46 protein-coding genes and 4 pseudogenes (1 of these 50 running past the window's edge) are annotated in these 57,671 nt (G+C 61.3%); 11 read left to right on the top strand and 39 right to left on the bottom strand.

Translation table 11 applies throughout. The features are described from left to right. Positions 1-287, bottom strand: the 5' end (the start) of a protein-coding gene (locus MRBLMC3_RS20245) for a phenylacetate--CoA ligase family protein (protein WP_363756085.1). Its footprint begins 1,090 nt before the window's first position; the window shows 287 of its 1,377 coding nt (coding positions 1-287); its start codon is at positions 285-287; its stop codon lies beyond the left edge, outside the window. Positions 288-867: 580 nt separating this feature from the next. Between MRBLMC3_RS20245 and MRBLMC3_RS20240 the strand changes: the two genes are divergently transcribed. Continuing rightward, the gene (locus tag MRBLMC3_RS20240; RefSeq protein ID WP_363737789.1) at positions 868-1,119 is read left to right on the top strand and encodes a hypothetical protein; all 252 of its coding nucleotides are present in this window, start codon (positions 868-870) and stop codon (positions 1,117-1,119) included. Beyond that, on the top strand, positions 1,116-1,559 hold the full coding sequence (trxC, locus tag MRBLMC3_RS20235) for a thioredoxin TrxC (RefSeq protein WP_363756081.1): 444 nt from the start codon (positions 1,116-1,118) through the stop codon (positions 1,557-1,559). The genes MRBLMC3_RS20240 and trxC overlap by 4 nt, the downstream gene beginning before the upstream one ends. An 8-nt stretch (positions 1,560-1,567) precedes the next feature. On the opposite strand, the gene cydX is transcribed toward trxC, so the two are convergent. From cydX to MRBLMC3_RS20200, 7 genes and pseudogenes are all read right to left on the bottom strand, one after another. Beyond that, positions 1,568-1,669, bottom strand: a complete 102-nt coding sequence (cydX, locus tag MRBLMC3_RS20230) for a cytochrome bd-I oxidase subunit CydX (protein WP_363831814.1) — start codon at positions 1,667-1,669, stop codon at positions 1,568-1,570. 10 nt (positions 1,670-1,679) lie between these two features. Then, positions 1,680-2,409 (bottom strand): annotated as a pseudogene (locus MRBLMC3_RS20225) (IS3 family transposase); the annotation flags it as partial. Between the two features lie 439 nt (positions 2,410-2,848). Beyond that, a complete protein-coding gene (locus tag MRBLMC3_RS20220) occupies positions 2,849-4,618 on the bottom strand; it encodes a flavin-containing monooxygenase (RefSeq protein WP_363831812.1) in 1,770 nt (589 codons plus the stop codon). A 181-nt stretch (positions 4,619-4,799) separates the two neighbouring features. Continuing rightward, positions 4,800-5,735 (bottom strand): VOC family protein, encoded by a 936-nt coding sequence (locus tag MRBLMC3_RS20215; protein ID WP_363831809.1) that lies wholly within the window; start codon positions 5,733-5,735, stop codon positions 4,800-4,802. Positions 5,736-5,748: 13 nt separating this feature from the next. Further along, positions 5,749-6,798: a Rieske 2Fe-2S domain-containing protein gene (locus MRBLMC3_RS20210; protein WP_363831806.1), complete on the bottom strand. Its 1,050-nt coding sequence runs from the start codon at positions 6,796-6,798 to the stop codon at positions 5,749-5,751. A 100-nt stretch (positions 6,799-6,898) separates the two neighbouring features. Continuing rightward, on the bottom strand, positions 6,899-8,101 hold the full coding sequence (locus tag MRBLMC3_RS20205; protein WP_363737776.1) for a cytochrome P450: 1,203 nt from the start codon (positions 8,099-8,101) through the stop codon (positions 6,899-6,901). 39 nt (positions 8,102-8,140) lie between these two features. Then, on the bottom strand, positions 8,141-9,865 hold the full coding sequence (locus tag MRBLMC3_RS20200; protein ID WP_363831803.1) for an N-acyl-D-amino-acid deacylase family protein: 1,725 nt from the start codon (positions 9,863-9,865) through the stop codon (positions 8,141-8,143). Positions 9,866-10,123: 258 nt separating this feature from the next. Here MRBLMC3_RS20200 and MRBLMC3_RS20195 point away from each other — a divergent pair, with 258 nt between their 5' ends. Next, positions 10,124-11,305, top strand: a complete 1,182-nt coding sequence (locus tag MRBLMC3_RS20195) for an acyl-CoA dehydrogenase family protein (protein WP_363831801.1) — start codon at positions 10,124-10,126, stop codon at positions 11,303-11,305. 173 nt (positions 11,306-11,478) lie between these two features. On the opposite strand, the gene MRBLMC3_RS20190 is transcribed toward MRBLMC3_RS20195, so the two are convergent. From MRBLMC3_RS20190 to sbnA, 11 genes are all read right to left on the bottom strand, one after another. Then, the gene (locus MRBLMC3_RS20190; protein ID WP_363831798.1) at positions 11,479-11,874 is read right to left on the bottom strand and encodes a phytanoyl-CoA dioxygenase family protein; all 396 of its coding nucleotides are present in this window, start codon (positions 11,872-11,874) and stop codon (positions 11,479-11,481) included. Further along, a complete protein-coding gene (locus MRBLMC3_RS20185; protein ID WP_363831795.1) occupies positions 11,871-12,425 on the bottom strand; it encodes an acyl-homoserine-lactone synthase in 555 nt (184 codons plus the stop codon). Before MRBLMC3_RS20185 ends, MRBLMC3_RS20190 begins: the two co-directional genes overlap by 4 nt. 67 nt (positions 12,426-12,492) lie before the next feature. Continuing rightward, complete coding sequence (locus tag MRBLMC3_RS20180; RefSeq protein ID WP_363831793.1) at positions 12,493-13,287, bottom strand: helix-turn-helix transcriptional regulator; 795 nt, start codon at positions 13,285-13,287, stop codon at positions 12,493-12,495. Between the two features lie 224 nt (positions 13,288-13,511). Beyond that, a complete protein-coding gene (locus tag MRBLMC3_RS20175; protein ID WP_363831790.1) occupies positions 13,512-14,444 on the bottom strand; it encodes a 3-methyl-2-oxobutanoate hydroxymethyltransferase in 933 nt (310 codons plus the stop codon). 55 nt (positions 14,445-14,499) lie between these two features. Next, positions 14,500-15,684: an MFS transporter gene (locus MRBLMC3_RS20170; protein WP_363831787.1), complete on the bottom strand. Its 1,185-nt coding sequence runs from the start codon at positions 15,682-15,684 to the stop codon at positions 14,500-14,502. Next, positions 15,681-17,480, bottom strand: a complete 1,800-nt coding sequence (locus tag MRBLMC3_RS20165; RefSeq protein ID WP_363831784.1) for an IucA/IucC family protein — start codon at positions 17,478-17,480, stop codon at positions 15,681-15,683. The genes MRBLMC3_RS20170 and MRBLMC3_RS20165 overlap by 4 nt, the downstream gene beginning before the upstream one ends. Before the next feature lie 38 nt (positions 17,481-17,518). Next, a complete protein-coding gene (locus MRBLMC3_RS20160; RefSeq protein ID WP_363831781.1) occupies positions 17,519-19,681 on the bottom strand; it encodes a TonB-dependent receptor in 2,163 nt (720 codons plus the stop codon). Positions 19,682-19,755: 74 nt separating this feature from the next. Further along, positions 19,756-20,994: a type III PLP-dependent enzyme gene (locus MRBLMC3_RS20155; RefSeq protein WP_363831778.1), complete on the bottom strand. Its 1,239-nt coding sequence runs from the start codon at positions 20,992-20,994 to the stop codon at positions 19,756-19,758. Then, positions 20,991-22,682, bottom strand: a complete 1,692-nt coding sequence (locus MRBLMC3_RS20150) for an IucA/IucC family protein (RefSeq protein WP_363831775.1) — start codon at positions 22,680-22,682, stop codon at positions 20,991-20,993. The genes MRBLMC3_RS20155 and MRBLMC3_RS20150 overlap by 4 nt, the downstream gene beginning before the upstream one ends. A gap of 53 nt (positions 22,683-22,735) precedes the next feature. After that, positions 22,736-23,746, bottom strand: coding sequence for a 2,3-diaminopropionate biosynthesis protein SbnB (gene sbnB / locus MRBLMC3_RS20145; protein WP_363831772.1), 1,011 nt, complete (start codon positions 23,744-23,746; stop codon positions 22,736-22,738). Then, positions 23,743-24,822, bottom strand: a complete 1,080-nt coding sequence (gene sbnA, locus MRBLMC3_RS20140) for a 2,3-diaminopropionate biosynthesis protein SbnA (RefSeq protein ID WP_363831769.1) — start codon at positions 24,820-24,822, stop codon at positions 23,743-23,745. The genes sbnB and sbnA overlap by 4 nt, the downstream gene beginning before the upstream one ends. Positions 24,823-25,028: 206 nt before the next feature. On the opposite strand from sbnA, the gene MRBLMC3_RS20135 reads away from it, so the two are divergent. Then, positions 25,029-26,234, top strand: coding sequence for an ATP-grasp domain-containing protein (locus MRBLMC3_RS20135; protein WP_363831766.1), 1,206 nt, complete (start codon positions 25,029-25,031; stop codon positions 26,232-26,234). Between the two features lie 448 nt (positions 26,235-26,682). On the opposite strand, the pseudogene MRBLMC3_RS20130 reads toward MRBLMC3_RS20135, so the two are convergent. The 5 genes and pseudogenes from MRBLMC3_RS20130 to MRBLMC3_RS20110 all read right to left on the bottom strand — a co-directional run. Continuing rightward, positions 26,683-26,808, bottom strand: a pseudogene (locus tag MRBLMC3_RS20130) (conjugal transfer protein TrbC); the annotation flags it as partial. Positions 26,809-26,863: 55 nt separating this feature from the next. Beyond that, positions 26,864-27,049, bottom strand: a pseudogene (locus MRBLMC3_RS20125) (HipA N-terminal domain-containing protein); the annotation flags it as partial. After that, a complete protein-coding gene (locus MRBLMC3_RS20120) occupies positions 27,049-27,300 on the bottom strand; it encodes a helix-turn-helix domain-containing protein (protein ID WP_363737475.1) in 252 nt (83 codons plus the stop codon). The pseudogene MRBLMC3_RS20125 and the gene MRBLMC3_RS20120, both read right to left, overlap by 1 nt. 285 nt (positions 27,301-27,585) lie before the next feature. Then, positions 27,586-28,254 carry a class I SAM-dependent methyltransferase gene (locus tag MRBLMC3_RS20115; protein ID WP_363831763.1) on the bottom strand — a complete coding sequence of 223 codons (669 nt, stop codon included), beginning with the start codon at positions 28,252-28,254 and terminating at the stop codon, positions 27,586-27,588. 213 nt (positions 28,255-28,467) lie between these two features. Further along, positions 28,468-29,217: an SDR family oxidoreductase gene (locus MRBLMC3_RS20110; protein ID WP_363831760.1), complete on the bottom strand. Its 750-nt coding sequence runs from the start codon at positions 29,215-29,217 to the stop codon at positions 28,468-28,470. A gap of 93 nt (positions 29,218-29,310) precedes the next feature. Here MRBLMC3_RS20110 and MRBLMC3_RS20105 point away from each other — a divergent pair, with 93 nt between their 5' ends. Beyond that, positions 29,311-30,210, top strand: coding sequence for an AraC family transcriptional regulator (locus MRBLMC3_RS20105; protein ID WP_363831757.1), 900 nt, complete (start codon positions 29,311-29,313; stop codon positions 30,208-30,210). 351 nt (positions 30,211-30,561) lie between these two features. On the opposite strand, the gene MRBLMC3_RS20100 is transcribed toward MRBLMC3_RS20105, so the two are convergent. The 5 genes and pseudogenes from MRBLMC3_RS20100 to MRBLMC3_RS20080 all read right to left on the bottom strand — a co-directional run bounded on the left by MRBLMC3_RS20100 (position 30,562) and on the right by MRBLMC3_RS20080 (position 40,772). Continuing rightward, a complete protein-coding gene (locus tag MRBLMC3_RS20100; protein WP_363831754.1) occupies positions 30,562-36,294 on the bottom strand; it encodes a hypothetical protein in 5,733 nt (1,910 codons plus the stop codon). A gap of 435 nt (positions 36,295-36,729) precedes the next feature. Further along, positions 36,730-38,026 (bottom strand): annotated as a pseudogene (locus MRBLMC3_RS20095) (tyrosine-type recombinase/integrase). Between the two features lie 416 nt (positions 38,027-38,442). Next, a complete protein-coding gene (locus tag MRBLMC3_RS20090) occupies positions 38,443-39,381 on the bottom strand; it encodes a nucleotidyl transferase AbiEii/AbiGii toxin family protein (RefSeq protein WP_363831751.1) in 939 nt (312 codons plus the stop codon). An 11-nt stretch (positions 39,382-39,392) separates the two neighbouring features. After that, the gene (locus MRBLMC3_RS20085; RefSeq protein ID WP_363831749.1) at positions 39,393-39,971 is read right to left on the bottom strand and encodes a hypothetical protein; all 579 of its coding nucleotides are present in this window, start codon (positions 39,969-39,971) and stop codon (positions 39,393-39,395) included. A gap of 348 nt (positions 39,972-40,319) precedes the next feature. Further along, positions 40,320-40,772 carry a PA2169 family four-helix-bundle protein gene (locus tag MRBLMC3_RS20080; protein ID WP_363737704.1) on the bottom strand — a complete coding sequence of 151 codons (453 nt, stop codon included), beginning with the start codon at positions 40,770-40,772 and terminating at the stop codon, positions 40,320-40,322. A gap of 106 nt (positions 40,773-40,878) precedes the next feature. On the opposite strand from MRBLMC3_RS20080, the gene MRBLMC3_RS20075 reads away from it, so the two are divergent. From MRBLMC3_RS20075 to MRBLMC3_RS20065, 3 genes are all read left to right on the top strand, one after another. Beyond that, positions 40,879-42,594, top strand: coding sequence for an FAD/NAD(P)-binding protein (locus tag MRBLMC3_RS20075; RefSeq protein ID WP_363831746.1), 1,716 nt, complete (start codon positions 40,879-40,881; stop codon positions 42,592-42,594). A 204-nt stretch (positions 42,595-42,798) separates the two neighbouring features. Next, complete coding sequence (locus MRBLMC3_RS20070; RefSeq protein WP_363831743.1) at positions 42,799-44,886, top strand: catalase; 2,088 nt, start codon at positions 42,799-42,801, stop codon at positions 44,884-44,886. Continuing rightward, entirely contained in the window at positions 44,883-45,344 is a 462-nt protein-coding gene (locus MRBLMC3_RS20065; protein WP_363831740.1) for a hypothetical protein, read from the top strand. The genes MRBLMC3_RS20070 and MRBLMC3_RS20065 overlap by 4 nt, the downstream gene beginning before the upstream one ends. A gap of 20 nt (positions 45,345-45,364) precedes the next feature. On the opposite strand, the gene MRBLMC3_RS20060 is transcribed toward MRBLMC3_RS20065, so the two are convergent. The 3 genes from MRBLMC3_RS20060 to MRBLMC3_RS20050 are packed head-to-tail and all read right to left on the bottom strand — an operon-like array spanning position 45,365 to position 49,135. Next, complete coding sequence (locus MRBLMC3_RS20060) at positions 45,365-47,383, bottom strand: M3 family metallopeptidase (protein ID WP_363831738.1); 2,019 nt, start codon at positions 47,381-47,383, stop codon at positions 45,365-45,367. Continuing rightward, positions 47,376-48,191 carry a transglutaminase-like domain-containing protein gene (locus tag MRBLMC3_RS20055; RefSeq protein ID WP_363737695.1) on the bottom strand — a complete coding sequence of 272 codons (816 nt, stop codon included), beginning with the start codon at positions 48,189-48,191 and terminating at the stop codon, positions 47,376-47,378. The genes MRBLMC3_RS20060 and MRBLMC3_RS20055 overlap by 8 nt, the downstream gene beginning before the upstream one ends. Before the next feature lie 5 nt (positions 48,192-48,196). Next, positions 48,197-49,135, bottom strand: a complete 939-nt coding sequence (locus tag MRBLMC3_RS20050) for a transglutaminase family protein (RefSeq protein ID WP_363737693.1) — start codon at positions 49,133-49,135, stop codon at positions 48,197-48,199. Between MRBLMC3_RS20050 and MRBLMC3_RS20045 the strand changes: the two genes are divergently transcribed. Then, on the top strand, positions 49,129-49,923 hold the full coding sequence (locus MRBLMC3_RS20045) for an N-formylglutamate amidohydrolase (protein ID WP_363831735.1): 795 nt from the start codon (positions 49,129-49,131) through the stop codon (positions 49,921-49,923). The genes MRBLMC3_RS20050 and MRBLMC3_RS20045 overlap by 7 nt on opposite strands. A 256-nt stretch (positions 49,924-50,179) precedes the next feature. On the opposite strand, the gene MRBLMC3_RS20040 is transcribed toward MRBLMC3_RS20045, so the two are convergent. The 3 genes from MRBLMC3_RS20040 to MRBLMC3_RS20030 all read right to left on the bottom strand — a co-directional run bounded on the left by MRBLMC3_RS20040 (position 50,180) and on the right by MRBLMC3_RS20030 (position 52,706). After that, positions 50,180-50,308 carry a hypothetical protein gene (locus MRBLMC3_RS20040; protein WP_363737689.1) on the bottom strand — a complete coding sequence of 43 codons (129 nt, stop codon included), beginning with the start codon at positions 50,306-50,308 and terminating at the stop codon, positions 50,180-50,182. A 25-nt stretch (positions 50,309-50,333) separates the two neighbouring features. Further along, positions 50,334-51,158 carry a transglutaminase-like domain-containing protein gene (locus MRBLMC3_RS20035; RefSeq protein ID WP_363831733.1) on the bottom strand — a complete coding sequence of 275 codons (825 nt, stop codon included), beginning with the start codon at positions 51,156-51,158 and terminating at the stop codon, positions 50,334-50,336. A 648-nt stretch (positions 51,159-51,806) separates the two neighbouring features. Next, complete coding sequence (locus tag MRBLMC3_RS20030; protein ID WP_363753621.1) at positions 51,807-52,706, bottom strand: TolC family protein; 900 nt, start codon at positions 52,704-52,706, stop codon at positions 51,807-51,809. A gap of 283 nt (positions 52,707-52,989) precedes the next feature. Here MRBLMC3_RS20030 and MRBLMC3_RS20025 point away from each other — a divergent pair, with 283 nt between their 5' ends. Both MRBLMC3_RS20025 and MRBLMC3_RS20020 read left to right on the top strand, forming a co-directional pair. Beyond that, positions 52,990-53,283: a helix-turn-helix domain-containing protein gene (locus MRBLMC3_RS20025; RefSeq protein ID WP_363737684.1), complete on the top strand. Its 294-nt coding sequence runs from the start codon at positions 52,990-52,992 to the stop codon at positions 53,281-53,283. 11 nt (positions 53,284-53,294) lie between these two features. After that, positions 53,295-54,551: a type II toxin-antitoxin system HipA family toxin gene (locus tag MRBLMC3_RS20020; RefSeq protein ID WP_363831730.1), complete on the top strand. Its 1,257-nt coding sequence runs from the start codon at positions 53,295-53,297 to the stop codon at positions 54,549-54,551. Between the two features lie 180 nt (positions 54,552-54,731). Here MRBLMC3_RS20020 and MRBLMC3_RS20015 read toward each other — a convergent pair whose 3' ends face one another. The 4 genes from MRBLMC3_RS20015 to MRBLMC3_RS20000 form a co-directional block, all read right to left on the bottom strand. Then, positions 54,732-54,968, bottom strand: coding sequence for a helix-turn-helix domain-containing protein (locus MRBLMC3_RS20015; RefSeq protein WP_363831727.1), 237 nt, complete (start codon positions 54,966-54,968; stop codon positions 54,732-54,734). Between the two features lie 25 nt (positions 54,969-54,993). Further along, complete coding sequence (locus MRBLMC3_RS20010; protein WP_363831725.1) at positions 54,994-55,293, bottom strand: hypothetical protein; 300 nt, start codon at positions 55,291-55,293, stop codon at positions 54,994-54,996. Positions 55,294-55,527: 234 nt separating this feature from the next. Beyond that, positions 55,528-56,640 carry a DNA alkylation repair protein gene (locus tag MRBLMC3_RS20005; protein WP_363831722.1) on the bottom strand — a complete coding sequence of 371 codons (1,113 nt, stop codon included), beginning with the start codon at positions 56,638-56,640 and terminating at the stop codon, positions 55,528-55,530. Positions 56,641-56,703: 63 nt separating this feature from the next. Then, the gene (locus tag MRBLMC3_RS20000; protein ID WP_363832095.1) at positions 56,704-57,597 is read right to left on the bottom strand and encodes a LysR family transcriptional regulator; all 894 of its coding nucleotides are present in this window, start codon (positions 57,595-57,597) and stop codon (positions 56,704-56,706) included. Between the last annotated feature and the right edge of the window lie 74 nt (positions 57,598-57,671).

The following is a 57,671-nucleotide window of genomic DNA, read 5'->3' as shown; positions in this document are numbered from 1 at the left end:
AGGTCCGGAATCGTTCCTGGCTTCAATCCCGCCTGCAAGTATCGCTCACGGTAGAAGGGCAACGTCCAGGCACGCTCCCACTCTGTCGTGAAGGCTGCGTGCTGCAGAGCCCTCCGATCGACGGGCGCCATCGCCTCCAACGTTGGATCGAACAGCGAACGGCTTGTGTTATTGAGATAACCGGGATGTACGGCGCCCAAGCGCTGCGCGCCGATTGACCGCCCGACGCTCTGTCCTTGGGCATCTATACGCATCTGCTGCGCGCCAGCCGCTGTGGCAAGGTTCATCCTCTCTCTCCTCGCACCATGTTTCCGCTTTCAGCGGTATGCTTGGCTTGTTAGATTTTCCGTCTACTCGGCAAACCGCCGCAAAGCGCGGGCATTCTTGCTGCGTAAGGGCGATCCTGCTCATTTAGCTGTTGAAGCCCCGAGCATGCGCGGCGATCCTGCCAAGGCATTCTAGAAAACGACTCGAAAACGACCCGTTCAGGCGCAGAAAACAGCCATTTCTTGAGAGGCTCCATGAGGTGATACCCTCACCGATACCCTGGGACTTTTTATCGGAATGGTTCGATTCCCAAAAGGCTTGACGCACCCGCGATCACGACTCTCGAACTTGGAGCCCTCCGCAGGAAAGGGGCTTCTTCGCAACATCTCGCCAGTTGCCGTCGGCATCCTTCAGCGCATTGGAGTGACATCACGGCCCAGGAGTATACGCTATTCGGCTCATAGTACGATTTCAGCTCTCTGGGTCGCTGGGACAGATATGGCACAGGATCCGCAACCGGCTGCGTCCGGAGAGCGCTTTCAGGAACTCCGATGCCTGGTCGATCGAGGCAAGTATGTCATCTTTCATAGATACACAACTATGCAGACGCTGCCTCAATTGCGATGCGGCCGTCCTCGCGCAGGGCACCGCCCAGGAACCACCACGCGCTCCGGCGCGGTGCTTGCAGCATTGTTCATTGCCGGCGGCATGGCGGGTGGCTTCATCGGAACGTTCGCAGCGCGAAGGCTCGCCGCCAAAGAGGCGCTGAGCCGCGTCTTTGCCCTTCTGATCCTCGCTATCGCCGCCTATATGATGTGGAAGAGCGCAATGGCGCTCGGGGTACACCCATGACCACTGACCGAATCATCCTGTGCCCGGCCTGTGCGACGGCCAATCGCGTTCCGGAGGCTCGGCTTGCCGAGCAGCCGAAGTGCGGCAAATGCGGGCGGCCGCTGTTTATCGGCAAACCGGTCGTGCTTGATGCTGCGGGCTTTGACCGCCTGATCAGGATCGGTACCTTGCCCGTGCTCGTCGATTTCTGGGCTGGCTGGTGCGGTCCCTGCCGCTTGATGGCGCCCCAATTCGAAGCGGCTGCGGCCAGGCTCGAACCGCGTATCCGGCTCGTCAAGATCGATATAGAGGCGGAGCAGGAGCTCGCCGCGCGATACCGGATCCAGTCGATCCCAACGCTGGCGCTCTTCGAGCGAGGGCGCGAAATCGCGCGGCAGTCGGGCGTGTTGGATCAAAATGCCATGGTGCGCTGGGTTCAGGGAGCATTGGCCCGGCACTGACCGAGCAGCTACTCCTCGTCCGGCACCGAATGTATCTCGTGCCACAGTCCATTGAGTATCGCGAAGGCGACGGCGAGGCCAAGGCCGAGAACCCAGGAAAAATACCACATGGGATTGCCCTCAATAAAAATCTGGATTGCTGCGGACGTCACTCAGAGTGACTCGGCCGAACATGACCTTGAACGCGAGCGGGCTGATGCCGCCAAGGTATGAATGGCGGCGACGGGTGTTGTAGAAGCCGTTGATATACTGAAAGATGGCAGCTTCCGCTTGCCGCCGCGTTGGCCATCGCTGCCGCCAGATGAGTTCGGCCTTCAGATATTTGAAGAACGTTTCGACAGAGGCGTTGTCGTAGCAATTACCCTTGCGGCTCATCGACGGACGCAGGCCGTAGGCCTGCAATTTCTTCTGATAGTCATAGGAGCAATATTGGCTGCCGCGATCGGAATGGAAAAGGCAGCCCTCTGGTGGCTGGCGCAGGCGCACCGCCATATCCAGTGCCCTGATCGCCAGTCCTTCTTCACCCTGTCGCTGACAGCCCAGCCCACGACGCGGCGGCTATGCAGATCGAAGATGACGGCGAGATAGAGCCAACCTTCTGCAGTCCAGACATAGGTGATGTCGCCCGCCCACTTACGATCAGGGGCATCGGCGGCGAAATCACCATCCAGCCAGTTTGCCGCGACACCGAGACGATGATGGCTGTCAGTCGTAACCTTGTGCCTGCGCGTGCGAACTGGCTTGATCCCGTTGATGTTGGCTTCGCCGCCCTTCGGGTCATCAGTCATCCGACCCGGCGCTCGCCAACATCGAGCCCTACTTCCTTCAACTCCATCGTCATCCTCGGGCGGCTTCCATCCCTGCGGAATGACCCTTTCCCAACGGTCTCTAACTGATCGAGGCAGACCGCCCGCACGTCGTTATGAATGCTCTTCCACAAGGCTTTCTCATCTTCTTCCTGTTGTGGGATTGTCTTGTCTATGACATTGCAGACGGCATCGATTAGTCCATAAAACAGTCCGGGAGGTATATCCAGAGTTTCGACATGATGTGGTCCACAGTCCAGTAATATGATTTTGACTTGTTCCGGGGATTCCGGCCATTCCATCAGGCAATAGAGAATCTGCTCGACCATTTGCCCTTCCAATTGCCCGCATTTCGATCTGGCATGTTTGACAAAATGTGCGCGCGCTTCCGGGAAGGTGACGTAATATAGATTAAATACATGTGGAGTAACATCTCCAAGAATATCGCATGCACGCTCCAGAATAGTGTCAAGTAATTGCATTTTACTGGATGGCGCCATGTAGGCTTCCTTTGGTCAGAGCGGTTTCCGCCCTGCGTCCCGGATGGGCCGGAGATGTCGATTGCCGGGATTTCCGATCCAGCTGGTTCAGCGCGAGCCCCTCCAGATCCCCGGACTGGCGCCATTGTTCCAGCTTTTCGACGAAGGCTCTTACGCCGGCGCCATAGGGTCCGCTCCGCGCTGTCCGGTCATCCAGCTTCCCTTCATTGTTGAAGAAACCCGGCGTGCAGTTCTCCCACAGCCGCGACATCAGGGGCGCCAGCGAAACATGATGGTCGACCCACGCCTGCTCGGCCTTTTCTGTCACTTCGGCCACCCGGACTGCGCGGTCACGAAGCGCCTTGATGACATAGGCCACATGGCGCCCCTGTTCGAGCAGCATATGCATGAAGTTGGCGCCCCAGGCGCTCTGCGTGATGCTGACCATCAGGAAATTTGGGAAACCGTGGACGTGAAAGCCGTGGAGTGTTGTTGCACCACTGGCCCACTTGTCCGCCAGCGTCACGCCGCCGCGACCAATCACCGGGATCACCGGGGCATCGGTGTAGGGCCCGAGCTCGAAGCCCGTGGAATACACGATGCAATCAACATCGACCTCTTTGCCGTCAGCGACGAGACCGGTCGCCGTAATCCGCTCGACCCCTTTGCCCTGAGTGTCGATGAGCCTGACGTTCTCGCGATTGTAGACGTCGAGATAGCCATCGTGGAAACAGGGGCGCTTGCACAGGCGGTTGTACCACGCCTTCAGGGATTCGGCGGTCGCCTTGTCCTTGACGACCGCATCGACACGCGCACGAACCTCCTCGCCCGTCCGGTAGTCGGTCAGCTGGAGCAGTTCGCCGATGTCGGCTTCCGACATGTCCGGCGTGATCTGCTGCATGGCGGCAAATGTGCGCCGCGTCCAGCCGTCGTTGACCAGGTCTTCCTTGACCGGGTGCATCGAAACGACGTCGGTGAAGTTTTCGATGCGTTTCATCTGCCAGCCGGAGGGCTGGGACTTGTACCAGGCTTCATCGGTCGGATGCTCGTTGCGCACGTCGATTGCGGAGGGCGTGCGCTGCACGACCGTGAGATGCTTGGACCATTGCGCAAGGTGCGGGATGCACTGGATGGCCGTCGCGCCCGTGCCGATGATGGCCACGCGCTTGTCTTTCAGCTTGGTCAGGCCGCCATGGGCGTCACCGCCGGTATAGGCAAAATCCCATCGGCTGGTATGGAAGCTGTGCCCCTTGAATTCCTCGATCCCGGGAATGCCGGGAAGCTTGGGCAATTGCAGCGACCCCGAGGTCATCACGAAATATTTTGCGCGAACCGTATCGCCATGGTCGGTGGTTATGATCCACCTGGCCGCCGGTTCGTCCCAACGCGCTTCCTTTACCGAGGTCTGAAGGAGGGCGTTGTCGTAAAGGCCGAACTTGCGGGCGATGGCTTGGGCATGCGCCATGATTTCGGGGCCGCTGGCGTAATTCGCCTTGGGCATGACGCCCATTTCCTCAAGCAGCGGCATATAGACGTAGGATTCGGTGTCGCAGGCAACGCCGGGATACCGGTTCCAATACCACACCCCGCCAAAATCGGCGGCCTTGTCGATGATGCAGACATCATCGATACCGGCTTGGCGCAGGTATACACCCGCATGTATTCCGCCCCAGCCACTACCGAGGATCGCCACCTCGACATCTTTTGAAACGGGATCGCGCGTCAGCGGCGCGGCATTCGGATCGGCCTGAAAGTGGGCCAGCTTGCCTTCCATCCGGGCATATTGCCCCATGCCCTCCGCGCGGACCCGCTTGGCCTTTTCTTCTTCATACTTGCGGAACAGCGCGGCGGTATCGACGCCATTTCCAGAACTTTTCTCGACCATATTCCGTTCCTCTGATCTCTATTTGCACGGCCCTGACGCAGTGAAGCCCGTCAACGTGTCTGAGGGAATGTCAGGCAGGCGTGAACGCGTGGCCCCAGTCGCTGCCGCGTGTCGTTTCGAAGAAGACGTTCTCGCTCCAGTCGTTGATCTCCCGGCCACCGGTGCCGAATTCGAGCGAGAAGCCTGCTGGCGTGCGCATGTAGAAGGAGAGCATCTCGTCGTTGACATGCCGGCCGAGGGTGGCCGTGAGGCTGACGCCGATCCGCTTGGCCCGATCAAGGCAGCGCCCGACGTCGTCGATGCTGTTCGCCTGGAACATGATGTGGATGCAGTGGCCGGGAATAGCCAGTTCCCCCAACGCCATGCTGTGCTGGCGCGGATTGGCGCAATGCAGGAAGCTGACCCGCGCCATCCCGGCAGGGCCGGGGACACGCAGGATATCGGATACCGCAAACCGCCCCGGGCGGTCCCAGAAGGCGAGTTCCGCATCATATTCGTCACCCACCGCCAGCGCGACATGGCCCAAGCCCTGCCTGCCTGTCACGAACCCGCTCACTCCGGCGGGCGAGGTAAAAGGAGCGAACTCGGATATCGCGCCCCACGCGATTTCATGTGTTATGCCCGCCGGATCGGTGAAGGAGAAATAGTTCTGCACGCGCCGAAGGTGCGAACCCTGGGGCGTACCATCGTTGATGGCGACCCCGTCTTCTGCAAAACGGGCGCGCGCGGTCTCGAAATGCGCCTCGCACCCGACCAGCCAGCCGCAGGCAAGCAAGCCATCATCATGTCCGGGCAAGACCGCCAGCCGGAAGTCGCGCTCATCAATTTTCAGATAGAGCGAACCATCCGGGCCATCGTGCGCCATCGCGCCGACCACGTCCTGGCCGAATTGCCGCCACGCCGCCGTTTCGGCCGCGCCGACAAGAAGATAGGCCAGTTCTCTGATTTCCATTCCCGCCTCCCCAGTTTGGATGGGACGCATCTGCAACAATTTGTCGATCAGCACTCTAGGCCCTTTGCTAGGCCTCGATCGCCTCGAGCGCGCGCTGGCGGGCATGGCCCTCCTCCGCACCGGCCATTCCCGGTATGGTGTACCGGCCCTCACAGCGGGCGAGCACCCCCGCGACGTCGGCGCGGGGCACGTAGAACTGCTTGTACCAAGTGCGGACCTTCAGGAAGTTGCCGTCGGCAGGCATCTGCATCACCTTCAGGCAGGGTTCCTTGTTGGACCAGATCTCGAAATCCTGCGCGAAGGCATCGAGGCTGAGCTTCTGGAGCGCGCGGGCCTGCACAATGTCCTGGGGGGTCGGCTTGCGCTCGGCGATCTTGCAGAGCACGGCATGCCAGACGCGCACCGAACCGTCATCGACGGGGGTATGGGCGATGAACATGATCGAATCGTTGGAGTTGTCGCCGATAAAGCGCGAGAGAAGGATGCCGGGACCGGTGTAATAGGTGATGAACTCAGAGATTGGTACATCGTGACCCAGGATCTCGTGCTTGCCGCCCAGCAACTGTGTCACGCGATGGCCGCAGATGATGTTCTCGAAATAGAACTGCTTGGTCGTGGCGTGGATTGGCCCAAGGTGCTGCGTGTCGCAGATATTGTCGATCACCTCGATCTGATGCAGGTTCATTGCGCCGAGTTCGTCGATTTCCCATTGCACATAATGCTGATCATCCCACTCGGGAATTTCAGGCAGATCATAGTCAGGTGCCCCGCCTTCGGGATCATGCCAATAGAAGAGGGCCCCGTATTTCTCGACGACCGGGTAGGCCCCCAGCTCGGCGGCGGGCGGAATCGTCTCGGAATAGGGTATCTTGTTGCACTTGCCATCGGGACCGAAGCGCCAGGCATGATAGGGACAATGGATGGATTCTCCCTCGATCTGCTCGCCCCGCTGCGTCATGAATGACGTCGTGCTCTTGCCGATATGCGTGCGCATGTGCGGGCAGTAGGCACCAACCATATAGGCTTTGCCGCTTTCACCGCGGTAAATCACCATATCACGCCCAAAGAAGCGGACACAATAGGGCTTCTGCCCTATCTGGGCAGAGGTCGCCACCATGAACCAGCCTCTAGGAAAGATGAACGGGCCAAGTCCATAATCTTTTGCGGTTGCCATCTCTTTGTTCTCCCAAAAATATATCACTGAAATATTTTTAAGATCATATTCTGATCTGGATTTTGGCAAATCCTGCGATGTTTCCAATGTCCGTTGCGAGCTGCACTTCGTCTTCGACCAGTCGATACTCCGGCGCCATGTCCAGCAATATTTGCAGCATGGTTTTTGCCTGGAGCCGGGCTACATGCGATCCCAGGCAGCGATGGGGACCAAGCCCGAAAGAAAGGTGACGGATGTTGTCGCGGTGGAAATCGATCTCGTGCGGATTTTCATATTCTTCGGCGTCGCGGTTCGCGGCCGCATAGGACATGAAAACCTGTTCACCGGCCCTGACCTGTTGGCCTGCCACGACGACATCCGCGGTTGCCCGACGCACATTGCCTTGCGTCGGCGGGAACACGCGCAGGAATTCCTCGATGGCATTGTCCATCAAATGGGGATTGTGGATCAGTTCGTTCCGGCGGTCCGGGTTGCGCGCCAGCCACACGGCACTCATCCCGAACAGCGCCTGGGTCGTGTCCAGTCCCCCGCCCAGCAGGATCAGGACGATGCCCTCGATCTCGTCCACGCGCAATTTCCGCCCGGCCATCTCGACATTGTACAGATACTCGATCAGGCTGCCTGGTGCCGGCGCGTCCTTGAGGCGGGCGATTTCCGATCGCATATAGTCGATCATCTTGGCCATGCCCTCAAGGCGCTCTTCCATGGGTTTGCCGCTGTAGATCAGTTCATGGAGCGGCGGCGCGTAATATTCCCAATCCTCGGCCGGCAGGCCGGCGACAAGGCAGGTCACCTTGCCAGTAAGCGGCAGCGCATAGTCCCACTTGAGATCGCCTTCGCCCTTTTCGACGATCCTGGACATCAAGGCTTCGGCGGTTTCCCGTACGAAGCTCGTCAGCGCCTTGGCCTTGGCGGGGCCGAAGGCCGGGCCCAGAATGGCCCGATAGTCGTATAACTCCGGCGGATCGACATTGATGGGGATCATCAGAGTCGGTTCGAGGTCGGGAATGACATCTGTGGGATAGTTCGAAAAGACGTCGACATTCTTGGCGATTTCGAGGCAATCCGACGCCTTGGTCGATATCCAGAAGCCGCCATAATTTTCGCTATGCGTAAATGGACATTTCTTTTGCATATGTCCGAGAATGTCGATCGAATGACTGCGATATTCCGGGCTATGATGATCGAAATTGGCCGCAAGCTTGTCGAGCTGGGCTTCGGTAAGATCGTTGGTCGGGCTGAACATTGCTGAATCCCTCGAAAAAGAATTGCGTCTCCGTCGCGGTCAGGCAGCGACAGGCGAAGGGCTGGCGACACGGGCTTCCTGCCCGAGAAAGCGGGCCGGCATCGCGCCGGTATACTCGCCGTCCTGCTGAACCAGGACGCCGCTGACGAACGTGTAGCGAAAGCCGCCAGCGGGCCGCCGCAGGCGCGATCCGCCCCCGGGAACGTCGAACACCTTCTTTTCCGGTGCCCAGTTGAGATCGTCGAGGTTGAAGACCGCGACGTCGGCGATCTTGCCGACCTCGAGCGTCCCGCGGTCGACCAGTCCCAATACCTTTGCCTGATCGCTCGACATGCGCTTGACGGCGACCTCGATCGACATGTCGTGGCGATCACGCACATGGCGGGTCAGGACGAGAGTGGTGTCTCCCGCGCCGTCGAACATACCGATATGCGCGCCCGCATCGCTGCCGCTGATCAGCGACTCGTCAGCCGCGAGCAACTGCCCGACGACATCCAGATCGAGATTGGTAAAGGGGCAAACCAGTTCGGCCTTGAGATTGTTTTCGAGCGCCCAGTCGGCCAGTACGTCGGACGGGTGCCCCCCGCGCTCGCCGAGGATCACGTCGAAAGTCTTGCCGAGATAGTGTTCATATTCCGGCCGGTCGACCGTGATGATCCGGCATCTTGCAAGCCCCCCGCGGCTGGGGAAACCCTCCTGGACGGCATCCCACTGCTCCCGCGCCGTCGCGCGCCATGCCGGGTCGGCAAGGCGACGTTTCTTTTCGTCGTCGGGGACGACCGACTGCACAAGATCGGCCCACGCCGGCATGTACATCATCACCATGCATTGATGGAAGTTCACGACGAGTTCGATCGAACGCGGCGATGCAAAATAATAGAAGGTGGCACCCTTCGCCCGCATCTCGCGGCCGAGTTTGAGAAGGCGCGTTGCATATGTGGCGTCCTCGGGGCGTTCATAGATGCCGTTCGACATGACCGGCACGCCGCCATGCCGGATCGACAGCTCGCACATCTCGCGCAGGTCCTTTTCCTGGTTGTCGAGCGAACTGAGGTCCGGGATGATCTGAACGACACCCTTGTTCTCGGCGGTGACCGCGAAGAGGTCGTCCCATTCCTGCGCATCGGCAAAATAGCTGGGAACCTTGTTTCCATCCGGATTGACGTCAAATCTCGAAGTCGAGAAGCCGAACGCGCCTGCCTTCATTGCCCGATCCAGGCACCCGGCCAGACGCTTGCGCTCTTCCGCCGTGGAGGGGCGGTTCCAGGATTCGTCCCCGACCTCGAACATGCGCAGCAGGGAATGGCTCACCAGCGTCGCCACATTGACGGCATATTCGCGCGAGCGCAGGTCGCTGACATAGGCATCGAAGTCGCCCCAGGTCCACGGGACTTCCGTGTCGAATACGCCGCGCGGCAGATCCTCGATATAGCTGAACAAAGCAGAGATGCCCGGAATTTGGTGCTTGTGAATCGGTGCGATGCCAAGACCGCAATTGCCGATCAGCAGCGTGGTTACGCCATGCTGGGCAATGGGGTCGAACCTGGGATCCCAATATAGTGATCCATCATAATGAGCGTGCGTGTCGATGAATCCGGGCGAGACATAGCAGCCGTCCGCGTTGAACACCTCTTCTTCGCCTGGGGCCAGATCCGGGCCGATCTCGACGATCCTTCCGGTCTTGATCCGCAGATCAGCTGTAAATGCCGGCGCGCCCGTCCCGTCAATCACACGACCACCCTTGATCAGCGCATTACCCCTCACGATCCACTCTCCTCAAGTCAGAACGATACATTCTTTTTCAAGTATAAGTTAAACAGAGGCATGCGGTATTTGACGTAGATCAAAATATATAATAAAATGTTTAGTCTATTCAGACTATGACAGGAGATACTGAGGGTAGTATTGTGTCAAATATATAATTTCCTGCAATATAACTTGCGTGAGATTGATGAATTTTCGCAAAACGGAAATTGTACTTTCAATGGCTGTGGAGTAATTATTGTGGAATCGATATCGCCCTTGGCTATTGCCGACGAATTAGCCGCGCCGACCGTCGAGGATCTTGTCGCACGGGCGCGAGCACTGGTCCCGTTGCTCAAGGAGCGCGCCGCCGAAGACGAGAAAAATGGCCTGGTCAACCCGGATACAGTAAGGCGCATGAAGGAGGCGGGCCTGTTCCGCGTCTTCCAGGCGCGGCGCTGGGACGGCTACGAGCTCGGGCAGCGCGCCTTTGCCGAAGTGCAGATGACGCTCGCCGAGGGCGACATGTCGGTCGCCTGGATTTTCGGCGTAATCAGCCTGCACTCACTGCACATCTGCCTGATGGAAGACCAGGCGGCCCAGGACGTGTGGGGCGAGGACAGTTCGGTGCTGATCGCGTCCCCCTATATGCCCGGGGGCATCGCCAAGCCTGTGCCCGGCGGCTACGAGATCAGCGGCCGCTGGGCCTATTCCAGCGGCTGCGACCATTGCGAATGGACCTTCCTTGGCGGCATCGTCAATGGCACCGACGGGCAGGATCTCCGGTCGTTCCTGCTGCCGCGCGCGGACGCCAAGATCGTCGGCGGGTGGGATGTCCCCGGGCTGCAGGCGACGGGCAGCCAGGACATCGTGGTCGAGAAGGCGTTCGTGCCGGAACACCGCACACACAAGTTCATCGACGGCTATAATTGCCAGAATCCGGGCCGCTTCGTGAATCCGGGCGCGATCTATCGCTCACCGTTCATGCTGGTGTTCATGCGCGGTATTACCAATTCGCAGATTGGCGCGCTCCAGGCGATGGTTGATCTGTTCAAGGAATATGCACGGGAGAAGGTCTTTGTCGGCACTCGGACCGGGCGCGACCCAGACGCGCATTATGCGGTCGCCATGGCCACGGCTGGCATTGCGGAAATGAAGAATACGCTTTTCGCCAATCTCCAGACCATGGCCGAGTATGCAGAGCGCAACGAACCCTTGCCGATGGAAATGCGCCATTTATTCCGCTTGCAAAGCGCTGCGGTGGCTGACCGTTGCGTCCGGCTTGCCGAGGACATGATGACGATTGCCGGCGGCGGCGGCGTTTATGAAAAGACCAGTATCCCGCGCATCTACCGCAACATGCGCTGCGGTCGTCAACACGCTGCTGCACAATTCCGCATGTACGCACGCACGTTCGGCGATCTACTGATGGGCGGCGCACCTGTCGACCTGATGCTGTAGCTGTGGTGGCTATGCGTCAGGCAAATTCCTGACTGATCTGCCCCCTGCTGAGTGGCCCAGAGACTATGATAGTCTGGACCACGAAAGGGACATTGAATGCCGAGCAAGAAGCACAAGCCGGAAGAGATTATCGGCAAGCTACGTGAAGTTGAGATCGTGCTGGCGCAGGGTGCCTAGAGAGCAGAGGCATGCCGGCGGATCCCCTTCGGTCCCTGCCACATCTCCTGGTCGCGATGCGGCAGTTGCGGCAAAGCGCCGGGATGGATCTCGATCGCCTGGGTCAGGTTGAGCGCGATCCGTTCGCACCAGGGGAGCAGCATGCGCTCGACGGTCTCTAGGATCAGCGGATGCATCACGAGGCGCCCGGCCAGCGGGGATCGCGTCAGGAGCGCACCGAAGCGGCGGGTGCGCGCTCCATAGAATGTGCCTTGGCACAAAGGCGTTCTTGTGGAAGGCGCCTCAAGGTCAGCCTCGAGCTTTTGCAGCACGGCCGGATCGAGCACGCGTTCGAGCACACACCATCCGTCGCGATCAAGAGAGGCGGCGCAGCTGTCGGCAAGGCTGGTCATGCCGACACCCACTGGCTCTTGCCGCTATAGGTTCCTGTCCAGCCCAGCCGCGCGGGCGTCAGGGCGTCGATATGGACCATGAAGGCGCCCACCGAACCGCCGGGCATTCGCATCGCCGGCCCCAGCGGCTCGCCTCGCCAGCCCATGGCCAGCACTTCCTTGGGGAATGCCTCGGGAAGAATGCCGGTATAGCGTTCGATACCCCGTTCCAGCGCGAAATCGACCATCGCCGAAATGAGGAGGTTCCGCAGCTCTCGCCGGCGCGCGGCGCCGTGGCGTTGCGGCAGGCAAAGCCGCGTGCTTTCCCAGATGGTCGGGCCGGTCGGTACGCCGCCAGGGCAGAGATGGGAGAACAGGTCGCCCAGCATGTGGGGACGAATTGTCGGCAGCAGCCGGATCGATGCTTCATGTGCGCCGCCATCATCGGCGGAAATGATGTATATCGTGCCGGGCGTGTCGAACTGGTCGATCTCGAACCGGTCCTGAACGATCGGCACGTCCCACCCGAACAGGTCGATGAAAAGACGTTTCCGATCGGCGATGTGGATCATGGCGTGCTCCCCTTTGGGTGAACACCAGCAAGGAAACAGGAAGCCGGCCCGAAAACAGGCCGGGCAATTACTCGGGTTGACGGCGCGAAAGCTCGGCCAGGCCGATCTCGCCGGCAAAGATGGCGCTGAAGACCAGTTCGGTACGGTCATGTGCGTCGAACAGCAGGCGCGCCTCCGTCAGATAGCCATCGACCGTGCGCGGGGTGAGCGAGAGCGCGCGGGCGATCTCCTTGTTCGAATAGCCGCGCCCAGCGAGAACGACACAATCGCGTGGCCGGGGACGAAGCCGCGGTCGAGGGCCCGGCGCGGGCATTGCGCCCGTCTGGATATGCCGTGCCGCCTGAAATGCGAAAATCCCGAGCATCTGCGCCATGCCGACATAGGATTTTGCCCGCTTTGGCACCCGCGTGCCAGCGAAGGTGCAGGAGCCCATGCATTCGCCAAGGCTCCAATAAGGCACGGTTATCCCCTCGTTCAGCCCTGCATTGGCGCCAAGGGCAATGCTTTCCCGGTCGCGGCGATCCATTGCGATGATGCCGGGAAGTTCGGACCAGCGAAACGCCCGCTGTGCAAAGACACAGCCACGAAGCACTGGATCGCGGCGCCATATTCCCTCACCGATGAGGCGATCCTCGATAGCTGCCGGATAGTCGAGCAACTTCACGCGATCGGCCGGTTCGCCTCGCAGGTCGTCATGATGGATAAGGGCATAGTAGCGGAAGCCCAACTCACGGGTCATCGCGTTCATCAGCCCCGCGAGTTCATCACGTTCGGACACCCGGGCCAGGGCTCGCAATATCGTATCGGTTGCGGCAACGCAGGAGGCCAAGCCGAACCGCGCCCCGTCGGCATTTCCGGCCATCGAACCTCCTCGCTCGTTGCCGGCCCTGACAAACGGCGGCTACTACGCCTCTCCAAAGGGGAGCATCGGGCTTAGCCGCACACATCCCCATGTTCGGACCAGGATGGGAATGTCCACCGCGGCATCCCCTTTACCTGTCTGGATCCAAAGCTGTCGGGCACGATGTCCCGGCGGCCGCGCATGGTCGGGCTCGACCCGGTGCGAGCGCGTCCGGCAGATCGATTTCACTCTGTCCAAGGATCGCAAGAAGCGAGCGCCACCACGTCCTCGACGGAGAGCAAGGTCGGCGGAGAGAGGGGAAATTCGCCTGCGGCCGTCAAGGTGAGCAAGGCCCCGACATGCGCTGCAATGGCCGCGACAGAATAGGCTGTGGGAAATGCATCGACGGTCTCCATTGCCGTGGGTGGGAAATAGCGTGCCCGGAAGCTGGGCTTGAAAACCGAATCCCAGATATTGAGGGATTGTCCGCCAGTTTCCGACTTCCCGCTGAAGATGGCGTAGCTCGGCAAGGCTTGCGGGCGATCCACGAGCGCGCGATGCACGAATTCGTCCAGCTTCTCGAGCACGATGCTCTCGGCGCCAGCGTCACGAACCTGCCGCGCCGAAGCGAAGAGAGCGTGCGCGCCGTCGAGCGATCCGCCTACCCTGGCACCGCCGCCGCCCTGCGGCGTATAGCCCAGATGGGCCATGACCCGGAAGCCTTCCCGCGTCAGCCGCTCGATGGTCGCGACGACAGCCTCGGAATGGACCTCCAGCTTGACGACGTCGGCGCCGGCCCGCCGCATCTGGTCGGCGCTGCGGACCGCGATCTCGCCGTTGGCGACCGAGCCGTCCGGCATGTCGCCAACAATATAGGGTGTTTCAGCGGGAAAGAGTTGCCTTGCGCGATGTGAGACCTCCTTGACCAGGCCCGCCATGATTTCGAGGAACAGGGCTTGTTCGCCCCTCGCCAGCCGGGTGCTGTCACGCCCGAGATGCGTCATCAGATAGGAATCGGAGACCATGAGGCAATCGAGCCGAACGCCCATCTCGAGGACGGGACTGCCGGCCATGGCTTGGGCCACCGCCTCAACCTCATAGTCGCGATAGAGATTGAGCTTGATCGGACGGCGGCTGTCACCCTGGTGACCGCGAGCGGGCGCGAGGGGTTCGGACATCAGCATCTTCATTCTCCTTGTGAGGTGCGGCGCATCTTTCGGATGGCGGCGGCCTTCATTTGAGGGCGGCGGAGCGGGTAAACGGCTCCATGCCGAGCAGCAGCATGACCATCGCCGCGGTCATCGCCCCGCACAGCGCGGCGGCGAAGAACAGCGGGCCCACCCCGCCCATGGCCGCGATCATGCCGCCGCCTACGCTGGCGACGATCGTCGCCAGCTTGGCGCCGCTGTCGAACCAGCCGAATGTCCGACCCGCACTGGCATCCTCGATCGTCTGGGCGATCAGCGCATTGAGGCTGACATAGCCCAGCGTCATGCCGACCCCGAGCAGCGCCCGAGCCATCGCAAAGACCGGCAGCGACGAGGTGAGCGCTTGCACCGCGAGCATGCCGCCTACGATCAGGCATCCGGCGGCGAACCAGGGAGCGGGATCGCGGTTGCGCAAGTGTCGCCCAAGCGGAATGCAAACGAAGAGGTAAACGATGTGGGGCAGGCCGAAGAGCCAGCCGGCCGTGCCCGCGCCGACGCCGAATGCCTTCATGCTGTAGGGCACGAGAAACGGAAAGGTGGAGATCATGGCGAGCGTGAAGCCGGTCTGCCCGGCCATGATCGCGCCGCGCGACAGCACTTGCCCACCAAAGGGCTTCGGCGACTCGCTGCCTGCGGCCGGGGCGGATTTGGGCGGGCCTTTTGCTGGCAGGGGCAGCAGCATCAGGACGGCGACCAGCGGCAGCAGCGCCACTATGAGATAGACATTTTGCGGGTCGATATGGCGGTCGATGAGAAAACCCACCGCCGCCGGGGCCAGGATGAGCGCGAGCCGCGCGCTCGCCTGCGTCAGGTTCAGGGCCTGCGACAGTTCCTCGCGCGGCAGGGCTTCCGACAGATAAGCATTGCTGGCCGAAAAGGTACCGCCAAGTAGGCCCTGTAGGCAGAGGGCGACCATGAACATCGGCAACGACCCGGCGAAGCCCGCGACAAGAAAGCTCACAGCCAGCCCGATCTGCGCGCGCAACAGAAGCGGCTTTCGGCCCCACCGGTCGGCCATGCGGCCCCACAGAGGCGCGGAGATGGCAAGGCATGCGGTTGGGACGATGTAGAGCCAGCCGATCAGGCTCTCGTCAGCGCCGGGCGCAATCCCGACAAGGATGAGGCCCAGGAAGGGCGGCAAGCCCATCGGACCGAACGCGCCCGCGAAATGGCAGGCGAGAACGGTGGCCTTGATGCGGCCCGGACTCATCTCTCGCTCTCGGGAAGGAGAAAATTGGGCGCGCTATGCCCATAGGCTTTATTGACGTCGGCGGCGCCAATCGCCCCGCGCGTCTCTAGGGTCGCGGCGCGCAGAAGATATTTGATCGGGAAATGGCTCGCTTCCAGCAACGCGGCGCGCAGCGACCCGGTGGCGACGCCTTCACCCTCCAACCTGGCGAACTGCCGCTCGACGGCGCTGCGCAACAGATAGCGATAGGCGCGGGATCTGTTCAGATGACGGCCGATCCCCTCGATGACCGCTCCCAGATTGAGCTGGATCGTGATGGTGACCAGCATCTGCGCGATAGCGGCAGGATCAGCCTGAGTGATGCGCGCGTCCTGTAGCCTGCCGGTCCAGGCATCCGATCCGGGAAAGGCCGATTTGAGCGCGGCAGCATCGATCCGGGGCGAATCATTGTCCTTGAGCAGCAGTCGCAGGCCATCCCCGCGTCGATCGAAGAGCAGGACCGAGTTCTGCTGGTTGGCTTCCAGTTCGATGCCGTAGCGCGCCGCCAGGCGGAGGTGAACGCCCAGGAGGAGATCGCAAAATTCATCGATAAAGTGGGCGACGTTGCCGCCATAATAGTCGTCGACCAGATGCAGAGCGTAGGGACGGCCATCGGGCATCGGCGCCATCAGCGCTGCGACCGGCACCGGTTCGCAACCGTCGAGGTCTTCAGGATAGCGGCGGATGATATAGGCCAGGAACCGCTCCCCGCCATGATGCGCCCCGCCGCTCTCGTCGGTCAGGAGCAATTTTGTCCGAAGCGCGTCGTCATCCGCGCGGATCGCCTCCAGCAGCGAATGGACGACATGGCCGTCATTGATCGTACCGGACTTGATCGCGCGCAGATTGAGGCGGCCGAGCGTGCTGATCGCGAGCGGCAGCTTGATATGAAGGCCGGGTTCCTCGACCACTGCCAGAGCCCGCACCGAGAGTGTGGGCACGACTTCGAGATAATCCAGCGGCGCCATGTGGGCGTGGTCGATCATCCCGGTCTCGGCCAGAATCCGATCCATTCGCTCGCCACGCATGAACGGATGGACGGGCAGAAGCGCATGCGTATCTTCCAGCGCCGGATCGAGGCCGACATCCGCGAAAGACGGCCATAGGGCGGGCACCTCGCCTTGTGCCGACAGGCCATCCCTTGGAAGGGCGAGCCAGGCCAAGCGAAAGACCTGCTGATATTCCGGGCCGTAGGCGATAAGATCATCGGCGGTAAAGCCGTGCTTCGCCCGTGCCGTGGGATAGAAGGGGTGATCGAGGAAGGACGCCAGGCGATCATTGGCAAGCATCGCCCTATGCCATTGGGCATGGCTCGCCAGTCGGGGTGCGGCCGGCGAGGTGCTATGCCGGGCGGCATCGCAGATCGCACCCTGCTCGATTGCAGCCTGGCATTCAGCAAGAAAGGCCGAGACATTGGCGCTGTCTTCGCCTTCCAGCCCGGCCTTCATGATTTCGAGGAATTCGGTGATGCTGTCGATGAGGCGCGCGCCTTGGTGGGCGACATGAACGAAGGGCGGGGCAGCGACGCGCCATGCCTGCATGAACCCGTCAGGCTCGATCGGCAGGAAGAGCGCGCCGCCATCGGCGGCCTCATGGGCGAGGTAATGCTCCGTTTGCGCGAACAGCCTGTCGAAGGGCGCGCTCTTGGCAGGAACAATCTTGCCGAGCGCGATCCCCCGATAATTTTCGCGCAGGAAGCAATCCGCCACGCGCCTCAGGATATAACGGCCGTGATCCCGGACCGATGGTGCGGGTTTGACAGCGGTAGCGATGTTCATGCGTTTTTCTCCTGAAGGCAGCGTCACCGGAAGGCGGGCTAGTCGATCGCGTATCGCAGTGTGAGCATCGCCGAGCGCGGTGCGCCCGGCATGTTGAGGTTCCCAACGGTACCGTGGCCCGACACGAAATAGTCGCGGTCGAAGATGTTGCGGATGTTGAGCTGTGCCTTGAGCTTGCCCAGGCGAGCCCATGCCATCGCATCGGCGGTGATATATTCCGGCAGGACCACGCTGTTCGCGAGGTTAGCCTGGCGATCGCCCACATAGTTGACGCCCCCGCCTAGGCCGAAGCGATCCCCGAAGCTGCGCATCAACCAGAGGCTCGCACTGTTCACCGGCGTCAGCGTGGGTCGGTTGCCCTGGATGGGTACGCCTGAATCGAGCGCCGGCGACCTGATGATGCGCGCATCGAGATAGGCATAGCTGGCGATCGCCTGCCATCCTTGCGACAATTCGAGCTGCGCCGAAATCTCGATTCCCCGCGTTCGCTGAACGCCGACCGGCACGACCCTGAGCAGGATAGGGTCGGTCGCCTTGATGTCGGAGCGCTTGAGGTTGAAAGCCGAGATGGTCGTCGACAGCTTGCCGTCGAACAGATCGAACTTGGCTCCGATTTCGCGGTTGATCGTCTTTTCCGGCGCGATGTCCGCGCTGCTCGTCGAGAGCGCGAATGTCTCGCCGGAGGGCTGATAGGACTTGTTCCAGGAGACATAATAGGACTGGGCCGGGGTGGGCTGCCAGACGAGGCCGATGCGGGGGCTCCAGAATGTGTCGGTTCGCGCGAGATCGGGCTGTCCAGCTATCCGCTGGTGGACCTCCTGCCGGAACCGGTCATAGCGCAGGCCAGCCAGCGCCTTCCAGTACTCGCCGAGGGAGATCATGTCCTGGGCATAGAAGCCGAGGGTCTTGTAGACCCCCGTCCGGTGCGTGCCCGGAGTGCCGGCGACTTCCAATGGCAGGACCGGAAGCACCGGATCGAACAGATCGACAGTGGCGATATTCGCACGGTCTATCCGCAGCTCATATTTGGACTGCCTGCCCGTTTCGAAACCCAGCAGCAGCTTGTGTTCCAGCGGCCCAGTGGAAAATCTGCCGGACAGTTCGAGCTGGTTGAACCAGCCATGCTCGGCGCGATCCGTGCTCTGACGATTGAGCGTTACTGTTCGTGCAGCTTCATTGACGACGTTCGGAATCGTGTTCTGCCGGTCGAGCGTATAGTCATAATAGCGCAAGGCATTGTGCAGCTTGAGCGTATCGCTGAACTCATGATCGAGCGTCGCCGTCGTCGACCACACTTCCGACTGGCTGAAATCCACGGCGCGAGCGTTTGCCGCGCCATAATAGGTCGATGCCCGCACATCCACCGGACGTCCCTGGAACGCCGGAATGCCATTGTCGGTCACACGGCGGTCGCGCAGATAGTCGGCTTGCAGCAATATCCGGGTGCGGTCGCTCGGCGCGAACAGCACGGACGGGGCAATGGCTTCGCGCCTGAGGAAGCCTTGGTCGCGATAGCTGTCCGATCGTTCGATGGCGCCGGTCAGACGCACCGCCACATCGTTGCCGGTAAAGACATGGCCAAGGTCGATCTCGCCGCGCTTGTCTTCCCAGCTGCCATAGCTCACGACAATCTCGCCGCCTTCTGTGCCCGGTTTCTTCGAAACCCGGTTGATAAGACCGCCGGAGGAGCCGCGCCCGTAGAGGACGGATGCCGGGCCTTTCAGGATCTCGATCCGCTCGATGTTCGACAGGTCGCGAAAATAGAGGGCGTCGTCGCGCACGCCGTCGATGAAAAGATCGCCATAGGCAATATTGCCGCGGATCACGAATTGATCCCGTTGGCCGTCACCCGTGGCCATGCCGATGCCCGCCACATTCCTGACCGCATCCTGCATCGACAGGGCGCGCTGGTCGCGGATCACCTGATCGGGAATGACGTCGATCGTCTGGGGAATGTCGCGCAGTGGCGCATCGATCTTGAGTGCCGTGGTGTCGGGTGTGCGGTACTCTGGATTCTGGCCGGTCACCACGATGTCGTCGCGGCCCGATCCGGATGCCGTGGCCTCACTGTCGGCCTTCTCCGCCACCGCGCCAAAGGCGGGAGAGAACAGCACGCCGCCGCCCAAGGCCGTCAGCAAAGCCAGTATCGATACGATGTTGCCCGCTCGGACGGCAGGAGAATTTTCAGCAATCGCGCGCATGTCGCCCCCTTGAATATAATGATAATGCGAATCTTTCGCACATCTGGACTGTTACGGCGGCGTCGCAGCCAAAGTCAAGAAAAGCTGGTCGATCCCGTTGAAAATACGCGAGGATTTGCGTGCTCATACGCCCCCAAATAGACGTGCTGCGGATGGGGGTGGCACAGGAAGTCATGATGGGAGATGTCCCAGCCATAGGCGCCCGCCATCAGGAAGCAGGCGAGATCGCCGATCCGCGCCCGCTCAACGGGCACATTGCGGGCAAGCACATCCTTGGGCGTGCATAGCTCCCCGGCGAGCGTCAGATTGATGTCTCTGCATTCGGGTCGCGGCCAGGGGTGGGGCCAGGCATCGCGAGGCAGGATCAGGAACGGATGATTGTGCCCCCAGGAACTGGGCAGGCGGAAATGATGGGTGCCGCCGCGCAGCAGGGCGAAGGTGCGGCCATGAACGAATTTGAGGTCGAGTATCTCGCAGACATAGGCTGCATGGTAGGCGGTCAATATCCGGCCACATTCGAATTGCAGGCGAATGTCTTCGCCCACATGTGGCGCGAACGCGCGGGCAAAGCCATCGACGTCGAACCGCCAGTCCGGATCGCCATAGTCGACGCCCCAGCCGCCACCCAGATTGACAACCGCCAGGTCGAGCCCATGCTCGGTCGCCCAGGACCGCGCGAGGCCCAATTCCATCGCGCAGAGCGCGGCATGTCCGGCCGCGTCGCGATTGTTCGACACCGTATGAAAATGGAAGCCTTCGAACCGGAGTGCCGGGCAGTCCCTCAACAGCTTCAATGCCTCGGGGATATCCGGCTGCGCGATGCCGAACTGGGTGGCCGCTCCTCCCATCGTCAGGGTCGCGCCCGGCACAGGGCCGGCAAGGTTCACGCGCAACAATATCGGCAGCACCGCGCCCGCCTGCATGGCAACGGCGTTCACGAGACGAAGCGCGTGCAGGCTCTCCACATGGAGCCGCTCGACGCCCTGCGCCAGGACTAGTTCGATATCCTCCCGCGTGCGTGCCGGACCGCCCATGATGATCCGGGCGTCAGCCCCAACCGCCTCGCGAACCTTCAGTATTTCGCCCGAGGATGCGACCTCGAACCCGGCGACATGCGGCGCCAGGGTTCCCAATATCCGGGAGTCATTATTGGCTTTCACCGCGTAGAACAGTTCGACGCGGGGCGGTAATGAGCCTGCGATGTCGCGAGCATGCCGGTTCAACGCATCGAGATCGTGCAGGAAGGCGCAAATCGGCCGCCCGCCGGTCAGGACCGCGTCGATCTGGGCGGCGGTAGGTTTCAGCAACGTCACGTCCGCACCGCCCTTCCACGGCGCTCGCCCCGCAGGGCGAGCCACAGGGGATTGGCGATCGCCACATAATCCGGACGCTCGCCGCGACCCGCGAAGCAACTGGTGAAGTTGGCCTTGGCCGGGAGCGTCTCCTGCTCCAGAAGCCACACGATAAGACCCTCCGTCTCCCCTTCTTCGGTCACATTGGCGAGTGTATCGGTCACGGCATGCCAGAGGGAAATTTCCGGCACATCGGCCAAGCGCGCGATCGTTGCGACCACATGATTCAGCTGATTGCTGATGAGATAATAGACCAACCGCTGGCGCGCTTCCTCAGCCGGGAAAAATACGGACGCATCGAGATCGAGGCCCGGCGCGACGCCTTTGAAGCGCTCGCGATCGATGCTGACCCCTTCGAGGTCGCGCACGATCAGGCGGTCCGGATTCCCGCTGTCCAGTGCCAGAAGGCTGTTCTGGCTGTGCGCCTCCAGGCTGACTCCCGTTCGGGCGAACAGGCGAAGCGGCGGGAGGACAGCCTTTCGGACATAGGCGCGTAGCCAGGCTTCCGCCTCGGAGGCACTAGAAGGATTGCAGCCCATCGTCGCCAGCATGGGGCGGCCATCATGGGCCGAGGGTTCAAGGAGGCCCGCCAAGACATAGGCTTTCCGTGCCGGGGCGTCGCGCAGGATAACGCCGGTGATTGCCTCAAGATCGGGATGGTCGATCCAGATGGCGCCAGGTTCGTCGAGGATGTCGAGGCCGCAGGCGACCACCTGCTCCTGGATCGCAGCAAGCGCCCGTCCCGCAGCCATGCTGCGTGCGATCTGCTCTCGTGGATTGGTACGCACGAAATTGGTGATCCGCGCTTCGATCGGAAGCTTGAGGAAGATATTGGCTTCGGGCGCGAACAGCGTGCGAACCGATGACGTTGGCTGCATCCATGCGCCGCTCGGCAAGGTGAGGATCGCGCGTCCCTGTGCTGCAAGATTGGCGAATGCCGTATTGCACTCCAGACGTTCCGCCTGCCAGGGATGGCTAGGAAGCAAAAGACGTTCCCCGATCGCCTTGTCGGACAAGCCCGCAAGGCCAGCGAGAATCTTGCGTGATCGCGCCTCTGCCTGTGCATCGCGCCACAAGGCAGCGCCCACATCGCGATCCGCGATGATCCAGCGCAATTGGAAAACAGCCGCCCGTTCCGGCGCATAATGCTCGACGTCATGCGCGGAAAAGCCATCTATGCTTTTGGCGAAGGGGTGAAAGGGATGGCCATGCCAAAGGCTCCGTTCCATCCCCATGGCAGAATTGTCGGCAGGCCGTGCAACGCAGGCCAGAGCATGATTTTCGCCGCCGTCGATAGCTATCTTGAGCCGCGTCTTGATCGTCGTCGCGGGGACGCCGCCCTCGTCGGCAAGAACGTCCGCCATCAGGCCGGCGACGACCGCCGCGTCATTTACGGCCCTTTCCGTCCCGTCGGCAGCTTCGATCCGGACCGGCAGGCGCCAGCGATGGAAGCCCCCCGGTGAGGCACGCAGGCACGAGACGCGGATGCGCTGTGCCCCCACTTGCAAGATGCAGGCTTCGCCCTCCACCGGCGCGAACCCGGTCACGCGTTCCCGCACCCAAGTATTGAGAAGGCGATCCATCGCGATGCCAGCACGCGTGATGGCTGCATCGGCAACTTCTGGAGGCACGGGGAGGGCTGTCGTCATCGGACGCGTTTCTCGATGCTAGTGAAGGTTTGGGGAATGAACAGGAAGGCATCCTAGAAGAGCGGCAGCACGGTGCCGATGCCCCTGTCCTCGGCCCGGTGGAGGATCGCTTTCGCGCAGGCGATGTCGTCGATCGCCATCCCCATCGGATTGAGCAGGATGATTTCATCATCCGTTTCGCGGCCCGGCTTGTCCCCGACGATGATCTCGCCAAGCTCGGCATGGAGGCGCTCGCGCGAGAATTCGCCCGCTTCCACGAGAAGATTGATGATCTTCTTCTCCCGGTTCGACTGGTCCCAATCATCGACGACGACCTTGTCGACCTTGAGGAACACGTCGCGCTCCACGTCCATGATCGAGACGTTGGCAAGAAACGCACCCCTGGCCAGCCAGTCGAAGGCGAGATAGGGCGTGTCCGTCACGGTACAGGTGATGACGACCGGACAGTCGCGAACCGCCGCCTCCGCGCTCTTGGCGATGATGACGCGGAGATCAGCGAAACGTTGGCGAAGCCGCGCGGAGAGAGCTTCCGACGCCTCTTCGCGCAGATCGAACAGGCGAAGCGTTCTGACCTTAGCGAACTGTTCAAGCAGCATCTGCGCTTGCCGTTCCGCGATCGGTCCGCAACCGATAATGGCTGCCTCGTCAAAGCCCTTTCGCGCCAGATGCTGCGTTGCAACGCCGGTCACGGCGGCAGTTCGCATCGCGCTTAGAAGGCCGCCCTCCATGATCGCCATGGGATAGTTGGTCTCGGGATCATTGAGGACTATGACGGCGCTTGCGCGTTCCATGCCCCTTTTTGCCGGATTGTCATGCTTGGATCCAATCCACTTGAGCCCCGCGACAGGCCGCTCACCGCCGATCCAGGCAGGCATGGCGATAATGCGATCCGCGATATGCCGCGCGCGGGGGCTGCGTAGGTACGGCTTGAGCGGCTGCACGAAGTCACCGGCGGCATGGGAGCGGAAGCCGTCCTCCACCGCGCGCATATAGAGGTCAGAATGTTCCCCGCCGAGCGCGGCGATGTCCGCCCGGGACAAATATCGCAAGGTAGCGCCGTTCATAGTGTCGCCCCTGCCGCCAGAATAGGAGGCCGTGGCATCCATGAGGAGGCCGCCGCGGTGCGACGTGTGGGCGCCCTTGCGACGGCTGATCGTTCGCCAAGACGGAGGAAGGACGCTTCGAACGGCTTGGTGAAGCGACGTTCCTGGCTCGGCCATTCGGGATCATAGACCGTATCGAGATAACGTTCGCCACGGTCGGGCAGCAGGGTAACGATGCATGACCCTTTGCCAAGATTGGGAATCAGCTTGGTAATCGCCGCCATCACCGTGCCCGATGAGCCGCCCGCCAATATCCCTTGGCTATCCGCGAGACGGCGACAGGCAAGGGTGGATTCCCAGTCCGTCGCGTAGATTACGGCATCCACTTCGGGCAGTGAGAGCTGCTCGGGAACCCTGCTGGCGCCGATTCCGGGAATCTGCCTGTTGCCGCCCTGTCCGCCGAAGATCACGGATCCCTCAAGGTCGACCGCGACCACCTCGATTTTCGGCCATCGCTCGCGCAAGCGGCGTGCCAGTCCCATCAAGGTTCCACAGGTTGAGACGGCAGCGACCACATGGGTGGGCTCGACCGGTATTTCCTGCACGATCTCTTCGCCAATGCCGTGATAATGGGCTCGCCAGTTGTCTGGATTGGCATATTGGTTCAGCCAGACGGCGCCGGGAATCGTGCGGACCAATTCATCCACCCGGCGAACGCGAGTATGGAGATAACCGCCCGCCTCGTCCTTCTCGGTCACGAGGTCGATGCGTCCGCCGAACGCCTCGATGAGGCAGCGATTGGCGGGAGCGAGATTGGGATCGACCACCGCCGTGAAGGGGATTCCCTCGCGCTTGGCGATCATGGCGAGAGCTATGGCGAGGTTACCGGACGAGCTTTCGACGAGGTGGCTTTCCGAAGTGATCCGGCCCGCGGCCAGCGCCTGCGACACCATGTAATGCGCGGTGCGATCCTTCACACTACCGCCGACATTCAGCATTTCCAGCTTGGCGAATACCGGAACCACATCCGGCGGAAACATGCGGTCAAGGGCGACGAGCGGCGTGTTGCCGACGGACAGTTCTGCTGAAGATTGCATGGCAGTTCCTTCCAAATCCGGATGGGCGCGCGGTGATATCACCGCTGCTCGTTATTCAGGCGCCTTCATTTTTTCTGAAGCGCTTCAAGGACATAAAATGATTCGCTATTGCGAGTCAATTGCATATATGATGTAATTCGTTCATCAGCTTTTCTGCTCGTGGAGAGCGGCGGACATGAAATCAGGAATATGAAAGAACTTGCCCAATGCCGACCTTGATCCTGCTTGCCCATGTACCGACGGACGCGGTCAACGAGGGTTTTCTCCCGGCAGCGCAACGCCTTGGCCTGAAGGTGATCCTGCTTACCGATCAGGCCGAAGCCCATCGCCGCCATTTCGAGGCTGCGGACCGGCCCGCCTGCCCCGACAGTATCGTCGAATGCGACGTTTTCAATCCCCTGGCGATCATCGACGAAATCAGCAGCCATGCCGAAAGGCCTGCGGCGATCTTCTCGAACAGCGACCATCTGCAAACCAGCACCGCGCTGGCGGCTGATTATTTCGGCCTGCCCGGCAAGGACTGGAAAACCACCTATCGGACCAAGAACAAGGCAGCGATGCGCAGCCATCTGCGGGATCAAGGCGTCGACACCCTGTGGCATGCCGTTGTCACTCATGAGAACGGCCTGGCGGAGCTTCCCGACGTGCCTTTCCCTTCCGTGGCGAAACCCCGCGAGGGGGTCGGCAGTCAGCTCGTCCGCTTCTGCGAAGACAAGAATGCCCTGATCGCGCATTGTCGGGAGGTCTGGCGCGTCGAGCCCGGTCGGGCTGTGTTGATCGAAGACTATATGGCTGGCGAACTCTATACCTTGGAGACCCTGGGCGACGGGAAAGACATCGCGATTCTGGGTGGTTTCCACGTGGCGCTCAGCCCGCCCCCCGACTTCGTCGAACTCGAAGGACGCTGGGGCAACTGGCTGACGGCGGACCAGAGGAATGCGGTACTATGCCAGATCCGGGCGGTCGGCGTTGGTTTCGGCTCGTGCCACACCGAATTCGTGCTGACGCCGCAGGGACCGCGCATCATCGAGATCAATTACCGAACCGTCGGCGACCATATGGAGTTCATGCTTGAGCATACGCTGGACATCGCATTGTTCGAGAAAATCCTTCGTCTTCACCTTGGCGAACCGCTCGGCACATTCCCGCTCGCGGACAGAGTGGCTGCAATCCGCTATTTTCCGACCGACAGTGCCGGAGAGATCATCTCCGCACCGGAAGGCTTCCTGCGGAAAGGCAACGATCTTTGGGTCGAATATCGCTCACTGCGCGCTCCCGGCGAGCGCATGGTGATAACCTGTTCCAACAAGGATTATTTGGGCGTGTTGAGTGCCAGCGCGCCGGATGCCAGGGCGCTGGCCACAGCCATGGCGCAGGCCAGCGCCGGATTGTCCTGGACAATTCAGCCCTAAGGCGAAATTTCGCTTCTGCGGCAGGCTCGTTGTGCAGGGTTCACAGCCCCATCGACACGTATGATCACGCGCTTTGCTGGAAGGCTGCTGGCCGCGGCCCTACGCGTCATTGAACGAGGCTTCGCTTCCCCGTCCCCAAAAATGCACCCGGCGTCACCAGTGCGCGACTGACGAACGGCTCACCATCCTGCGATATTGAGCCTGGCCAGCGGACGAGCTTGTCCGCCGCAGGAGGCTTGAATGACCCCGACAAAGCTTCTGATCGGACAGATAGTCGTTGTGCTTGCGATCATATCGCTGGGCATCTGGACCGCGACGCAATGGGCGGCGGCATCCCTTGCATACCAACCCGAACTCGGTCTTCCATGGTTCGCTCTGCTGGGCGTGGGGCTTCCGAGTGCGCCGTGGACCGGCACCTCGAATCCCTCCAGATGCTGGCCACCCCCGGTCATGCGATCAGCGCTCCGCCACCGAAGCTGAAGAAGCTGAGGAAAAAGCTGGAAGCGGCAAAGGCGATCGACAGGCCGAAGACGATCTGGATCAGCCGCCGGAAGCCCCCGGATGACTCCCCGAACCCGGCGACGCACGGCGGCATTATCCGGCAGCAGATTGTCGAAGACGGCGACCACCGGTTCGCCGGTGAATTGCGATTCGCGCAGGGGCAACGAAAGGGAGATTGGAAATGCGTGCTCCCAGGGAAGCCAGCTTTGGTCGTAGCGAAATTCGATGGCGCCGCTGGCCTGCTTGAGAAGGCGCCCAGCCAAACGGTTGTTGATGAATATGTTAAGCGGGGGGTGCGCTCTGCGCCGGCCCATCAGAAGATGTCCTCAATATCAGGCACCGATTTGCCGGACCTCTGATCGATGACCATCTCCAGGCCGAGAGCGGCAAACAACGCATAAATCGAGGATAACCGGGTGCCTTCTTGTCCGGTCTCGATCTTGGAGACCAGTTCCTGCCGCAGGCCTGCCAAGCGGGCCAGTTCCGTCTGGCTCATGCCTTTCTGCTTGCGCACACGCTGGATGGCGGCGCCAAGTTGCTTGGGCGATCGCGCAATATGAGCCATAAGCCAATCTCCTTGGCCAGCGCTATGTCTCAAATCACATAATTTCGCAATATGCTGTTTTGAGCATAAATTCTCTTTATGCCTTAATCTGCATAATATAATATTATGCGATTTTCCACATAGACTCTCGGCAGCGAAACCTGCGAAATATACTTGCAGGCTACCGGTGTCTGGGTTGGTCAGCCACTATGGTTGCGGCGACGGTAAGACACTTGCCGACCAAGTCAGGTCGTTCAACTGCGGCGCCGCAAACGTGCAGATCTGACGAAAGCCGCCGTTCGGCTGTCAGATTGCTCGGTAAGCGAACATGCTGGTCACATAAGGGAAGGCGACCTCCCGGCCTCCGCCCAGTTCCGGAGTTCCGTCAATCAAGTCCCGTACTTCCCGCTCGACCGCATGCCGTTCGATCGCGGGCAGACCGGCGATGAAGCTCACCGACATTGTGCGTTTGAGAACGACCTGTTCAGCCGAACCAATATGGTGGTTGCGCACGTGCCGATCACCGATGAACTCGAAGCCCGGAGCGGGGAACGCATTCCGCCAAGCGCCGGTGCGGTATCGCGGCGTATCGCCTTCACGGCGATCGGTGATCTGGGAGAGCGCAGCAACCCACGGAACGCTCTCGTCCCGCCCATTCCAGATGAGACCGAGCCTCCCGCCCGGCACCAGCACGCGACGCATCTCCGCGACCGCTTCGACGGTCGCAAACCAGTGAAATGCCTGCGCGCAGACGACTGCATCTACCGAGGCGTCCGGGAGGGGGATGGCGTCAGCCGACCCGGCCAAAGCTGTCACATCCGGAAAAGACTGGACTAGTTGCTCCCGCATCTCGGTGATCGGTTCAACCGCAATGATGGTCCCGCCCACTTCTTGCAGCGTCGGGATGAACTTGCCGGTTCCTGCTCCGATCTCGACGATCTTCCTGCCCGGAGCGGCGCCCAGGACGTCGCGCAACCACTCGATCGCTTCCGGCGGATATCCTGGCCGGCCGGCGACATAATCCCGGGCACCCGAATGGTAGCCTTGGGATTTCTCATGAACCGACATGGGGTATCGTCCCTCATCGTGAACCGCGGCCGACATCTGGAATAGCCCCTTCTGCACCCATGGAGCGAAGACGCGCAAGTCAGACTGACGTTACGCCGTGCCGGTGGCACGGGGCTACCCTCAACGCGCGCGGGAGAGCGCGACGGCGTCCGGACCCGCGGGGAAGTGGAGCTGGTTTCCGGTATCATGGATGGCGTTCCAGACGCCCTCAGCCACGTCACTTTCCTTGGTCGTCAGCGCGGGCTTTCCGAACGCCTCGATAATGGGGCCAGCGAAGTCGGCGTAGTCGGCGGGAATGAGCTGATCGAAAGGAATGATCGCATTGGCACCGAAATTCGTGGTCGGCGCGTAACCGGGTTCGACCAGTTTCGTGCGGATACCAAAATACGCGAGCTCATGTGCGAGCGATTCCGTGAACCCTTCGATCGCCTGCTTGCTGGCCGTGTAGGCAGCCGCCAAGGGGAACGCGCCAAGCGTGACGCTCGACGTGACGTTGACGATCGTGCCCGAACGACGCTCGCGCATTTGTGGTATGACCGCCTGGCACATGGCCATTACGCCGATCGTGTTGGTCTCGATGAGCTGCCGCACCAGCGACATCGGAGTCACCTCAAACGCCCCGACGGCGCCGACGCCGGCATTGTTAACGAGCACGTCGATCGGGCCAGCGACTTCGATCAACGCAGCGATACTTGTGTCGCTGGTGACGTCCAGCGGCGGCACGCGGAGCCGAGTGGTATCGCCACTGAAAGACGCATTGTCGGGGCGCCGCATCGTGGCGATAACGTTCCAGCCATGGGACAGGAAGTGCTCTGCGATGGCCTTGCCGTAGCCGGAAGAGGTGCCGGTGATGAGAATTGTCTTGGTCATAGCCTGTCTCCGCGTGGTGGATGACGATTTGATAGACGAGGCCAACCGGACGATATATAATCCGTAGTCCAATATTAGTTATGGATCGTCCAGATGGACCCATTGAGCGACGTCATTGCCCTGCTTCGCCCCGGTGCGGCCCTATCCAAGCCCATCTCGGGTAGAGGTCGGTGGGGCGTAGAGTATGCGGCGCATGACGCCCCTGGCTTCTCGATCATCCTTACTGGCGAAGTGTGGTTGACCCTGAATGGCCATGAACCACTGCAGCTAGGTCGGGGTGATTTTCTGCTGCTTCCGACGACGCCGGCCTTCTCTCTTAGCAGTGAGAAGGGGATGTCTTGCGCTCCGGTCGCACCGCGCAATGAAGCGGTGCGACATGGCGAACAAGAGGGCGAGCCAGACTTCGTTGCTCTGGGGGGCAGTTTCACGTTTGAACGCGTCAACGCGCCGCTGCTGCTCAGTTTGCTGCCCAAGCAAATCTACATTCCCGCGTCGCAGGGACGTGCGACCCGATTTGGTCGCTTGATTGAGTTGCTGGCCGAGGAGTGCGCAACAGACTATCCGGGGAAAGAGCTTATCATCCAGCGCATGCTGGAGGCACTCCTCGTAGAAGCGCTTCGCTGGCACAGCATTGAAGGCCAGGGAGTCACTGCAGGATTGCTTAATGGCATGAAGGATCCCTCCCTCACGCGTGCGATCCAGGCGATCCATTCTGACGTCCGTGCCAATTGGACAGTTGCCGGCCTCGCCAGCATCGCCGGCATGTCGCGGTCGGCATTCTCAGCCCGGTTTGGCGAAACGATCGGATGCGCGCCGATCGAATATCTGGCGCGCTGGAGAATGGCGCTCGCCAAAGATGCGTTGGCAAGCGGCGTCAAAACGCTCGATCGGATTGCTGCTGAGATCGGCTACGAGTCGGCCAGTGCATTCAGCACCGCCTTTCGCAAGCGCTTGGGATGCCCACCGGGCCAGTTTTCGCGAATGAGTGCATGATCACGAATTTCGCGATGTAGTGATTTGGCCTTGCCTGGCCCCCTCCGCTTGTGGCCCGAACCGACCACGTCCGGACGATCCCGAGCCCAACACCGAACGGCAGCTCAAAACGGAAGCCGTCATTCGCTTTTTTCCGAGCAGGCCAGCATCCTCGCGCTTCATCTCCGTCATTCTCCGCTGATGCGCGAAGACTCGAAAGCGGAATTCCGTGGTGGCCCACCGCCCAGCCGCCCTGAACGGCCTGACCGCAGTTGGCCCATGGTCTGATTGCGCAGACGCACAGTTCATACGCGGCATCTGGTCTATGAGAGTCGCCGGGATCGATGAAAATCGGCCCCGACAACCAATTTATCAGAAGGCCAAACGCAGGCCCGCGCGTGCGCTGCCGCGTCTGTCTGCGCTACCCGCTTCCCCGCTAACCGCACCGAACAGCGTCAGGCTTGCGCTTAGAGCGACGTCCGCTCCCAAAGTGGCGGTGGCCAAGACGGGCGCGCGCCGGGCGCCAGCTGCAGCAAGGCCGAAGTCTCCTCCGCCCATGGCAGCGATTGCGAACGGAGACCGGCCATCGACCTGGTAACGCACCCCGAGCGAAAGGTAAGGCCGTGTGGCGGCCTCCTTCATGCCGCCCTTGAACGTCAGGGCGCCATCGACAAATACGGCGCTGCCGCGATTGCGGGCCACTTGGAGCGCGTAGGGATTGCCACCCGTCTCTGTCACCGGATCTCGGCCTGTGCGAATGGCCGTTACCCCGATGCCTGGCTGTACGATCCAATTACCGTTGAGCGACATAGTGTAGCCGATGCTGAGGTCGCCGGTCCAGCCAGTCAGGTCATAGCCCCCCTTCGCCGAGCCACCAAGCACGCTGCGATGGGTCTCGGCGTTGCTGCCGTCGTAAGCCACCGTTGCCATGATGGCGAGGCTGCCACTGGTCCAGCGGCCATGGACACCCGCAACCACCGCATCGACCGAGGTCTTGGAGCCCAGCGACGACAGGGTCTGTTGGCTGTTAAGGTAACCGACGAAGCCGCCGATTGACCAGTCATTGCTTCCCCAGCCAATTCCGCCAAGGAAGCCGTAACCGCTGATCCGGGTCCGCGCTGTGCCTTGCAAACTGCTATCGAGCGTGCGGATGTTGCCTAGTGTGCTTGCGAACGTAAACGCTCCGGGCGTGTCGCGACGCGGCGCGAATGCAACGCTGCGCCCGACATCCGCCAGTTCCAGCCCCTGCTCCACCGTAACCTGACCGGCTGCCGCATAGGCCTCCGGCGTCAATTGCGCGAAGACGACTTGGTTTGAGGTGCTGGCGTTGGCGATCAATCCTGGAACCGCAGCCATGAACGCCGACGAGGCTTGGCCGCTGACCAAAAGGCCGTTGACGTAGTTGATGGAGCTTTGGACCTGCGGCGTAAAGGTCGGATCGTTTTCAAACTGACCCAGCAACAAAATGGTGCCGCCGGTTTGGGCGATGACGCCGAAAATCGAACCCGACCTGAGGATGTTCGTAAAGCTTCCGGTGATGCTGTCGGCGTCGATCAGATCCAGAGACTGGCCGGCGGTCACGATCCCGCTCGCCTCGATCTGAAGTGTAGCGCCCTGAGCGATCGACAGATTGCCATTGACGATCAGCTTGTCGAAGACAGTAGGCGTAATCTCGAAGATGGAGACTGAAGTACCGGCCAGTGCGACGTTGCCATTCACGGTCATCGTGCCGGGCGACGCGCCGGGGCTAAGCGTGCCTGCGACGGTTATGCTACCGGTGATAGTACCTGCCGAACCGAAGGTTGCCCCTTGCCCGACGGTGATTGTCGGCGCCGTGATCGTCGAGCCCGCAAGCCCGACTACTCGACCGCCGGTGAGCACTATGCTGCCAAGCGAGGCGTCACCGGTTATTTTGGCGAGCCCCGCGCTGATGCGCAGCGCCTCCACATCGGAAATCGCCGAGAAGGCAGCTTCGCCTCCGGTGATTTCCACGGTGTCGGCGCCTTCTCCGCCGTCGATGGAGCCGGCAAATGTGCCGCCGGCGAGGCGCAGGAGGTCGTCACCGCCACCGAAGGCAACGGAACCCATCGTGCCGCTGTTCTCAATCAGATCGTTGCCTTCGCCAAGCACCATTCCGCCCAGGATGGCCCCCGTGTTGCGAATGATGGCGGGAAGCGCCCCCGACACATGAATGGCCAGCGCGCCATCCCCGCTGGCCTCTATGCGGCCGGCGTTCTCGAGGGTGAACGAAGTGCCTTGCGTCTGGATCGCCGCGGCGCCGGCGCCGGTAGCGACGATCGTCCCCGTCTCGGCATTGGTGATCGTGCCATTTACGAGACCATATGTCGGGCTTTGCTGGCCGTATATTTGAGGAACGGCAAGGTCCAGACTCACCGCGATTGCGGCTTCACCATTCGCAGGCGCAATGGCACTGATCTCGCCGCTGTTGGAGAGTGACACGGTGCCGGGTATGCTGGCGTCATATGATCCAGCCACTAGCTGCAGGGCGGTACCGGCATCTCCATTAGTGATCGTACCACTGTTGGCGACGCTTACCGTGCCGGGCAGGCCGTCCTGCGAATTAGCCGCATAGGCTAGCAGGCCATCTTCGAACGTACCGGTATTGGCTATGTCGATGGCGTATGCATACAGAGTCGACGCTAGGCCTTCAGTCTGGCTTGCCGTCACAACACCGCTGTTTTCGAACGAGAGCGCACCACTGTTCCAGACCGCGACAGCGGGACCGGTAAAGTCGGCCGATCCGATTGTCCCGGTGTTGACAAGGCGCGTGACCGAACCGCTCACGTTACCCGCGATTGAGCTGTCGTTGATGAAGCCGCCCAGCGTCTCACCGAGGGTGGCAGCTTGTCCGGAGTAAGAAGGGCTGCCCAACACCACTTTGCCCAAGAACGCGATTTTGTTGACGACAGTGCCATCCCCCGCAGCATGGAAATTGGTGAGAGAGGCATCAAGCCCAGTCAGTGTCGCGACCGTATCCGCACCGAAGGCGGCGACTATCCCATCTTCGAAGCCGCTGCCCGGAGTTGCACCGACCGAAACAGTGCCACTGCTCATCAGCGCGATACCGTATGCGTCACGGCCTTCACCCGCGTCGATAGTGCCGCTCACCCCAGTGGCGTTTCCACTCTGGAGGAACACATCGTCGCCGTTGCCCAGCCTCAGGTTGCCCGTGAGGGTCCCACCGTTGGCGTAATAGGCGCTGCCGCTGCTATACCAATATCCGAGGTCCACATCGCCAATGATGGCGCCCGCGTTCGTCACGGCTCCGCCGTCCATGGTGATGGCCGTGCCGTTACCGCCGGTAATGGTACCTCCGGCGAGATTGGTGACTTGTCGGGCAAACGCGATCGCGGTGGACGCGGTGCTGGCGATCGTGCCGGAATTGACGACCACGGTGCCGTAACCACCCGAGATCGCGCTGCCTGCAGTTTGGATGGTGCCGCTGTTAGTCACACTGTAGGCATCATAGATTCCGTAGGAAGTACGTGTGCCCGTCTGCTCGATCGTGCCGGTGTTCACCACCGTGGCGACGCGATAAGCTCCATAGCTGCCGTCCAGTTCAATCCGCCCTTTGTTGATCAGGGTGTTAGCCCAGACAACGGCAGCGTTAAAGGAGTCACCGCCGTTGGTCGCGGTGTAAGCGGCCCTGATCGTGCCTTCATTCTGGATAGTGTCGGCCGATCCCGGGCTGACTACGCCAAAGGCGCCCGCGAAGTAATTGTCAATCGTGCCGGTCAGAGTGCCGCGGCTGATGATGGTCAGCGTGCCATCTTGTAAAGATCCCGGAACCAGGGCGGCCGCAGTGACTTCGATCGCTTCCTGGTTGGTGGTCGAGATGTCGGCGTTCAGGTCCACCGTGCCGCTGCCAGCGAGCACCAGCGGCAAGCTCTGGGCCATGTCTGCGGTGAGGGTCAGATGCGCGCCTTCAACTAGTTCATAGCCAGTAGTGGCGAACGGTCCCACCGCGCCGATTACGGCGCTCGCATCTCCGGAGACGCGGTAGCGCAGCAGGCCGTCCGTGGCGGTCACAGTTCCGTTGATGCCGGCGAACTGGCTCGTGCCGGTATTGACGAGATCGGTCACCAGCGTATCGCCCTTGCCCAGCGTCAGGTTACCGTTGAGGACACCGCCGGTGAGCGCGACATAGGTGTTGTGATTGCTGTAATAGGAGCTGTCGCGCGGAGAGACGAAGGTCACATCTCCGTTGATCGTTCCCGCATTGAAGACATAGGCATTGTACGTGCTGGTTGATCCGTAGGGATCGTGTCCGGTGATGGCCCAGGCCCCGCCTTTGATCACCCCGCCGGCAAGGTTGTTGAGCACGCCGTAGTTTCCAAGGCCCACTGCGGTGCCGTATTCGCTGGTGGAGATTGTGCCGCTATTGGTCAGAACATAGCCGGTGACGGCGCCGTAGGTCGCGCCCTCGATCGTGCCGCTGTTGACGGCCGGCGTATTGTCGGTGTTGCCGCTGAGATAGACGCCGATGCCTCCGGTCGATCGGATCATACCGCTGTTGTCCAGCGCGCCGTTGAACATCGAGAGCGCGGTATTGACGGCGGTGATGGTGCCGGAATTGACAACGTCGCCATATGTACTCACGCCGTTGCCGCTGGACGTGATCGTCCCGCTGTTGGTCAGCGTGCCATAGAAGCCCATGTCTACTGCGTAGTAACCTTGGGTCACTGTTGCATCAATGGAGCCGGTGTTGGTGAGGCTAGGATTTCCGGACACATGGTACGGCACGACGAAAGCCTGCCCCTGCGTCGTGATCGCCGCCGCGTTGACGACAGTGCCGGAGCCGCCCAACTCAATGGTACCGGGAGCCACGAAGCCCTGACCAAGCGTGAGCGTCGTATCGGCCGCAGGGGCAAGCCGCAGGTACTGAAAGCTGGTCGGCAATGCGATAGCGGTGGATACAGCCAGGTCCGCGTCGGGCGCGAGCACCAGGGAATTGGTGCCGTCGCCAGCATCGATCTTACCAGTTATCCCGGTCACCAGCGTCGCCGTGCCATCATAGAGGCCGTAAATGAGGTCGTTGCCGCTGCCCAGCGAGACGTCGCCTGCGATCGTTCCCTGGGTGGAATCGATGATGCTGTAGAAGTAAGTGCCGAAAGCAGGTTGTGTCACGATATCCCCGGTGACCGTGCCGCTGTTGGTGAGCGTCAGCGAGGTGGCGACGATCGCTTTGCTGCCCGCGGTGGAAATGGCCCCCCCGGCCAGATTGACGATCGAGATTCCCTGCCCCTGAATGGCTGCGCCGGTGCCAGTATTGGTGATCGTACCGCTGTTGGTCAGCGGGTTGAACACGGTGGACAGGTTCGCAATCGTCGCCGCGGAGGAGGTGGAGCGGATGGTGCCGGTGTTAGTCCAACCAGTAGGATAGGGGTGCGAATTGTAGGTGGTGGTCTGGTCGACCGCGCTGAGCGATCCTCCATCGATGATCCCGGCGTTGTTCAACTCCCCGATCGTGCCGACGATCGCGCCGATCGTGCCGCTCTGAGCGTTGTCGATGACCTCGAAAGCGCCGCGCGCAGGATCGGTTGCCAGCAGGGCGACACCGGAAGTCCCCGTAATGGTGCCGACATTCGTCACGCTAACGAGCGCGGGGGCATAATCGTTCCCGGACGAAGGCCCGGCGGTGATGCCCGTGGCTCCCGACACGGTAGCGCCCGCCTCAACTGTGACGTTCGCTGTTGTGCCATAGAAGTCGTAGCTATTCGCTGCCACCGGTCCGGACAGGACCGCGATGCCGCTCTGCGTGCCGCCGTCCACGCTGCCGCCCACGTTGATCGCGGCCGTGCGCGCCTCATAAGATCCAGGGACTTGCGCGATATCCACCGTTATCGCCGCACCGCCATCGCCAACGACGCTGGCCAAGGAAGCAACCTGCACCGTGCTGCCGCTGGTGGTTACGTGTAGGCCATCGGTATCTGTGCCTGTGCAATCCGTGGTGCTATCTGCCACCGTCGGGTCAGGGCTGCATTGCGCCCATGCCGGAGATGCCGATGCAACTGCTACTGTTGCAATGCTCGAACCGAGCGCAAAGAACCAGTGACGCGCGCGCGCCATCTGTCGGTCAGACATTGAAAAAATTCCCCCGCTTTTGAACACTGTGTATCCGCCAGATTTCAATCCTGTGGCACAAAGGGATAAGGTGTCCAGAAATTCCGGCGAGGTTACAAAATTTTTAATGCCACTGGGGTACCGGGAACATTCGCCTCAAGGCAGTCTCAAGAAATCAGAGGGTTAAACCGACAGTCGTTGATCTCGCGCGTCGCTGAGCATGGCTCTGGCCCGGGAAGATTGGCGGAAAGGCGATCGGCGGCTTCTTCGAATGTACCTGATCGACACGAACGGCAGTGACCTGCAAAACCACCTCTGAAACGCGATGGGCAGAAAACTGGCCAGCCTTGCTCGTTCAAGCGGGCAACGCCAATAATTTCGCGAATGCCCACTTCCTGCCAACAGCTGTCGTTCGCCATCGCCCGCCTGAAGGGCGGGAATGTCCCACAGTCAGCCTTAAGCCTCAATGCGGGCCAAGAACGCGCTGGCGGGCAGCGACCGCCAGCGCGTGGAGGTGTGTGGTCGGGATGCGCGTCGTGCCGCCGGGAAGCTGGGCCGGAGAATTTTGCCGCCGTCGCGCAGTTCGTCGAGATAGTCCGACCAGCGCTGCATCATCTGCACACGCTCGTCCCAATATTCGCCGCGGGCGTAGGCCCTTCGCACCTGGTTGGTATCGACGTGCGCGAGTTGCCGCTCGATCGCGTCGGGGTTCCATTCGCCCATCTCATTGAGAAGCGTGGCGGCCATTGCCCGGAAGCCATGCGCCGTCATCTCGTTCGTGGTGTAGCCGAGCCGACGCAGACCTTGGTTCACCGCATTCTCGGACATCGCCTTTCGCGGCTTACCCAGGCAGGGAAACAGATACTTCCACCAATGCGTGTGCTCGTGCAGTTCCTTCAACATCGCGATCACCTGCCGTGACAGTGGCACGCGGTGGGGGCGGCGCATCTTCATCCGTTCGGCAGGGATGAACCAGATGGCTTCATCGAAGTCGATGTCGGACCATTCTGCCTGCCTGAGCTCGCCAGGGCGCAGTAGAACGTGAGGAGACAGGCGCATGGCCATTACCGTCACCTTGTGCCCGGTATACTCGTCGATGGCCCGCAGTAGAGCGCCCACTTCGGACGGCTTGGTGATGGCGGCGAAGTGCTTGACCTTTGGCGCGGCGATTGCCCCGCGCAAATCGGCCGCGACATCCTCGTCGCATCGCACAGTTGCGACGCCGTAGCGAAAGACGCGGCTCAGGACGCTCCGCATGCGCCGAGCGCTTTCATAGGCACCGGTGGCTTCGACCTTGCGCAGGACGGCGAGTGCTTCATGGGGTGTGATTTGCGCGATGGGGGATGGTGCCGATCACTGGGTACGCCTTGGCGAGCAGCCAGCGGATTTTGTCGACGGTCACCGGCGCGAGGCCGTCCCGCTCGCATTTGACGAGCCATTCCTTGGCGACCGCTTCGAAGGTGTTGGCAGCGGCGTACTTGGCGGCGATCCTAGCGCGCTTTTTCTCAAGCGCTGGATCAATCCCCTCAGCAATCTTCTTCTTGGCTTCGTCGCGCCGGACACGCGCCTCCACGAGGCTGATGGTTGACCACCCACCGAGATGAAGCTTCTTCTGTTTGTCCAGAAAGCGGTCGTTGAAGCCCCATAGCTTCGAGCCGTTGGGCTGGATGATGAGATAGAGGCCTTGGGAATCGGAAAGGTTCCAAGCCTTCGCTCTCGGCTTGGCGGCATTGATCTGGATGTAGGTCAGCATGGTCGTTATCCCAGCAAGGCCGGGTCGATCCGAGGGCAACAAAAACGGCAACATTTTGTGGTCGCTGCTGTTGCCCTTAGCCGGATTTAGCCGGACGGTGTCTGGCGATTCTCGGTCAAGAAATGCTGTAAAACCAGCCGCTTGGTGGACGTTCCCGGACGTCCCCGGAAGAACAAATGGTGCCAGAAGAGGACTCGAAAATCGCGCTAGTAAGTTGAGAAATAATCATTTTTTCATGACATCATCAGCCGATACCCTCGTCGATACCCTACGACTTTTTGTTGATGAGGTTCGAGTCCCTTTGCCGCGCTTTTAGCTGTCGGCTGTTCCGTTGCATGGTGATTCGGGTGTCGCGCATCCGCACCAGCTCCGACCGCTTTCGCTTCGTCCGTTTGATATAGGCCGGCGCTGATCTCTCACAGCCGATGCGCATACTCCTGGATGCGTCCGAGGATATCGTCGAGGTTGGGCTGGCCACGATAATAGAGCGCAGACGTGGCGGCGTAGGCGCGGGCGAAGCGATCCCGCGTGGTCTGGTCCGAAAGATCGAACGCGAGATTTTCGCCGATCACCTTGTTATCTGCAGCCGGGAAGCGCGCGTCCTTATGGGCGAGATAGGCTTCGGTGCCGATGAACGCCTGAACGCCGGGATCGCCGAGGAGGCAGTAGACGTCGTAATAGTGGCGGAGGAAGTTCTGCGGCATGCTGCCATCCTCAAGGTGCCGCCGGAACTTCGTCGAAATCGTCTGGAGCTTCTCGACCAGCGTATAGCCAGATTCATAGCAGGGCACGTCGAACGCCCGGTTGTCAGTCAGATCAGGAAGGCCACTTGCCGCCGCCTTGTCATAGGCCCACGAACTGATCAGGCATGGCCGATTGGGTGCCACCTGATCGAAACCGGCCTCCAGCAAAATCCCATCCTTGATGCCCTCCGGTAACAGATTGCGGGAGGCATAATGCAGGCGGATGCCCGCGCTGCGCAGGCGCTGATCATCGAATGCTTCGTCGCGCTCGACCTCAGTTATGCCGGGGATCGTGATCTTGGCCGACAGGCCATCATAGAATGTACGGCGTGCCTCTATATGGGCGGGTTTGTTCTGGTTCTTGCCGATTGGGAGATCGTCCAAGTCGGGGTTAATCAGGATGTCGATGTCCTCGGAGAACCGATGGATAAGGCCATGCCCCTTCGAGAGCGACGTTCCGCCTTTGAGCTCAAAGCGAAAACCCGACTGCTGCAAGCCCCAGAGGGCGTGCATGATCCAATAATCCTTCTCGACCAGTCCCGGATCGATCGCTTGCTCGCGCGAGACGACCGCCAGGAGATCGTCGAAATCTGTATGATCGTGCAGCAACATTTCGTGCGCTGTCAGGCCTGTTCAAGAACAGGCGCGAGCAAGCGCTCAGCCCGGGCGGAGCCAAAGTCCTGGACGGCCTTGGCGAGGCGCGATCGGTCCATTTCTTTCGCCCGCTCGAGGGCGCGAGGAAGCACTGCCGATTTGTCTTCCGGCAGCCGATCGAGATTGTGCAGCAGATCGACCAGCAGGACTTCCTTGGACAGCCGCTTGGGGATCGAGGGTCGCATCCGGAAATCATAGACGCGCCCGTCGAGGGTGAACTTTCCGTGCCGCTTGCGGTTGTAGACGACCGGCTCGTTGTAAAGCTGCGTCGTACCGACCCCGAGCCCGTTGAACGCATTTGGCGAGACCATCAGAAAACGGTCGTCGCCGAGGAATGTCTCGACGAGCTTTTCGGGCTTGGCCGGCGCCGCCCCGAACCTGGTTTGACGCGGCGCCATATAGACACCTGCCGAAACCTTTTCGAGGCGCCCCTCCTCCACTAGTTGCCGGACATGACGATCGACCGCGTTGGACCAGCGCGCGAGATTCTTGCGACGGTAAACCTGTCCGGGGCGCAGGTGGCGCTTGAGTTCGCTGAGAGCCGACATGTCATATCTCCTGCGCCCCAGATAAGCGCTTGGAGTATGTGATGCAACGATTCTCATTAAAAACTCATGCAGATGAAGCCATGCGCGAACAGCATAGCGCGCAATCCTGTGCCCGCCGAACGAGCGTTGAGCCGCTTCGCCACCGTGGCGGATACCCCAAGGGGTTCAAAACGAACGACGCAGCAGCAGGGAAAGAGACTTGATCATATGGATTGGCGTACACTCGGAAGCGGTGAAGCCCGCAATAAGCACGGTACGCAAGGGAGGCAGGGCTATCACAGCCAGCGTCATTCAACCATAGCTGTCTTGCTCCATAGATGGGGGCGGGGGCTTCCCCCGCCACCCTCTTCAATCCCGCAGCGCGTGCTTCAGGTCGCGCATTTCGTCATGGCCTTCCTTGACCGATGCATAGGCGGTCTCGATCAGTGAGCGGACGGCGGGGGACAGTTCCCGATCCGCCAGCGCGTCCTCGAACTTAGCCTTGATATGGTCTTCTCCGGCCTCGACCTCGTTGACGATCGCCTTGTCGTCATGGCCGGTAACTGCCGCCTTGAGGTTGATGAAGAGGCGGTGGGCGCCCGCCGCGATGGTGCCGTCGTCTTCGGGCTTGCCACCCAGCGTCGCGACCTCCTGCTGCAGCCGTGTCGCGACTTGCTGGCGCTCGCTTGCGCGCGAAGTGAACAGCGCGCCGTAACGGCCGGTCTCGCTCTCCTTGGCGGCTTCACTATAGCCTTTCACGCTGTCGAGGGTGGTGGCGATGAGACCGTTGAGGGTGGAAATGTCGTGGCTGTTCTCGGACATGATAATTCCTGTCATTAAGGACGGCGCTGGGGCAACGCCGACACCCCTTAACGACGGGCGGCCGAGAAAAGTCCCATCGACATTGACCTGGATCAGCACGATTTGCGTGACGGTCCCGGCACCGAACAACATTGCCGAACATTATGCAGGCATGAACCCAACCATCGCCTTCGTCGGAGCCGGCCCGACGACGATCTATACGCTCAATGCGCTTATCGACCATGCGTCCGTACCTTTCAACCTCACCATCTTCGAGGAGCAGGCGGGCGTCGGTCGCGGCACGCCGTATCGACCGGGCTGGAACGATCCGGCCATGCTTTCGAACATATCCAGCGTGGAGATCCCGCCGCTCGCCGAAAGTCTGGTCGAATGGCTCGGTCGTCAGTCCAATGAGAGACTTGTCCGGCTGGGCATAGAACCATGCGAGATCGACGATCGCGCCTTCTACCCCCGCCTCGCCCTCGGCGAATATTTCGTCGATCAGCTCCACGCGCTCATCGACCGGGCCAGGAGGAAAGGGATCGACGTCACTGTCCGGACCAACTGCAAGGTGATCGACGCCTCAAGCGGCCCCGTCGGCATGACGCTGTCGGTCAGGCCGAAGCGAGGTCCGTCATTCGAACAGGCCTTTACCCATGTCGTGCTGGCCACCGGCCACCAGTGGCCGGCCGAGCCGGAGGTTCGCCCAGGCTATTTCCTCAGTCCCTGGCCAGCCTCCGCCCTTGCCGGCATCCCACCCGTCCCGGTCTGTATCCGGGGATCATCGCTCAGCGCTATCGACGCTGCGGTGGCTTTGGCGGTGATGCATGGGGAATTCGTCGAGGCGGCGGACGATATGCTGTCCTACACGCCGTTGCCGGGGACGGACGCCTTCGCCATCACCATGATTTCCCGCAAAGGCCTGCTGCCCGAAGCGGACTTCTATTTCCCCCTTCCCTACGAGCCGCTGGCCGTCTGCAACCGCGAGGCGATGGCAAGGTTGGCGGAGGACGGTGGCGGCGACCTTCTCAACCGGGCCTACATGCTCTTCAGGCAGGAGCTGACTGAGGCCGACCCGGACTATGCGCGGAGGCTGCAAGTGGCGCAGCTTGACCTTGAGGGGTTCGCCGAACGCTATTTCGCCGAGCGGATGGCCACGCCGACATTCGCGTGGGCGGAAAGCAACCTTCGCGAGGCCCAGGCCAATTACGAAGCCCGCTACACCGTCCCCTGGCGCTACGCGATCCTGCGCATGCACGAAGTGCTGGAAACGCTGGTCCCACATCTGAACGATGAGGAATTCGAACACTTCTCTCGATTCCTCGCTCCTGTGTTCATCGACGACTATGCGACAGTGCCTCACGAATCCGTCAAGCGGATGCTGGCGCTGCATCGCGCGGGAAAACTGGACGTGATCGCGGTGGGCGAGCAGTACCGCGTGGACAGCCACACCCTCGAAGGCGGCGCCACCCTCATAAAGGACGGCGAACGCACGCACTATCCCGTGTTCATCGAGGCCATGGGCCAGCGCGCGCTCCGCGCCAAGGATTTTCCCTTCCCTTCACTCCGCCGCCAGGGCGTGATCCGCGACGTCAATCCGGCGAATGGCGACAGTCCGTCGCGCGGCATCGTCATAGACGATGCGTTTCATCCGATTTCCGAAGACATTCCCGAGGACCAGATCTTCTGTCTCAGCCTGCCCTTCCTCATGGGCCGCCACCCTTTCATCCAGGGCATAACAAGCGCGCACGACATGGGCGAAGTGGTCGGGGAAAGGCTGGCCGCTGCCATTGGCCGTTGTCACGACGATAATGCCACGCTGGTGGAGCGGACTGCCGCTTGAAGCTGCTCGAAGATCCACACTGCCTCCCCACCCCGTCCGACAATGAGGGAACGGCATGGCAATCGACCTGGGTTCCGCTGATGCAGATCAGTCTGACCTGAGAATGATCCGCAACAGGGACGGACCTGCTTTTCGGACGTTTGGATGATCGAAGGCCGGTGTCCGCCGCGCCGACCAGACATCCCATCATGAAAAGGACGCCCGATGGCCAACCGCACTTCAAACACGTCGCCTTCACAGGGTGGAGAAACGCATCAGACGGCGGCCAGGGGCGTCGGCGCCGATGCCATCCTCACCACCAATCAGGGCATCGCCGTTTCCGACAATCAGAACAGCCTGCGATCGGGCACGCGCGGCCCTACCTTGCTGGAGGATTTCGTCCTCCGCGAAAAGATCTTCCACTTCGATCATGAGCGTATACCCGAACGCATCGTTCATGCCCGCGGGACGGGCGCGCACGGCTATTTCGAAGCAACCGACGATATTTCCGACCTCAGCAAGGCGGCGCTCTTTACCAAAGGCGAGAAGACCGAGGTCTTCGTGCGCTTTTCGACCGTGGCGGGCGGCGCGGGGTCAGTAGATACGCCGCGCGACGTGCGCGGCTTCGCGGTAAAATTCTACACGCGCGAAGGCAATTGGGATCTGGTCGGCAATAATATCCCCGTCTTCTTCATCCAGGATGCGATGAAATTCCCGGACTTGGTCCATGCCGTGAAGATGGAGGCCGACCGGGGCTATCCCCAGGCCGGCAGCGCGCACGACACCTTCTGGGACTGGGCGAGCCTGATGCCCGAGACCACGCACATGCTGATGTGGGCGATGTCCGACCGGACCCTGCCGCGCAGCCTGCGCATGATGGAGGGGTTCGGCGTCCACACCTTCCTGCTCGTCAACGCGGCCGGCAAGACGCATTTCGTCAAATTCCACTGGAAGCCGAAACTCGGCCTGCAATCGACCATTTGGGACGAGGCGCTGAAGCTGCAGGCGGCCGACAACGACTATCATCGCCGTGACCTGTTCGAATCGATCGATGCCGGCGATTTTCCCGAATGGGAACTTGGCATCCAGGTCTTCGACAAGGCCTTTGCCGACGCCCAGCCTTATGATGTGCTCGACGCGACCAAGTTGATCCCGGAGGAGGATGTGCCTGTGCGCATCATCGGCCGGCTGGTGCTGGATCGCAATGTCGACAATTTCTTTGCCGAAACCGAGCAGATCGCCTTCTGCCCCGGCAATATCGTACCGGGCATCGATTTTTCCAACGATCCGCTGCTTCAGGGACGGCTCTTCTCCTATCTCGATACGCAGAAGTCCCGGCTGGGCACGGCCAATTTCCACCAGATTCCGGTGAACGCGCCACGCTGCCCGTTCCAGAATTTCCAGCGCGACGGGCACATGCAGATGGCGGTGCCCCAAGGCCGGGCCAACTACGAACCCAACAGCCTTTCCGACCATGGCGAGAACGGCGGTCCTCGCGAAAGTCCGCAAAGCGGCTTTGCGACATCGACCGCATTTTCAGGTGAAGAGGAAGCTGGCGAGAAGCTGCGGGTGCGCGCGGAAAGCTTCGCCGATCATTATAGCCAGGCGCGGCTGTTCTACCTATCGCAGACCAAGAATGAACAGGCCCATATCGCCTCCTCCTTCGTATTCGAGCTGTCGAAGGTGGCCGATCTCGACCAGGTGCCAGCGCGCCTGGTCGCCAATTTGCGCAACGTCGATGAGGATCTGGCGAAGCGGGTCGCCGACGGACTGGGCATCGCACTGCCCAAGGCCGCGCCGGCGGCAAAGGCGCCGGTAGACATGGCGTCCTCCGATGCGCTTTCGATCCACAAGAATATGAAGACCACGCTGGAGGGCCGGGCGATCGGCATATTGATCGCGGATGGCACCGACGCGCAGGAACTGGACAGCCTGATCGCGGCGATCGGAAAGGCCGGGGGCAAGGCCCTGGTCGTCGCGCCCAAGGTTAGCGGCGCCAAACTGTCCGACGGCAAGATGCGCAAGGCCGATGGCCAGCTGGCCGGGTCGCCGAGCCAGATTTTCGACGCGGTCGCGATCATCCTGTCACAAGAAGGATGCGCCGCGCTGGTGAAGGAGGCGGCCGCCGTTCAGTTCGCGATGGATGCCTTCGGCCACCTCAAGGCGATCGGCGCGAGCGACGCCGCCAAGCCGCTGCTGGACAAGGCGGGCGTCGAGCCGGACGAAGGCGTGGTCGGAACAGGCGAGGCCTTCGTAAAGGCGGCAGCATTGCGATATTATGCACGCGAACCCGCGCTGCGGACGCTCGCATGAGCGCGCCGCAGACGACCTCACCGCTCGCGACCTGGTCGCAAATGTTCGTAATCGGCTTCGACCTGCAAAGGACATGGATGAAGGCGACGGAGACGCTCCTGACGTCGCAGCGTGTCATCGATGCCCGAACCATCCTTATTTGCAATGCCGGTCGGTCTCCCCTGACCGGCGATTATCGCGAACTGTCGCGCATGGTGCCGGAGAAGATCGAGGCCTTTACGCAAAGCGGGGCGGCGCTGACGCAGAACATAGCTGTCATGCATCAGGCGTTCCTGTCGCAAGGGCAAGCGATGGCGGCGGCGATGCTGTCAGGCAATCCCTTGTGGATGCTTCAGGGCCGCAGCCAGGCGCTGCGGTCGATCGATGCCGTTTCGCGCATGGCAGCAGTGACCTTGGCACCGATCCACAAGACGGCGACGGCTAATGCCCGGCGGCTGAAGAAACGCGAGAAACAATAGAACAGCGGATCCGCCTCAAATCAGCCGGATAACAGATGCCGTACCCTCATCAGGGCTTTTGGATCGGGATCGCGACCACGAAAAGCATGAAATGAGGCCATGGGGTCACGGCTGTCGCCCCGTTCCAGGATTTCCTGCTTGAAGCGATGCGCCAGGCCCGTGTCGAATATGTCGCCGGATTCAACAAAGGCCTCAAAGGCATCGGCGTCCAGCGCCTCGGACCAGGCATAACAGTAATAGGCGCTGGCGTAGCCGCCATCGAAGATATGCGTGAAACAGGGAAAGCGGTGCCGCAGGCCGATTTCCCGTGGCATGCCGAGCCTGTTCAGTTCCGCATCGATGAAGGCGCGGGGATCGGCGGCGGCATCCGGCGCGCGGTGGACTGCGAGATCGACCAGGGCGCAGCTGATCAGTTCGACCGTCGCAAATCCCTGGCCATAGGCTTCCGCTTCATGGATCGCCGCGATCAGTGCGTCGGGTACGCCAAATCCCGACAGTACCTCCCGGCTGACGATCCAGTTCTCCATGAACTTGCTGGGGAACTCGACGAAGTCCCGCGCGACGGCGGTGCCCGACTGGCTGGGATAGGTGACGCGGGACAGCAAGCCGTGCAAAGCATGGCCGAATTCGTGGAAGAGCGTGCGCGCCTCATCGATCGAGAGGCGAGTGGCGGCGGTGTCGGGCGGCGGCGCGGCGGCGAAATTGGCGACCAGATAGACGATCGGCCGCACGTCGCCGTCCATGTTTTCCTGCACGCGCAGGCTGCCCATCCAGGCGCCGCCATGCTTTTCCGGGCGGGCGAAATAGTCTGTGAAGAGCAGACCCACCGGCACATCCTCTTCGTTTTTCATCTCCCACGCCCAAACGTCGGGGTGATAGCCGACGATGTCGGCGCGGCGGATGAAGCGCAGGCCATAGAGCATTGCGGCCGTATCGAACGCCGCCTGCCGAATGGCGTCCAGACGCAGATGCTGCGCCACCGCCGCCCCGTCTAGCGCATAGCGGGACCGGCGCACCTTTTCCGCATAATAGCGCCAATCCCAGGGTGCGAGTGCAAAGCCGCCGCCTTCACGGTCGATCAGCGTCTGCAATCCAGCCACTTCTTCGGCAGCGCGGCGCTTGCCCGGCTTCCAAAGCTGCATCAGCAGCGCTTGGACGGCATCGGGCGTCTTCGCCATGCTGTCTTCCAGAGCATAGTGCGCGTGATCGGCATAGCCTAGCAGAGTGGCGCGCTCGCGCCGCAGAGCCAGCGTCTCGGCAATGACCGGCCAGTTATCGTGAGCGTCACCGTCGCAACGATCGGTGAAGGCGCGCCATAATCGCTCGCGAAGGTCGCGCCGCGCCGAGAAGGTCAGGAAGCTCTCATAGTCCGTGCGGTCGAGCGTAAAGTGATAGCGGCCTTGCGCACCGTTCGCCGTGGCGCGCCCGGCGGACGCCGCGCACAGCCCGGGCGACAGGCCGGCGAGATCATCCGAGTCCAGGTCCAGTATCCAGGCGCCGGTCGCGGCCATCACATTGTGCCCGAACTGCACGGCGAGAGCGGCAAGGCGTGCGTCGATGGCCGCGAAGCGCGCCTTTTGCGCCGGTTCCAGCATCGATCCGCTGCGAAGGAAACCGGCATGGGTCGTTTCGACCAACCGGATCTGCGCGTCATTCAGGCCGGCGTCATGCCGCCCCGCATGAGCCGCCGCGATCCGCGCGGCGAGCCTGTCATCATGGCCGATTTTGGTGGAATGAGCGCTCAGCCGCGCCGCAATGTCGCCCTCGATTGCACGAATGTCGGGCGTCGCTTGCGTGGAGGACAGTGTCCAGAAAAGCCGGCGCACGCGCGCTAGCGCCTCGCCCGACCGTTCCAGCGCGGCGATCGTGTTGTCAAAGTCCGGCGCGGCGGACTGGTCGGCGATCGCCGCGATCTCGGCACGATGCCACGCCATGGCCGTATCGAAAGCCGACGGGAAATCTTCGGGCCGCACCTGCGCGAAGGGCGGCGCGCCGAGCGGACCGTCCCATGGCCGCAACAGGACGGGGAGATCAGTCAATCGATTGCACCTCGTCACAATGGACCTCGAACAGGGTCAGCGTCGCCGGACCAAAGGCCGTGGTCAATGCGACATCGGTGGCGTCACGTCCGCGCGCCATCAGGATGCGGCCGATCCGGGGACGGTTGTGGCGGGCATCATGCGTATACCATTGGCCATCGATATAGACGTCGAACCAGGCGCTGAAATCCATCGGCGCGTCCACCGGCGCAATGCCGATATCGCCCAGATAGCCGGTGCAGTAACGGGCCGGAATGTTCATGCACCGGCACAACGTGATGGCGAGGTGGGCAAAATCGCGGCAGACGCCCTGCCGCTCCTGGTAGCCATTCCAGGCGGTTTTGTCAGGCCGTGCATGATGATAGCCGAACTCGATGTGATTGTGGACGAAATCGACGATCGCATCGACACGCTCGCTGGCCGTCCCATAATGGGCGAAATTGGCCCAGGCCACGTCCATCAGCCGGTCGGTCTCGCAATAGCGGCTGCCGAGCAGGAAGATCATCACATCGTCCGGCAGATCTTCCACCGGCATCTGCGGCCCCGTCGGCGCGCGGCGATCCGGCGCGCCGCTGTCCTCGATCACGAAATCGCAGGACAGTGTGACGCCGCCTGGCGGAACGGTGAGGCGCGTGGCCAGGTTCCCGAAACCGTCTTCATAATGATAGAGCGGAATGTCGGGGCTGATCGTCAGCCTCTGCGCCGTTTGCAGGTCCTGATGGCGCGAGGGATGCAGGCTCAGCATCGCCATCATCGCGGTTCGGGTCTCGGCCTGGAAGCTGATGTCATATCCGCAACGGATCAGCATGCATGTCACTTTCCTGAAGAGCCGACGGGTCGGCTGTTGATGGCGCCATGGGAAGAGCGCGGGAATTTGGCGGGATCGGCGCGAGAAACATCGACGGTGACGTCCATGCCCAGATAGCTGGCGGGCAAGCCGAACCAGGTGCCGGACAATGGCAAGGCCTGATAGGGATCGCGCGCGATGGCGACACGGATCAGGCCGCGATTGCCGATGATGCCGTTGGTCGGATCGAATTCGACCCAGCCCGAACCGGGCAGGAAGATCCGCACCCAGGCATGGGTGTTGCCGCCGCCCAGGACGTCTTCCTTGCGCGAGGGATTGTAGACATAGCCCGACACGAACCGCGCGGCGAAGCCGAGCGCGCGCACCGCCTCGATCATCAGTACGGCGAAGTCGCGGCAGGTGCCCTGCCGCTTCCTCAAGGTCTCGATCGGCGACTGGGTGCCCTTTTCGTGCCGGGGCACATAGGTGAAATCGCGCTTGATGCCGGTCGCGATGGCCGTCAACAGGGCGACGGTCTCCGTATCGCCATGATTGCTGACGAAACCGCGCGCCCAGTTGTCGACGATCCGTTCGGGGTCGTGATGCTGGCGCTCGATCGACCGGAGCAGATCGGGCATGTCCTCGGACGAATAGGTGAACGGAAACAGCCGCGCATAGGGTTCGACGTCGACCTGCCCTTGCGCCAGAGGCGCATGTTCCAGCGTCGTCTCGCTCGTGACGGTCAGTTTCGACGTCCGCCGCTCGAACAGGGCCATCGCCACCGAATTGCCGAACACATCATGCAGCCAACGCAATTCGCTGGGCTTGGGATCGATATCAAGGCGAGCAGACAGCAAATGCTGGTCAAACGCCTCGCGTGGGCGCATCATGATGCGATGTTCACCCAGCGATACCGGCGCCTTGTAGCGATAGTCAGTGACATGGCGGATCGTCAGCAATGGCATGGAATGGGATCCTGACGGTCGGGCGCGCAGTGGACGGACTGTTGGGCCCGGATGATCCGGCGCCGTTCACTCTGTTTAACGCAGGGGGCGCCGCGCCGTTCCTGCTGATCGGCGATCATGCCGGTTCGGCCATTCCCAACGCGCTCGGCGACCTGGGACTGGGGCCTGCCGATCGGACTCGCCACATTGCGCTGGATATCGGCGTGCTTGGCATGGGACGGAAACTGGCGCTGTTGCTCGATGCGCCTTTTCTGCATCAGACCTATTCGCGCCTCGTCATCGATTGCAACCGCGATCCAGATCGGCCGGACGCGATGCCGGCGGTGTCCGATGGCATCACTATCGCGGACAACGAAGGACTGGACGCGGTCGCGCGGCAGGCGCGGATCGAGGAGATTCATCGGCCCTATCACGCCGCGCTCGAAGCCATCATCGACGCGCGCCTCGCGGCCGGTCGCCAAACGATCCTGCTGTCACTGCACAGCTTTACGCCGATCATGAACGGTATGACCCGGCCCTGGGATATCGGTATCCTGTATTGGCATGGTCGCATCGACATGGCGGTGGCTATGCTGCATGCCCTGGCGCAACGGGGCGATATCACAGTCGGCGACAATGCGCCCTACGCAATGGACGACACCGACTATACCATACCCCGCCACGCCATTTCGCGCGCATTGCGCTATGCCGAGATCGAAGTCCGGCAGGACATGATCTCGACCCAAGCCGGCCAGTCTAGCTGGGCGCAACGACTGGCCGATACTATTCTGGCAGCGGCGAGCGCCTAGCGCCAACGATGTTGATGGCTATCTCGCGATCACGGGCGTTTAACCATAGTCGCTCGATGGACTGGAGCCCCCCCTCGCTGGCCATGGCAATCTGGATCGGTCGGCCCGAAAGATCGTCCAGGTGATCGTTTGAGAAAAGCGATAGCGGCCGATACGCCCAGCCTTTCCAGGGCGAGCTTTGTCACGCGGCTCTGGCGGCTGGCCTCCCCATCGGAAAGCTTCACCGCGCCACGCTGTGTAAACGTGTGTCGCATCATCAATTCTTCAATGTCACGATACCGACGACACCGGGCTTGGTCGATGGATTGGACGCATTAGTCTTGCCCGGTTTTTCGGCCTTGGGCTTGCGTACTTCGCGGTTCGATCTCTTCTGGCTCTTGGCCATTCGCAGTCTCCTGGCTGATTGAATATCAGGGCACAATATGCCCGAGGCGATCCTCGTCGGTGTAGATGTCGAAGCGCGTAAGCCTTGCAGTGCCGAAGGTCGTGGTCAGCGCCACGTCAGCCGCATCCCGCCCGCGGGCCATCAGGATGCGGCCACGCCGGGGACGGTTGTGGCGCGCATCGAACGTGTACCATGTGCCGTCGAGATAGACCTCGAACCAAGCCGAGAAGTCCATGTCGCCAACAAGGGCCGGCAAATCCATGTCGCCCATGTAGCCGGTACAGTATCGCGCGGGGATGTTCATGCAACGGCAGAGAGCCATGGCGAGGTGCGCATAGTCCCTGCAGACGCCGACGCGTTCTTCGTTTGTATCCCATGCCGTGCGTGTCGATCGCGCGGCCATATAGTCGAAGCGGATATGCTCATGCACATAATCGCAAATTGCTTGAACCCGTGACCAGCCGGGTGCCGTGCGGCCAAAAAGCGCCCAAGCCTGATCGGACAGGCGGTCCGTCTCGCAATAGCGGCTACCCAGCAGAAAGTGCAAAACATCGTCGGGAATTTGCTCCAACGGTACCTGCATGGCGCTCGATGCGATGACATCGGGCAGAAAGCTGTCCTCGATCACAAAGCCGCAGGATATGGCGATGCCACCCCGCGGCATCGTCAGCCGTGTGCAGATATTGCCGAACCCATCGACATAGTCATAGGCGGCCACATCGGGCTGGGTGAATATCCGCTGGGCGCTGCGAAGATCCCGGTTCCGGCTGGGGTGGATGCTGAGCATGGCCAGCATCGGCACGGCCTCTTCGGCCGCAAAGGCGATATCATATCCAGCCCGAATTAGCATTCATGATCCTTAGTCTGCCGGATCAAAAGCACCGGGTCGCGGCTGAAATATTGACGCCATGATCAGCGACAATTGCTCAAGAGGGCAATTGCGTCATATCTGGACGAGCCATCAGGTCGAAGAAGATATGAGATTAAATGGACCTTGCCTTCATGCATTTCAAGCCACCGCGTGGAATAAAACGGAATTAATTGGCCACCGATGCGACAAGCATAAGCCAAATGCCTCCACCTTGATCTGATCGATTGAAATGGCCTGGTACTCACAGCCCAATGAAGCCGCGACATCAGATGGACTTAAGACCACTCTGGAGCTTGTCAGCATCGACCGCCCGTTGCAGATCCTTGGGATCTATCGTGATGGTTTGAACCCAACTGGACTTGTAACGGTTTTGTGCCGGTCACTTGAGAGTTTAAGGCTCGTTCACATGACGGCATGCAATCGAGCCATCTATCCAAAACACCGCACGGGTGCGTTCTGGGAGTTAGGCGGACCGCGTTGGATAATGCGAGGCGAACCGTACGCCGCAGGCAGAGGCACGAGCAATTGCTTGGCTCTCCCCAGCTTTTTGGCGATCCAGCATGGGACATGCTCATTGAACTGAAGGCAGGTGCTGATGTGCGCCTGCTGTTGCCATCGCGCGCCCGATTATGCCTCAATATCCCGCCAACCACCTCCGAGGGATTTGAAAAGGTCGACACGCAACGATGACAGGCGCTGGAGCGAGGCCGCTTCCGCGGCCCGCGCGTCCAGCAGTGCCGTCTGCGCGACCAACACATCGAGAAGACCGACAGACCCCGCGCGATAACGCGCAGTGGCAAAATCGAAGGCGCGCTGGGAACGGGTCCGCGCTTCTCCTAGTATGGAGAGTCTTTCCTGTTCGCGCGCGGCATTGCTGAGCGCCTGCTCCACCTGCTTGAGCGCCGTGATGACGGCCCCGTCGAAGGCAGCCAATGAGGCGTCGCCCTGCGCCTCCGCCTGACGGATGCGGGCACGCGCGACGCTGACATTGGGGAAGCTCCAGCTGAGTAGTGGCCCGACCGAGAAGCTGAGACTATCATTGCCACGCACGCTATCGTTGCGGAAGAAATTCCCCGATCCGCCCAAGCTGATCTTGGGATAAAGCGCGGCCGTAGCCACACCGATCCGCGCGGTGTCTGCCGCCAGCTGCCGCTCAGCCTGCCGCAGGTCTGGGCGACGGCGCAACAGTGATGCGCCGTCGCCCACCGGTAATGCCACTGCGGCGGGTGGTTTCGTGCATTGCTGTGCAGCAAGGGGAATGTCGGCAGGCGTACTGCCCAGCAGCGCGGCGAGTTCGAACAGGGCAGCCTGATGCTGCGCCTCCAGCGACGGAATGGCTGCGCGGGCGGTCGCAGCAGCAGCAGCCCGCTCGACATCGAAGCGTCCGACGGATCCCGCCTTCTCCTGCGCTGTCACCAGACGCAGACTTTCATTGCTGGCGCGATAGCTGTCCTGCGCGACATTGAGCGCATGGGCGTAGGAACAGGCGTCGAGATAGGCGCGGGTCGTTTCCGCCGCCACCGTCACGCTTTGCGCAAGCAGGGCGAACTGAAGCGCACGCGGTATTTCTTGAACCTCGGTGAATGATGGCAGGAAGGTGACGGACGGTCTCGACCTATGGCCCCGCCGAAACCCACAACGGTCTGCACCTCTCTCCGCTCCCGAAACGACCATGCCATCGGCGATGACTCGTTTACGTATCTCATTGGTCGATATGATATGAAAAGGGATCACTGAATTTGACGTGCTGGCCGAAGAAAGATATGTAGACGCTTCATGTGATTTCATTTTGAATCGTATGGGGATCATAGTGAGTGCTCAATCCGAAACCCTGCGCGAACTAGGCGAACTCCTACGGCAGGCGAGGCTGGCCGCCGGATTGACGCAAGAGCAGGTGGCCGATCTGGCTGGCATATCCCGTCCACGCTATCGCGATATCGAAACGGGCATTGCTGCTGCGCGTGCCACGACGCTCATGAATGTCGCTCGTGCGCTTGGGCTGGAGATGATGCTGGTGCCGCAAGCGATGGTCCCGGCCGTCCGGGCGTTGTTACGTCCGCATGACGACGACGACCTGCCCGCCTTTGTCTCACACCCCGATTGAAGACGAATATCATGGCTCAAACGTCTCACACACCTCAGGCGATCCAGTCCCTAGATGTGTTCCTGAATGCGCTGAAGGTCGGTGTGATCGTCAGGACACCCGGTGACTTCAATGCGTTCAGCTTTGAAGAGGCCTATCGGACAACTGGCGGTGTACCGATTCTCAGCCTGTCCTTCCGCGCGGCCACCGGGGGCTTGCGCAAGGATCCAAAGCCGGTGAGCGGGGCATTGCCGCCCTTCTTTGCGAACCTGCTGCCAGAGGACAAGCTGCGCGAGGCGATGGAAAAGCATCATGCAGGCGCCGTCCGTCCGGGCAATGACTTCGACCTGTTGGCCGCGCTCGGCGCAGATCTACCGGGAGCCGTCCGGGTTCTACCCAGTGACGGCATGAAAGTAACGCCGCAGGACAGTGCAAAGGGAAAACCGAAGGCGCGTTTTTCGCTCGCCGGTGTGCAGATGAAGCTGTCGGTGATGAAGAACACAGGCAAGGGCGGCGGACTGACGCTTCCGCTCGATGACGGCCAAGGGCAATATATCGCGAAGTTCCCCTCCACGGCATTTCCGGGTGTGTCCGAGAACGAGTTTGCCAATCTCGCCTTGGCGGCCGCGATCGGCATGGATGTGCCCGAGCGCGAACTGGTCGAGAAATCCGATTTTGAAGGCATTCCGGAGGATTTCGACACGCTGTCGGAAGGCAAGGTTCTTCTCATCAGGCGTTTTGACCGTGGCCCACGGGGTGAGCGAATCCACATCGAGGACTTCGCTCAGGTGTTTGGCGTCTATCCCTCCCGTAAATATGAGGGGGCGGCCTATCACGATGTGGCCGCCGCCGTGAACGCGGCGGTTTCCCCTGCCGCCGCGCTCGAATTTGCACGCCGGCTCGCGCTGGCGATGGTGACCGGCAATGGCGACATGCACCTCAAGAACTGGTCGCTGATCTATCGTGATGAAGTCAGCACGCCTGCTCTCGCGCCGATCTACGACATGTTGTCGACCATCCCTTACATTCCCACAGACAGCATGGCGCTGTCGCTTGGTGGTGAGCGGTCGTTCAAGGCGCTATCGGCGCCGCGCTGGAAATCCTTCGCGAACCGAGCAAGGCTGCCCGAGCCGGCGGTTCTCCAAGCCGTGGTGGAGACGGTGGCTCGCGTCAACGAGCATTGGTGGCATTTGCCGGAGCGCGCCGTCGTCTCTGCGAAGGTGCTCGAGCGTATCGACGCGCATGTGAAAGTCATGACGCCGATCCTGAACTCCTGCGCGGAGAAATGAGCACGGAGGAAACTCGAACGACATTATTGTCATCGCAGGCGAAACAATCTTGTCGAGAGGGCGACTATCCATATTTCCGATCGGGAATATGGCGCTCCTCTCGATCTTCCGCCGCCGCAATGATTCCCGATCAGGAACATTTTTGCGCTGCGGGGCGTACCAACTCGACAATGTTCTGCTTCAGCCTTCAACCAGCCGCCTAAGGCAGCGATAGGGGATGAATGTCGATCTGCCGATCTTGACGGTTTCGATCTCGCCGGACTTGATTAACTCGTAAAGCGTCGATCGGGGGATGCCTGTGAGCTTCACCGCCGTGGAGACCCGCACGCTGATCGGCTCGGTCGGCAATGTCTCCAGAGCGGCGAGGGCTTCCTGCCTCGCCTGTCTGTGCTCTTCGATGGTCGGCGATCTCGTCATGGCCGTGATCGCAGGCAATTGAGCGTCATAGTGTGATCCTTCCTGCCAGCCAGCCCTCGACGTCAACCTGCCGCCGGGCAAGATCGAGCGGCGGCAGAGCGGATGCCAAGCGCGAGACGCCCGATCCGTCGAAGCTGTCGATGCCCGCCGCCGCACACAGGTGGATGCGCCGCGCACTGTTGACTCGGCCGACATGGCAGATCGCACCGTGCGCGTGCGCAAGGCGCGCCCACTGGGCCATTGTCGCCAACTTCCAGCGCGTGTCGCCGCCGACGAAGATTCCTACTTGCGGGTCTAGCATACCGCCGACATGCGCGGGCTTCATGCCGTTCTGGACTGCGATCAGAAAGGTCGCGCCAGACAGTGCCCGACGCCGCCGAAGACCCGCTCCGCTTAACGGAGCTGGAAACCAAGCTTCTCCGCGAGCGCCAATGTCTTCGAGGGCTGCGTGGCCGGATCCTAAGCGAGGCCGCTTGCGAGCAAATGTTTAAATCCCTTGAGCAGCCTCGCGCTGAAAAAGGGGGAGCGACAAATCTGGCCGATGGCTGCTGTGGTTGCTTCAGGCGGCGGGATCGCTCGCGATGTCGAACGCAGTGCTTGCCATGGTCAGTCCATTGATGATGAGTTCGACCTCGTGGCGGCCGGGATGATGGCGCCGCGTACTGAAATCCCCGATAGCTTGGCGTAGTCCAAGCTTCACGGATTGCCCGGCGGAAAGGTCAAATGTCCTCAGCTTGAAAACTTTGGCCGCAGTCTTGCCGCCGGCACGCGCATAGTGGACGCGATAATCGACGACCAGGCGTTGATTATCGGGGGAAGTCGACAGGAGTTCGGCATCGACAGCGATTGTTTCGCCCAGACGCACAACCTGAGGCTCAATCGAAAAGCGGCGTACCGTGACTGAGGCGCCGTGCTCAACGCCAATGAGAGCCAGCGCGCGCGGTTCGCCCTTCTTGATCAACGTGCGCAACGCATGACGGATGATCCAGACCGTTTGAGGGTTGTCGGTCGGCCACCCGGCAAGACGATCCAGTAGCCAGTCCGGGCGATCCTTTGCGATATCGTTGAGATGGTTGCCGACCGACTTGCGAACATAAGCGCTGGGATCAGCCTTGAGCGCTTCGAGGATTGAGGCTGCGAGCGTCGGGTCGTCCCGAAGAGCCGGGATGCGCGATGCCCATGGCAACCTTGGCCTGCTGCCTTCGCTGGCAAGCCTGCGGACATGCTCGTCAGCATGGCTGGCCCACCCTTCCATGACGGCAAGGGTTCGCCGGCTATCCTGAGCGAGAAATGGGCGAATGGCGAATTCGGCGGATCCGAAGCGGGTAAGATCGGTAAGCGCATCCAGCGATCTATCGAAATCGCCAAGCCCGTATCGCGCCACGAACTCGGTGACAGCGACCACCTGGAAACCATGATTGAGTTGTGGCGCCATGGCACGGATGATCTCAAGCGCATCCTCATATCGGGCCGGTAGTGCGACATGGAGGGCGTCAGCGATATGGCGCACGCGCTCCATGATCGACAGCGCATCGAGTCCTTCCGACGCGGCGCTGAGAAAGCTGGCGCGATCGAAGCGCGCCGATACTGAACCGCCAGCGTCGGCGATGATGGTCAGCGCCTGCGGACCGAGTATGTCCTTGAGCAAGGCAGGTGTGGTCTCGTCCGTCATCGCGAAGCGGTTTCCAATCTGATTGTCGCCAAATGACCTTTGAACAATGCGCCCGGCTTGCCGTCATCCGGCGATTTGACGGGCCATTCCGATCAAAGCCTTGAATGCAGCCGATGGATTGCGCCGGCTGGGATAGTAGAGACACAAAGGCACCAACGGCGGGGTCCAGTTTTCCAGAACGCGAACGAGACGCCCTGCCTCGATGTCTTCGCGGATGTCGGACTCCATGAAGTAGCCTATGCCGACATTGTCCAGCACCGCGATACGCGAGAGACTGGCCTCATCGAGCGTGATCGGGCCGTGCACGTCTATCTGAACAGGCTGCCCGTCTTTCTCGAATTGCCAGCGGTGCAGCGCACCGTTTGGGAGCCGGATGCGAAGGCACGCATGGCCCAGCAGGTCGGGAGGGACGCGAGGCCTTTCATTCGCCTTGAAGTAAGCAGGGGTCGCAACGACGGCAAAGCTGCGGGGTGGGCCGACGGGGATGGCGATCATGTCGCTGGGAACAAGGTCGGCACTCCTAAGGCCGAGATCGAAACCCTCGGCCACGATGTCCACGATCCGCCCCTCGGTGACGAGATCGACATGCACCTGGGGATAGCGACGCAGGAATTGTAAAAGGAGCGGCTCGAGGATTTCACGGGCTGCCGTTGGGAAGGCGTTGATACGGAGCGTTCCGGAGGGCGTCTCCTGTTGCGAACGCGCGATGTCCATCGCATCATGAATATTCCTAACTGCAGGGCCAACCTGATCGACAAACTTGCGTCCAGCGTCAGTCAGGGCAACGCTTCGGGTCGTGCGATTGAACAGGCGGACGCCGAGCTGCCGTTCCAGCTTTGCGATGGCATTACTCAGCGCGGTAGTCGACAGACCAAGCTCCAGCGCGGCCGCCCGGAACGATCCTCGCCGTGCGATGGCCAATACCGCATCAAACTCGACCAAACCGTCCTGGTGCATTGTCCTACTTTTCGCAACATCGCATGACGATCTATCCCGATTATCATCGCAAAGGTCCAGCCCTAAGTTGGCGT

This window comes from Sphingobium sp. LMC3-1-1.1, assembly GCF_040676285.1.
Lineage (GTDB): Bacteria > Pseudomonadota > Alphaproteobacteria > Sphingomonadales > Sphingomonadaceae > Sphingobium.
The sequence above is the reverse complement of the archived record's forward strand: the minus strand, read 5'-3'. Positions and strand labels throughout refer to the sequence as shown.

What these genes read in the sequence shown, in the direction of transcription:
- MRBLMC3_RS20240 (WP_363737789.1), top strand. Translation starts at nt 868, where the DNA reads ATGCAGACGCTGCCTCAATTGCGATGCGGCCGTCCTCGCGCAGGGCAC.
- trxC (WP_363756081.1), top strand. Translation starts at nt 1,116, where the DNA reads ATGACCACTGACCGAATCATCCTGTGCCCGGCCTGTGCGACGGCCAAT.
- cydX (WP_363831814.1), bottom strand. Translation starts at nt 1,669, where the DNA reads ATGTGGTATTTTTCCTGGGTTCTCGGCCTTGGCCTCGCCGTCGCCTTC.
- MRBLMC3_RS20220 (WP_363831812.1), bottom strand. Translation starts at nt 4,618, where the DNA reads ATGGAAGGCAAGCTGGCCCACTTTCAGGCCGATCCGAATGCCGCGCCG.
- MRBLMC3_RS20210 (WP_363831806.1), bottom strand. Translation starts at nt 6,798, where the DNA reads ATGGTGGCGACCTCTGCCCAGATAGGGCAGAAGCCCTATTGTGTCCGC.
- MRBLMC3_RS20205 (WP_363737776.1), bottom strand. Translation starts at nt 8,101, where the DNA reads ATGTTCAGCCCGACCAACGATCTTACCGAAGCCCAGCTCGACAAGCTT.
- MRBLMC3_RS20190 (WP_363831798.1), bottom strand. Translation starts at nt 11,874, where the DNA reads ATGACCAGCCTTGCCGACAGCTGCGCCGCCTCTCTTGATCGCGACGGA.
- MRBLMC3_RS20185 (WP_363831795.1), bottom strand. Translation starts at nt 12,425, where the DNA reads ATGATCCACATCGCCGATCGGAAACGTCTTTTCATCGACCTGTTCGGG.
- MRBLMC3_RS20180 (WP_363831793.1), bottom strand. Translation starts at nt 13,287, where the DNA reads ATGGCCGGAAATGCCGACGGGGCGCGGTTCGGCTTGGCCTCCTGCGTT.
- MRBLMC3_RS20175 (WP_363831790.1), bottom strand. Translation starts at nt 14,444, where the DNA reads ATGTCCGAACCCCTCGCGCCCGCTCGCGGTCACCAGGGTGACAGCCGC.
- MRBLMC3_RS20170 (WP_363831787.1), bottom strand. Translation starts at nt 15,684, where the DNA reads ATGAGTCCGGGCCGCATCAAGGCCACCGTTCTCGCCTGCCATTTCGCG.
- MRBLMC3_RS20165 (WP_363831784.1), bottom strand. Translation starts at nt 17,480, where the DNA reads ATGAACATCGCTACCGCTGTCAAACCCGCACCATCGGTCCGGGATCAC.
- MRBLMC3_RS20160 (WP_363831781.1), bottom strand. Translation starts at nt 19,681, where the DNA reads ATGCGCGCGATTGCTGAAAATTCTCCTGCCGTCCGAGCGGGCAACATC.
- MRBLMC3_RS20150 (WP_363831775.1), bottom strand. Translation starts at nt 22,682, where the DNA reads ATGACGACAGCCCTCCCCGTGCCTCCAGAAGTTGCCGATGCAGCCATC.
- sbnB (WP_363831772.1), bottom strand. Translation starts at nt 23,746, where the DNA reads ATGAACGGCGCTACCTTGCGATATTTGTCCCGGGCGGACATCGCCGCG.
- sbnA (WP_363831769.1), bottom strand. Translation starts at nt 24,822, where the DNA reads ATGCAATCTTCAGCAGAACTGTCCGTCGGCAACACGCCGCTCGTCGCC.
- MRBLMC3_RS20135 (WP_363831766.1), top strand. Translation starts at nt 25,029, where the DNA reads ATGCCGACCTTGATCCTGCTTGCCCATGTACCGACGGACGCGGTCAAC.
- MRBLMC3_RS20120 (WP_363737475.1), bottom strand. Translation starts at nt 27,300, where the DNA reads ATGGCTCATATTGCGCGATCGCCCAAGCAACTTGGCGCCGCCATCCAG.
- MRBLMC3_RS20110 (WP_363831760.1), bottom strand. Translation starts at nt 29,217, where the DNA reads ATGACCAAGACAATTCTCATCACCGGCACCTCTTCCGGCTACGGCAAG.
- MRBLMC3_RS20105 (WP_363831757.1), top strand. Translation starts at nt 29,311, where the DNA reads ATGGACCCATTGAGCGACGTCATTGCCCTGCTTCGCCCCGGTGCGGCC.
- MRBLMC3_RS20100 (WP_363831754.1), bottom strand. Translation starts at nt 36,294, where the DNA reads ATGTCTGACCGACAGATGGCGCGCGCGCGTCACTGGTTCTTTGCGCTC.
- MRBLMC3_RS20090 (WP_363831751.1), bottom strand. Translation starts at nt 39,381, where the DNA reads ATGTTGCTGCACGATCATACAGATTTCGACGATCTCCTGGCGGTCGTC.
- MRBLMC3_RS20085 (WP_363831749.1), bottom strand. Translation starts at nt 39,971, where the DNA reads ATGTCGGCTCTCAGCGAACTCAAGCGCCACCTGCGCCCCGGACAGGTT.
- MRBLMC3_RS20080 (WP_363737704.1), bottom strand. Translation starts at nt 40,772, where the DNA reads ATGTCCGAGAACAGCCACGACATTTCCACCCTCAACGGTCTCATCGCC.
- MRBLMC3_RS20070 (WP_363831743.1), top strand. Translation starts at nt 42,799, where the DNA reads ATGGCCAACCGCACTTCAAACACGTCGCCTTCACAGGGTGGAGAAACG.
- MRBLMC3_RS20065 (WP_363831740.1), top strand. Translation starts at nt 44,883, where the DNA reads ATGAGCGCGCCGCAGACGACCTCACCGCTCGCGACCTGGTCGCAAATG.
- MRBLMC3_RS20055 (WP_363737695.1), bottom strand. Translation starts at nt 48,191, where the DNA reads ATGCTGATCCGTTGCGGATATGACATCAGCTTCCAGGCCGAGACCCGA.
- MRBLMC3_RS20045 (WP_363831735.1), top strand. Translation starts at nt 49,129, where the DNA reads ATGGCATGGAATGGGATCCTGACGGTCGGGCGCGCAGTGGACGGACTG.
- MRBLMC3_RS20050 (WP_363737693.1), bottom strand. Translation starts at nt 49,135, where the DNA reads ATGCCATTGCTGACGATCCGCCATGTCACTGACTATCGCTACAAGGCG.
- MRBLMC3_RS20040 (WP_363737689.1), bottom strand. Translation starts at nt 50,308, where the DNA reads ATGGCCAAGAGCCAGAAGAGATCGAACCGCGAAGTACGCAAGCCCAAG.
- MRBLMC3_RS20035 (WP_363831733.1), bottom strand. Translation starts at nt 51,158, where the DNA reads ATGCTAATTCGGGCTGGATATGATATCGCCTTTGCGGCCGAAGAGGCC.
- MRBLMC3_RS20020 (WP_363831730.1), top strand. Translation starts at nt 53,295, where the DNA reads ATGGCTCAAACGTCTCACACACCTCAGGCGATCCAGTCCCTAGATGTG.
- MRBLMC3_RS20015 (WP_363831727.1), bottom strand. Translation starts at nt 54,968, where the DNA reads ATGACGAGATCGCCGACCATCGAAGAGCACAGACAGGCGAGGCAGGAA.
- MRBLMC3_RS20010 (WP_363831725.1), bottom strand. Translation starts at nt 55,293, where the DNA reads ATGAAGCCCGCGCATGTCGGCGGTATGCTAGACCCGCAAGTAGGAATC.
- MRBLMC3_RS20005 (WP_363831722.1), bottom strand. Translation starts at nt 56,640, where the DNA reads ATGACGGACGAGACCACACCTGCCTTGCTCAAGGACATACTCGGTCCG.
- MRBLMC3_RS20000 (WP_363832095.1), bottom strand. Translation starts at nt 57,597, where the DNA reads ATGCACCAGGACGGTTTGGTCGAGTTTGATGCGGTATTGGCCATCGCA.